65 protein-coding genes, 1 other RNA gene and 1 pseudogene (1 of these 67 running past the window's edge) are annotated in these 57,671 nt (G+C 39.4%); 11 read left to right on the forward strand and 56 right to left on the reverse strand.

All coding sequences use genetic code 11. From position 1 onward, the window contains the following. The first annotated feature begins 164 nt into the window (after window positions 1-164). The 3 genes and pseudogenes from IEX94_RS07705 (at window position 165) to IEX94_RS07715 (ending at window position 1,798) form a co-directional block, all read left to right on the forward strand. Window positions 165-632 (forward strand): DUF2332 domain-containing protein, encoded by a 468-nt coding sequence (locus IEX94_RS07705; RefSeq protein WP_188856727.1) that lies wholly within the window; start codon window positions 165-167, stop codon window positions 630-632. Between the two features lie 181 nt (window positions 633-813). Beyond that, window positions 814-1,257: pseudogene (locus IEX94_RS07710) on the forward strand (GNAT family N-acetyltransferase); the annotation flags it as partial. An 88-nt stretch (window positions 1,258-1,345) separates the two neighbouring features. Next, a complete protein-coding gene (locus tag IEX94_RS07715; protein ID WP_188856729.1) occupies window positions 1,346-1,798 on the forward strand; it encodes a GNAT family N-acetyltransferase in 453 nt (150 codons plus the stop codon). 218 nt (window positions 1,799-2,016) lie between these two features. Here IEX94_RS07715 and IEX94_RS07720 read toward each other — a convergent pair whose 3' ends face one another. The 11 genes from IEX94_RS07720 to IEX94_RS07770 form a co-directional block, all read right to left on the reverse strand. Then, the gene (locus IEX94_RS07720; protein WP_156855837.1) at window positions 2,017-2,256 is read right to left on the reverse strand and encodes a ferredoxin family protein; all 240 of its coding nucleotides are present in this window, start codon (window positions 2,254-2,256) and stop codon (window positions 2,017-2,019) included. 107 nt (window positions 2,257-2,363) lie between these two features. Beyond that, entirely contained in the window at window positions 2,364-2,567 is a 204-nt protein-coding gene (locus IEX94_RS07725) for a DUF6501 family protein (protein WP_156855838.1), read from the reverse strand. A 51-nt stretch (window positions 2,568-2,618) separates the two neighbouring features. Beyond that, window positions 2,619-3,581 carry a peptide-methionine (R)-S-oxide reductase MsrB gene (gene msrB / locus IEX94_RS07730; protein ID WP_188856730.1) on the reverse strand — a complete coding sequence of 321 codons (963 nt, stop codon included), beginning with the start codon at window positions 3,579-3,581 and terminating at the stop codon, window positions 2,619-2,621. Window positions 3,582-3,660: 79 nt separating this feature from the next. Continuing rightward, the gene (vrrA, locus tag IEX94_RS07735; protein WP_188856731.1) at window positions 3,661-4,140 is read right to left on the reverse strand and encodes a VrrA/YqfQ family protein; all 480 of its coding nucleotides are present in this window, start codon (window positions 4,138-4,140) and stop codon (window positions 3,661-3,663) included. 328 nt (window positions 4,141-4,468) lie between these two features. Continuing rightward, complete coding sequence (locus IEX94_RS07740; protein WP_156855841.1) at window positions 4,469-4,681, reverse strand: YozE family protein; 213 nt, start codon at window positions 4,679-4,681, stop codon at window positions 4,469-4,471. A 26-nt stretch (window positions 4,682-4,707) separates the two neighbouring features. After that, window positions 4,708-5,472 (reverse strand): twin-arginine translocase subunit TatC, encoded by a 765-nt coding sequence (gene tatC / locus IEX94_RS07745; protein WP_156855842.1) that lies wholly within the window; start codon window positions 5,470-5,472, stop codon window positions 4,708-4,710. Between the two features lie 106 nt (window positions 5,473-5,578). Beyond that, on the reverse strand, window positions 5,579-5,755 hold the full coding sequence (tatA, locus tag IEX94_RS07750; RefSeq protein ID WP_156855843.1) for a twin-arginine translocase TatA/TatE family subunit: 177 nt from the start codon (window positions 5,753-5,755) through the stop codon (window positions 5,579-5,581). 15 nt (window positions 5,756-5,770) lie between these two features. Further along, entirely contained in the window at window positions 5,771-5,980 is a 210-nt protein-coding gene (gene tatA / locus IEX94_RS07755) for a twin-arginine translocase TatA/TatE family subunit (protein ID WP_188856732.1), read from the reverse strand. 77 nt (window positions 5,981-6,057) lie between these two features. After that, window positions 6,058-6,555 carry a dihydrofolate reductase gene (locus tag IEX94_RS07760; RefSeq protein ID WP_188856733.1) on the reverse strand — a complete coding sequence of 166 codons (498 nt, stop codon included), beginning with the start codon at window positions 6,553-6,555 and terminating at the stop codon, window positions 6,058-6,060. 16 nt (window positions 6,556-6,571) lie between these two features. After that, window positions 6,572-7,528, reverse strand: a complete 957-nt coding sequence (locus IEX94_RS07765; RefSeq protein ID WP_188856734.1) for a thymidylate synthase — start codon at window positions 7,526-7,528, stop codon at window positions 6,572-6,574. A gap of 43 nt (window positions 7,529-7,571) precedes the next feature. Next, on the reverse strand, window positions 7,572-8,177 hold the full coding sequence (locus IEX94_RS07770) for an HD domain-containing protein (RefSeq protein ID WP_188856735.1): 606 nt from the start codon (window positions 8,175-8,177) through the stop codon (window positions 7,572-7,574). A gap of 310 nt (window positions 8,178-8,487) precedes the next feature. Between IEX94_RS07770 and IEX94_RS07775 the strand changes: the two genes are divergently transcribed. The 4 genes from IEX94_RS07775 (at window position 8,488) to IEX94_RS07790 (ending at window position 11,361) form a co-directional block, all read left to right on the forward strand. Then, window positions 8,488-8,688, forward strand: coding sequence for a cold-shock protein (locus tag IEX94_RS07775; protein WP_156855848.1), 201 nt, complete (start codon window positions 8,488-8,490; stop codon window positions 8,686-8,688). A 301-nt stretch (window positions 8,689-8,989) separates the two neighbouring features. Continuing rightward, on the forward strand, window positions 8,990-9,133 hold the full coding sequence (locus IEX94_RS07780) for a cytochrome c oxidase subunit 2A (protein WP_188856736.1): 144 nt from the start codon (window positions 8,990-8,992) through the stop codon (window positions 9,131-9,133). Between the two features lie 18 nt (window positions 9,134-9,151). After that, a complete protein-coding gene (locus IEX94_RS07785) occupies window positions 9,152-9,655 on the forward strand; it encodes a cupredoxin domain-containing protein (RefSeq protein ID WP_156855850.1) in 504 nt (167 codons plus the stop codon). A gap of 56 nt (window positions 9,656-9,711) precedes the next feature. Beyond that, entirely contained in the window at window positions 9,712-11,361 is a 1,650-nt protein-coding gene (locus tag IEX94_RS07790) for a b(o/a)3-type cytochrome-c oxidase subunit 1 (RefSeq protein WP_188856814.1), read from the forward strand. Between the two features lie 129 nt (window positions 11,362-11,490). Here IEX94_RS07790 and IEX94_RS07795 read toward each other — a convergent pair whose 3' ends face one another. The 5 genes from IEX94_RS07795 to IEX94_RS07815 all read right to left on the reverse strand — a co-directional run bounded on the left by IEX94_RS07795 (window position 11,491) and on the right by IEX94_RS07815 (window position 15,531). After that, window positions 11,491-12,990 (reverse strand): carboxypeptidase M32, encoded by a 1,500-nt coding sequence (locus IEX94_RS07795; protein WP_373290809.1) that lies wholly within the window; start codon window positions 12,988-12,990, stop codon window positions 11,491-11,493. Continuing rightward, window positions 12,991-14,127, reverse strand: a complete 1,137-nt coding sequence (locus tag IEX94_RS07800; protein ID WP_188856738.1) for a THUMP domain-containing class I SAM-dependent RNA methyltransferase — start codon at window positions 14,125-14,127, stop codon at window positions 12,991-12,993. It abuts the gene before it with no gap. Between the two features lie 127 nt (window positions 14,128-14,254). Beyond that, an RNA gene (gene rnpB / locus IEX94_RS07805) (RNase P RNA component class B) lies at window positions 14,255-14,630 on the reverse strand. Between the two features lie 68 nt (window positions 14,631-14,698). After that, entirely contained in the window at window positions 14,699-15,013 is a 315-nt protein-coding gene (gpsB, locus tag IEX94_RS07810) for a cell division regulator GpsB (RefSeq protein WP_188856739.1), read from the reverse strand. A gap of 332 nt (window positions 15,014-15,345) precedes the next feature. Further along, window positions 15,346-15,531 (reverse strand): hypothetical protein, encoded by a 186-nt coding sequence (locus tag IEX94_RS07815; RefSeq protein WP_188856740.1) that lies wholly within the window; start codon window positions 15,529-15,531, stop codon window positions 15,346-15,348. A 106-nt stretch (window positions 15,532-15,637) separates the two neighbouring features. Here IEX94_RS07815 and IEX94_RS07820 point away from each other — a divergent pair, with 106 nt between their 5' ends. Next, entirely contained in the window at window positions 15,638-16,180 is a 543-nt protein-coding gene (locus tag IEX94_RS07820; RefSeq protein ID WP_188856741.1) for a DUF8453 domain-containing protein, read from the forward strand. 386 nt (window positions 16,181-16,566) lie between these two features. On the opposite strand, the gene cdd is transcribed toward IEX94_RS07820, so the two are convergent. Genes cdd through IEX94_RS07835 form a run of 3 tightly spaced genes read right to left on the reverse strand, consistent with a single transcriptional unit; the run spans window position 16,567 to window position 17,600 of the window. After that, the gene (gene cdd / locus IEX94_RS07825; protein WP_156855854.1) at window positions 16,567-16,965 is read right to left on the reverse strand and encodes a cytidine deaminase; all 399 of its coding nucleotides are present in this window, start codon (window positions 16,963-16,965) and stop codon (window positions 16,567-16,569) included. Window positions 16,966-16,977: 12 nt separating this feature from the next. Further along, window positions 16,978-17,343: a YppE family protein gene (locus IEX94_RS07830; RefSeq protein ID WP_156855855.1), complete on the reverse strand. Its 366-nt coding sequence runs from the start codon at window positions 17,341-17,343 to the stop codon at window positions 16,978-16,980. 44 nt (window positions 17,344-17,387) lie between these two features. Next, window positions 17,388-17,600, reverse strand: a complete 213-nt coding sequence (locus tag IEX94_RS07835) for a hypothetical protein (RefSeq protein WP_156855856.1) — start codon at window positions 17,598-17,600, stop codon at window positions 17,388-17,390. 305 nt (window positions 17,601-17,905) lie between these two features. Between IEX94_RS07835 and recU the strand changes: the two genes are divergently transcribed. Together recU and IEX94_RS07845 are read left to right on the forward strand one after the other, a co-directional pair. Next, a complete protein-coding gene (gene recU, locus IEX94_RS07840; protein ID WP_156855857.1) occupies window positions 17,906-18,502 on the forward strand; it encodes a Holliday junction resolvase RecU in 597 nt (198 codons plus the stop codon). A gap of 26 nt (window positions 18,503-18,528) precedes the next feature. Then, window positions 18,529-21,291 (forward strand): PBP1A family penicillin-binding protein, encoded by a 2,763-nt coding sequence (locus tag IEX94_RS07845; RefSeq protein ID WP_188856742.1) that lies wholly within the window; start codon window positions 18,529-18,531, stop codon window positions 21,289-21,291. 60 nt (window positions 21,292-21,351) lie between these two features. Here the strand turns inward: IEX94_RS07845 and nth are convergent, their stop codons facing one another. The 12 genes from nth to IEX94_RS07905 all read right to left on the reverse strand — a co-directional run bounded on the left by nth (window position 21,352) and on the right by IEX94_RS07905 (window position 34,438). Next, on the reverse strand, window positions 21,352-22,017 hold the full coding sequence (gene nth / locus IEX94_RS07850) for an endonuclease III (RefSeq protein ID WP_156855859.1): 666 nt from the start codon (window positions 22,015-22,017) through the stop codon (window positions 21,352-21,354). A 4-nt stretch (window positions 22,018-22,021) separates the two neighbouring features. Beyond that, window positions 22,022-22,708, reverse strand: coding sequence for a DnaD domain-containing protein (locus IEX94_RS07855; RefSeq protein WP_156855860.1), 687 nt, complete (start codon window positions 22,706-22,708; stop codon window positions 22,022-22,024). 718 nt (window positions 22,709-23,426) lie between these two features. Further along, a complete protein-coding gene (asnS, locus tag IEX94_RS07860; RefSeq protein WP_188856743.1) occupies window positions 23,427-24,719 on the reverse strand; it encodes an asparagine--tRNA ligase in 1,293 nt (430 codons plus the stop codon). A 24-nt stretch (window positions 24,720-24,743) separates the two neighbouring features. Continuing rightward, complete coding sequence (locus IEX94_RS07865; RefSeq protein WP_188856744.1) at window positions 24,744-25,922, reverse strand: pyridoxal phosphate-dependent aminotransferase; 1,179 nt, start codon at window positions 25,920-25,922, stop codon at window positions 24,744-24,746. 13 nt (window positions 25,923-25,935) lie between these two features. Next, a complete protein-coding gene (locus tag IEX94_RS07870; RefSeq protein WP_188856745.1) occupies window positions 25,936-26,451 on the reverse strand; it encodes a cell wall elongation regulator TseB-like domain-containing protein in 516 nt (171 codons plus the stop codon). 209 nt (window positions 26,452-26,660) lie between these two features. Further along, window positions 26,661-29,468, reverse strand: a complete 2,808-nt coding sequence (gene dinG, locus IEX94_RS07875) for an ATP-dependent DNA helicase DinG (protein WP_229782625.1) — start codon at window positions 29,466-29,468, stop codon at window positions 26,661-26,663. Window positions 29,469-29,566: 98 nt separating this feature from the next. Beyond that, a complete protein-coding gene (locus tag IEX94_RS07880; protein ID WP_308425590.1) occupies window positions 29,567-30,556 on the reverse strand; it encodes a biotin--[acetyl-CoA-carboxylase] ligase in 990 nt (329 codons plus the stop codon). Continuing rightward, the gene (locus IEX94_RS07885; protein WP_188856748.1) at window positions 30,523-31,722 is read right to left on the reverse strand and encodes a CCA tRNA nucleotidyltransferase; all 1,200 of its coding nucleotides are present in this window, start codon (window positions 31,720-31,722) and stop codon (window positions 30,523-30,525) included. The genes IEX94_RS07880 and IEX94_RS07885 overlap by 34 nt, the downstream gene beginning before the upstream one ends. A gap of 18 nt (window positions 31,723-31,740) precedes the next feature. Next, entirely contained in the window at window positions 31,741-32,859 is a 1,119-nt protein-coding gene (bshA, locus tag IEX94_RS07890) for an N-acetyl-alpha-D-glucosaminyl L-malate synthase BshA (RefSeq protein WP_188856749.1), read from the reverse strand. Between the two features lie 3 nt (window positions 32,860-32,862). Further along, window positions 32,863-33,273, reverse strand: a complete 411-nt coding sequence (gene mgsA / locus IEX94_RS07895; protein WP_188856815.1) for a methylglyoxal synthase — start codon at window positions 33,271-33,273, stop codon at window positions 32,863-32,865. Window positions 33,274-33,294: 21 nt separating this feature from the next. Beyond that, window positions 33,295-34,089 carry a 4-hydroxy-tetrahydrodipicolinate reductase gene (gene dapB / locus IEX94_RS07900; protein WP_188856750.1) on the reverse strand — a complete coding sequence of 265 codons (795 nt, stop codon included), beginning with the start codon at window positions 34,087-34,089 and terminating at the stop codon, window positions 33,295-33,297. Between the two features lie 22 nt (window positions 34,090-34,111). Beyond that, entirely contained in the window at window positions 34,112-34,438 is a 327-nt protein-coding gene (locus IEX94_RS07905) for a nucleotide pyrophosphohydrolase (RefSeq protein ID WP_188856751.1), read from the reverse strand. Between the two features lie 163 nt (window positions 34,439-34,601). On the opposite strand from IEX94_RS07905, the gene IEX94_RS07910 reads away from it, so the two are divergent. After that, window positions 34,602-35,468, forward strand: coding sequence for a YitT family protein (locus IEX94_RS07910; RefSeq protein ID WP_188856752.1), 867 nt, complete (start codon window positions 34,602-34,604; stop codon window positions 35,466-35,468). Window positions 35,469-35,574: 106 nt separating this feature from the next. On the opposite strand, the gene IEX94_RS07915 is transcribed toward IEX94_RS07910, so the two are convergent. From IEX94_RS07915 to IEX94_RS08035, 25 genes are all read right to left on the reverse strand, one after another. Beyond that, window positions 35,575-36,249, reverse strand: a complete 675-nt coding sequence (locus IEX94_RS07915; RefSeq protein WP_188856753.1) for a zinc metallopeptidase — start codon at window positions 36,247-36,249, stop codon at window positions 35,575-35,577. A gap of 35 nt (window positions 36,250-36,284) precedes the next feature. Continuing rightward, window positions 36,285-36,560 carry a sporulation protein YpjB gene (locus IEX94_RS20255; protein WP_188856754.1) on the reverse strand — a complete coding sequence of 92 codons (276 nt, stop codon included), beginning with the start codon at window positions 36,558-36,560 and terminating at the stop codon, window positions 36,285-36,287. Between the two features lie 53 nt (window positions 36,561-36,613). Continuing rightward, window positions 36,614-37,192 (reverse strand): lipoprotein heptaprenylglyceryl N-acetyltransferase LhaT, encoded by a 579-nt coding sequence (gene lhaT, locus IEX94_RS07925; RefSeq protein WP_188856816.1) that lies wholly within the window; start codon window positions 37,190-37,192, stop codon window positions 36,614-36,616. An 846-nt stretch (window positions 37,193-38,038) separates the two neighbouring features. Further along, on the reverse strand, window positions 38,039-38,836 hold the full coding sequence (locus IEX94_RS07930) for a menaquinol-cytochrome c reductase cytochrome b/c subunit (RefSeq protein ID WP_188856755.1): 798 nt from the start codon (window positions 38,834-38,836) through the stop codon (window positions 38,039-38,041). Between the two features lie 18 nt (window positions 38,837-38,854). Next, on the reverse strand, window positions 38,855-39,529 hold the full coding sequence (qcrB, locus tag IEX94_RS07935; protein ID WP_188856756.1) for a menaquinol-cytochrome c reductase cytochrome b subunit: 675 nt from the start codon (window positions 39,527-39,529) through the stop codon (window positions 38,855-38,857). A 6-nt stretch (window positions 39,530-39,535) separates the two neighbouring features. Beyond that, complete coding sequence (locus tag IEX94_RS07940) at window positions 39,536-40,051, reverse strand: QcrA and Rieske domain-containing protein (protein ID WP_188856757.1); 516 nt, start codon at window positions 40,049-40,051, stop codon at window positions 39,536-39,538. 201 nt (window positions 40,052-40,252) lie between these two features. After that, entirely contained in the window at window positions 40,253-40,720 is a 468-nt protein-coding gene (locus tag IEX94_RS07945; protein WP_229782626.1) for a YpiF family protein, read from the reverse strand. 75 nt (window positions 40,721-40,795) lie between these two features. Continuing rightward, complete coding sequence (locus IEX94_RS07950) at window positions 40,796-41,365, reverse strand: ReoY family proteolytic degradation factor (protein ID WP_188856759.1); 570 nt, start codon at window positions 41,363-41,365, stop codon at window positions 40,796-40,798. 30 nt (window positions 41,366-41,395) lie between these two features. Then, on the reverse strand, window positions 41,396-42,640 hold the full coding sequence (locus IEX94_RS07955) for a tetratricopeptide repeat protein (RefSeq protein WP_188856760.1): 1,245 nt from the start codon (window positions 42,638-42,640) through the stop codon (window positions 41,396-41,398). A 225-nt stretch (window positions 42,641-42,865) separates the two neighbouring features. Next, on the reverse strand, window positions 42,866-44,158 hold the full coding sequence (gene aroA, locus IEX94_RS07960) for a 3-phosphoshikimate 1-carboxyvinyltransferase (protein ID WP_188856761.1): 1,293 nt from the start codon (window positions 44,156-44,158) through the stop codon (window positions 42,866-42,868). A gap of 17 nt (window positions 44,159-44,175) precedes the next feature. Next, window positions 44,176-45,279: a prephenate dehydrogenase gene (locus IEX94_RS07965; RefSeq protein WP_188856762.1), complete on the reverse strand. Its 1,104-nt coding sequence runs from the start codon at window positions 45,277-45,279 to the stop codon at window positions 44,176-44,178. A 4-nt stretch (window positions 45,280-45,283) separates the two neighbouring features. Continuing rightward, window positions 45,284-46,378, reverse strand: a complete 1,095-nt coding sequence (hisC, locus tag IEX94_RS07970) for a histidinol-phosphate transaminase (protein ID WP_188856763.1) — start codon at window positions 46,376-46,378, stop codon at window positions 45,284-45,286. Window positions 46,379-46,381: 3 nt separating this feature from the next. Further along, on the reverse strand, window positions 46,382-46,759 hold the full coding sequence (gene aroH / locus IEX94_RS07975; RefSeq protein WP_188856764.1) for a chorismate mutase: 378 nt from the start codon (window positions 46,757-46,759) through the stop codon (window positions 46,382-46,384). A 1-nt stretch (window position 46,760) separates the two neighbouring features. Continuing rightward, window positions 46,761-47,828 (reverse strand): 3-dehydroquinate synthase, encoded by a 1,068-nt coding sequence (gene aroB, locus IEX94_RS07980; RefSeq protein ID WP_188856817.1) that lies wholly within the window; start codon window positions 47,826-47,828, stop codon window positions 46,761-46,763. Continuing rightward, window positions 47,828-48,997 (reverse strand): chorismate synthase, encoded by a 1,170-nt coding sequence (gene aroC, locus IEX94_RS07985; RefSeq protein ID WP_188856765.1) that lies wholly within the window; start codon window positions 48,995-48,997, stop codon window positions 47,828-47,830. Before aroC ends, aroB begins: the two co-directional genes overlap by 1 nt. 117 nt (window positions 48,998-49,114) lie before the next feature. After that, on the reverse strand, window positions 49,115-49,894 hold the full coding sequence (locus IEX94_RS07990) for a CheR family methyltransferase (protein ID WP_156855884.1): 780 nt from the start codon (window positions 49,892-49,894) through the stop codon (window positions 49,115-49,117). Window positions 49,895-50,586: 692 nt separating this feature from the next. Then, on the reverse strand, window positions 50,587-51,033 hold the full coding sequence (gene ndk, locus IEX94_RS07995) for a nucleoside-diphosphate kinase (protein ID WP_156855885.1): 447 nt from the start codon (window positions 51,031-51,033) through the stop codon (window positions 50,587-50,589). Window positions 51,034-51,111: 78 nt separating this feature from the next. After that, complete coding sequence (hepT, locus tag IEX94_RS08000; RefSeq protein WP_156855886.1) at window positions 51,112-52,083, reverse strand: heptaprenyl diphosphate synthase component II; 972 nt, start codon at window positions 52,081-52,083, stop codon at window positions 51,112-51,114. A gap of 42 nt (window positions 52,084-52,125) precedes the next feature. Further along, entirely contained in the window at window positions 52,126-52,839 is a 714-nt protein-coding gene (locus IEX94_RS08005) for a demethylmenaquinone methyltransferase (protein ID WP_188856766.1), read from the reverse strand. 2 nt (window positions 52,840-52,841) lie between these two features. Continuing rightward, window positions 52,842-53,633 (reverse strand): heptaprenyl diphosphate synthase component 1, encoded by a 792-nt coding sequence (locus IEX94_RS08010; protein WP_188856767.1) that lies wholly within the window; start codon window positions 53,631-53,633, stop codon window positions 52,842-52,844. A gap of 121 nt (window positions 53,634-53,754) precedes the next feature. Then, window positions 53,755-53,979 (reverse strand): trp RNA-binding attenuation protein MtrB, encoded by a 225-nt coding sequence (gene mtrB / locus IEX94_RS08015; RefSeq protein ID WP_156855889.1) that lies wholly within the window; start codon window positions 53,977-53,979, stop codon window positions 53,755-53,757. Between the two features lie 141 nt (window positions 53,980-54,120). Continuing rightward, window positions 54,121-54,393 carry a non-specific DNA-binding protein Hbs gene (gene hbs, locus IEX94_RS08020; RefSeq protein ID WP_156855890.1) on the reverse strand — a complete coding sequence of 91 codons (273 nt, stop codon included), beginning with the start codon at window positions 54,391-54,393 and terminating at the stop codon, window positions 54,121-54,123. Window positions 54,394-54,717: 324 nt separating this feature from the next. Then, window positions 54,718-56,196, reverse strand: coding sequence for a stage IV sporulation protein A (gene spoIVA / locus IEX94_RS08025; protein ID WP_156855891.1), 1,479 nt, complete (start codon window positions 56,194-56,196; stop codon window positions 54,718-54,720). A 658-nt stretch (window positions 56,197-56,854) separates the two neighbouring features. Continuing rightward, window positions 56,855-57,583, reverse strand: coding sequence for a YphF family lipoprotein (locus IEX94_RS08030; protein ID WP_156855892.1), 729 nt, complete (start codon window positions 57,581-57,583; stop codon window positions 56,855-56,857). An 18-nt stretch (window positions 57,584-57,601) separates the two neighbouring features. Further along, window positions 57,602-57,671: the final stretch of a DUF2768 domain-containing protein gene (locus IEX94_RS08035; protein WP_156855893.1), read on the reverse strand. The gene runs 128 nt beyond the window's last position; only the last 70 of its 198 coding nucleotides appear in the window; its start codon lies off the right edge, out of view; it ends in the stop codon at window positions 57,602-57,604.

Genomic DNA, 57,671 nt, shown 5'->3' on the forward strand with positions numbered 1-57,671 from the left:
TTATATAGTGGTTTCACATAAAGTGTTGCATTTAATATTGCAATTTAGGAAAACTATTTTTTTATCCATAATCAAAGAATGTGCTAGAATTACTCAATCCCTTATAGATTCCTTATAATTAAATATTAGACTTTAGGTATCAGCAAAAAGGAGCATGATATCTAATGTCTGAATATGTCTCTACTAGAATCGGCTTTGATTTAAATACAATTGATCTAAATGATGAGGAAGAGAAATTGTGGCTTAAATCCTTAATATGGCCCGAGCATAGAGAGAGGTTGTTTATGTTTGAAGAAGCTGCAGGTTACATGAAGGAAGATCCAGTACGCTTGGTGGATGGAGATGGAATAAGTTTATTATCTAAATATGTTGAAGAGGTTCCGGAAGACAATGTGATTTGCATTTTTCATACTCACGTAGCTAACCAAATGCCCAAAAAAAAGCATGACCAATTGTTGCAAACCGTTGAAACTATTGGTGAGAAGAGAGATGTATTCCATATCTACAATAACATTCAAGATAAATACTTACATCTAGATTATTATTTGGATGGTGTTGAGTATCGAAATACGATTGCGAAAACCGATGGGCACGGTAGGTGGTTTGAATGGTTATTGAAAAATGAAATGTAGTAGAAATTTAGAATTCGACGTCCTTATAACGTGCTTATATAACGAACAAATAAAGTTATGAATGAGAAAATCATCGGGGTTATACACTTTATAACGAACAAAAGGGATATAAAGCTAAATATATGAAAAGTAAACGGGGGGTGGTTAAAGTGAAAATACTAGAAACGAAGAGACTGTATTTAAGGTACTTTCTGACCCTAAATCGATGCAACACTACCCAGAGGCATTTAGCAAAGACAAGGTGGGAAAATGGATTCAATGGAATATTGATAACTATAATAAATATAACCATGGATTATGGGCTGTAATCTTAAAAGGTGGAGAAAATTTCATTGGAGATCGTGGAATTACCATGCAAATAATTGAAAAAGAAACAGTACCTGAGCTTGGATTTCATATTATAAAGGACTATTGGAATAAAGGATATGCAACAGAAGCCGCACTTGCATGTAAGGAGTATGCGTTTAGGGTATTAAATTATCCCAAGCTTTTTTCGTATACTACAGTTCAAAATATTCCCTCGCAAAGGGTAGCGGAAAAAATAGGGATGCAGAAATATAAGGTATTTGAAAAAAATGGAGAAAAACAAATTGCTCAAGTAGCCGTTAATACTTTGAATCAGTAAATTTGCTCAAATAGGATATTTAAATGCATGTAGCATCTATCTAAGATATTCATGCAAACTGTTCGGCATTTAAATGGGAGATGAACATATGAATATTAATTCTATATCAATTAGAAAAATGAAACATACTGATTATGAGGTAATGGCTCAATGGCTAAGTACAAAAGAGGTTTTAGAGTTCTATGGGGATTCGAATTCTCCATTTACATTGCAACAAGTTAAGAATAAATATGAACCAAGAGTGAATGGTGACATACCTGTAATTCCTTATATCGTTGAGTTAGACAATACTCCCATTGGTTTTATGCAACAATATAAATTAAATGAGGAAAAACAAAAAGAATTTGGATATCCTAAACATTCAACTGTTTATGGAATTGATCAAGATGTAGATATGATTATTTTAGACCCTGCTGTTTCCAATGTTAGGGCAATAAGGTGTTATGAAAAATGCGGATTCAGAAAGATTAAAAAAATTATTAACAATGATAAATTATTTAAATATAACTTTAATGTCGTATCAGAGAAACAAGGGGAATAGATATTAGTTTTACTTCATATCTTTTTTCCTCCTCTAGTTAACATAATATAAATTATGAGAAGCTACATTAAAAACAGCATTTAATATCTCAATAACAAAGTATACTCTTGATAGTGAGATATTTTAACAAAAACTACGAAATGTATTTAAATCAAAAAACCATGCAAATGATATGCACGGCTTTTTTGTGTAAAACGATTTAAATACAATTGTTTTTCTTATCTGTCCTCATAGAACTGGCGATTGAGTGTAATATACTCAGATTCTGATTCTGGAACTTCATCCTCAATGAAAATCGCTTCCACCGGACAAACCGCTTCACAGGCTCCACAATCTATACAAATATCTGGATCGATATAAAACATATCTTCGCCTTCTTCAATACAATCAACTGGACAAACTTCAACACATTCGCCAGCTTTCTCAGTTTTACATGGTGATGTAATTACAAATGCCAAATCGAACGCCTCCTTTAGCAGCTAAGTTTTACCACGTTAATTATACATGAACCCTTGCTAACGAACAAAGATTATTAGAGTTTAAACAACTCTAGGCCGTTTTGAAATTAAATTTCTTTAAAATAATCCTTTAAAAATCCACCAACTCGGTTGCTATTGTCAATAATGAAGTAAAACTCGTCTGTTTCATTGATTACATCATAAACTTTTCCCGCGGTTAATTTATTATGGACAACGAATTTTGCTGCATTTGTATGAACGCACTCAATTTGTTTAATTGCTGCTCTTTTTTCCCAATCTAAATGAATCATATTCTACTCCTTCTTAGTTTACATAATAAAGTTATCGTAAATTTGTGGTTTTTACTCATTAAATAAATGTAAATACTGACCGTATCCTTCTTCTTTCATCTTCTCTTTAGGTATAAAACGCATTGCTGCGGAATTAATACAATATCGTAATCCGCCTGCCTCAACCGGCCCATCTTCAAAGACATGTCCTAAATGGGAATCAGCAGAGCCGCTTCTCACTTCCGTACGGATCATGCCATGGGATGTATCCATATTTTCTTTTATTTCATGTCGGTCAATCGGTCGTGTAAAGCTTGGCCAACCGCAATTTGCATCGTACTGATCTTTCGACGAGAATAACGGTTTTCCGGATATGATGTCTACATATATTCCATCTTTAAAATTATTCCAGTACTCATTTTTAAATGGCAACTCCGTACCATTTTCCTGAGTTACATGATACTGTAATGGTGTTAATTTTTTCTTTAATTCCTCTTTGTCATACGTTTCTTTCCAATTGTTATTAATAAAATCTTCTCTTCCTGAACCTTTTTTGTATAACCGATAGTGGAACGACTGTTTCTTATAATAATTCTGGTGTTCTTCTTCTGCCGGATAGAACGTCTTAGCTGGAAGTATCTTTGTTACAATCGGTTTGGAGAATTTCCCACTTGCCTCAAGCGCCTGTTTTGATTCTTCCGCAATCGCCCTTTGTTCTTCGTTGTGATAGAAGATTGCTGTTTGATATGATTCCCCTCTATCATTGAATTGTCCACCTAGATCAGTCGGGTCAATCTGTTGCCAGTACGTTTCTACAAGTTCTTTGTATGGCATCAATGCAGGGTCAAATGTAATTTCAACTGCTTCGACATGCCCTGTTGTATTGGAACATACTTGTTCATAGGTAGGGTTTTCCACATGACCACCTGTATATCCTGAAACGACACGTTCAATACCCGGGCGGCTGTCAAAGGGTTCAACCATGCACCAAAAACAGCCGCCGGCAAACGTAGCTTTTTCTAAAGAATTAGACATGAATTATTCCTCCAGTGCTCTAGTGATAATATCTATTTTTCCGTTTTTTTATTTAAAATGCAAGTATACTGCATATTTTTCATATATAAAGCTTTGGAGTTGATAAACCAGTTCTCTTTTCCACTTTCTTCTCTACCTTTTCCGTTGCTATATCTTTTTCTTTTTCATTTCCTTTTTCTTCACCTGTACCCTCTGCTTCCTTTTTTTCCTCCCCTTTCTCCTCTTCGGGGTCATCGATATTTTTAAAGGCTTTTACCATCCGATACATGGCTGGTAGATTTTTTAACATTGGCCCGTACTCCTTAATAATTGGTGTCGTTGTTTCTACGACTCTTAAAACCTGCTGTATATTATTCAGTATACCCGAAAAACCACTAATACCTTTACTGATTTGAGGATTATTTAATAAATTTCCCGAAGTTAGTTTCTGCAAGCTTACTGGAAAACGGCTGCGTCGCACTGGAGGTTGTGGGGGATTTCCAAACAAAAAGGAATTCATTCCTTGAGGTGGTTGTTGCCTATAATGGTAATTCAGGTTTCTTTGTCTTGGTCCGAGCATCTTCTCACCCCTGCCTTCTATTGCTTACTTTTATAATGTACGTAACACCTGATGAAAAAGTGTAGGCAATATATTATTTCCCGGGCAAGCGCAGGAATCAGCATAAAATTGCATGTTTGCAGTGTTTTCTTCGTTTTCTTTGACGAATCCTGTCAAATAAATTTCAAACAAACGTTTGATTTAATATATTCTGTCCATCCACACCTGTTTTTACCATTGAGCGCAAACGAATCAAAAAAGAGGATGGAACTGTTCTGCACCTTCCTCTTCCGTTCCCTTACAAAAAATTGCATTAAAAAATGAGGCTGATCATTCCCTAGCCTCATTTTTATCTATTATGATATAAATCCCATACTTCATCAAACGTGCGAAGTGCGCCTGGAAATGGACTATTCCACTCCAGGTAATCACTTATTTCATTGTAATCATCCGAATGCTTTGGGAAATCGTGCTCTCGAAAAACCCACTCGGCCAACTTACATTTGTCATCGGGAACTTTCATCCCGCGGAAAGTCATCAAATGCTGATAAAATGTCTTCAAGAAAACACCTCAATCTATTCTTCTCATCAGGTTGATGAATCATTTTGGTTCATAAATTCCTCATGTTTTTTTAACTTTCTCTTATACACTATCTTAGATAACTGCACGCCTATTTCGTAAAGAAGAATTAATGGGACGGCTACAACGAGCTGTAAAACAAAGTCAGGAGGTGTGATTAACACTCCAATTATGATCAAGCCGAAATATGCATATTTTCTATTTTTAATCATGAAGTCTGGAGTAAGTATGCCTAGACTCGTTAAAAACATAACAATAATCGGTAATTCGAACAGTAAAGCAAATGGTACTGTAACTCGAAATAGGAATGAAAAATAGCGATCGACTGTAAACATAATATTAAACATTCCGTCGTTCAACGATAACAGGAATGGCATGATCAGTTCTACGAAAACAAAATAGCCAAAGATGAGTCCACCAATAAATAAAAGAAATACTACCGGTATATAACCAATTGTCGCTTTTCTTTCGTGTGGAAGTAAACCAGGCTTAACAAAGGCCCAAATTTGATACGTAAGAAGTGGAATGGTTCCAACAATCGCAACCAGCCCTGCCATGGAGAAATAAATCCAAATAATTTCTGTTGGACTAATTGCCGTTAATTCCAAGTCTATATCGTTAACAAAAAACCAATAAATATCTCTAATGTAAATAAATCCGACAATGAAGAAACCGATAAAGAAAAGCGCGGTAACGATTAATCGGTTACGCAGTTCAGAAAGATGGTCAACGAGATTCATCTCTTTTTCTTCAATTTGACCTTTTTTAGCCATTTAAGAAACACCCCTAATCGAAAAAACACATAAAAGAAGATGTAAGGTAAAATAGAAACTTACATCTTCTTTTATCCGAAATTATTTTTTGAATTGGAATAATGTATTACTGTTTATTATTCTCTTCATCTTCAGTTTCAGTTAATCCCTTTGTTGCATTCTTAAATTCTTTCAGTGAATGCCCAAAAGCTTTACCAATTTCCGGAAGTTTATTTGGGCCAAATACAATAAGAGCAACAATTAAAATTAATATTAATCCAGGGATTCCGATATTACTTAGCATGTTCCTTCACCCCATTTATCTGGACTTGGTGTCATCATTCACAATGGATTTAACTTCTTTTATTTCATCTGTAACACCGCTAGTTAAATCATTTGTGGACTTCTTAAATTCCCGTAACGTATCACCAGCAGCCTTACCAATTTGTGGAAGTTTATCTGGTCCGAAAACAATAAGAGCAACAATCAGAATAAGAATTAATCCTGGAAACCCTATATTTGCCAGCATGTTTATCATCTCCGTTTTAAGTATAAGTCTATGATGCTAACCATTAGTATATAGCATTAGAAGAATCTGTACAAGTTCTATTCCTTATTCTTCCGTTCATAAACAAGATAATAATAATCATAAGGGTTCTTTTCATCTTTCTTCCCTTTTGTTTTCTCGGTTAATTCCCATTCATCTAAGGAAATGGATGGGAAGAACGTATCTCCTGCAAAATCTTCATCAATCCATGTAATGTATAACCGGTCAGCAAAAGGAAGTACTTGCTTAAAAATATCTCCTCCACCAATCACAAAATATTCTTCTTGCGGATTGTCATCATTCCATGTTTTGATTGGTTCCAAGTCATGGATCACTTCGACTTCTTCTGGAAATTCATAGTTCCCTCTTGTAATGACAACATGCTTCCGTTTCGGTAAGATGCGTCCAATCGATTCAAATGTTTTTCTCCCCATAATGATCGTGTGACCTGTCGTTGTTTCTTTGAAATAACGTAGATCATCCGGCAAATGCCAAGGTAAATCATTGTCGGACCCAATGACATGATTACGGTCCATTGCTACGAGTAAGGAAATCATCGTTAACTCCCCCTTTCTATACAGCAATCGGAGCTCTAATAGCTGGATGCGGATTATAGTCAATTAATTCAAAATCGGATAGTTCAAAATCAAATACCGATTGCTTGTCCGTATTCAATTTCAATTTCGGTAACGGACGTACCTCCCTTTTGAGTTGAATCTTCACTTGTTCCAGATGGTTGGAATAAATATGAGCATCTCCAATCGTATGGACGAATTCTCCTACTTCCAAATCGCATTCATGGGCAATCAAATGCGTCAAGAGCGCATAACTAGCGATATTAAATGGTACACCTAGGAATGTGTCTCCACTGCGCTGGTATAATTGGCACGACAATTTGCCATCTGCTACATAAAACTGGAATAGTGTGTGACATGGTGGTAAGGCCATGAATGGAATGTCTTCCGGGTTCCATGCGGACACGATATGTCTGCGTGAATCGGGATTATTGCGGATCGAGTCAATGACATCCTTCAGCTGGTCAATCGCTTCTCCTGATTTTGTTTCCCAGTGACGCCACTGCTTACCGTAGACAAATCCTAAATCACCGTATTTACTTGCAAACGCATCGTCGGTTAAAATTTTTTCCTTGAAAGTTTCCATTTGTTTTTTGTATTCTAAATTAAAGGCCTCATCCTGTAAACTACGATGACCGAAATCCGTCATATCCGGTCCATCATAATCGTCACTCTCCACCCACTTTTCAAAAGCCCATTCATTCCAAATATTATTATTGTTTTCTAAAAGGTAACGGATATTCGTATCCCCTTTAATAAACCAAAGCAGCTCAGAAGCAATCAAATTAAAGTTTACTTTCTTCGTTGTAAGTAATGGAAAGCCTTCACTTAAATCAAAGCGCATTTGGTGACCGAAAACAGAGTATGTACCTGTTCCCGTCCGGTCCGCTTTCTTATTTCCATTTTCTAAAATTAAACGGCATAAATCCAGATATGCCTGTTCTCCTTGTACCATGTCGATACCCTCCCATTGTTAATATTCCCCTTCTTTCTCCCATCTATTTATCTGTTCCCCACTCTTTATGAAACTGCTCTAGAAATAAAAGCATCCAGCGATGGCGTTCCATTGCAATCTGTTTTGCGTAAGAAGTATGGAGCTTATCTTTTATTTTCAATAATTTATCATAAAAATGTTGGATGGAAGTATGCGGATTGCCCTGTTTATAGATCAATTGATTGTTCGCTCCACCATACTGGAAAGTCCGTGCAATCCCAATTGCTCCGATAGCGTCCAGCCGGTCAGCATCTTGTACAATCTTCCCAGTCCAAGTAGCAGGTGTTTTTCCCTCTTTAAAAGAAATAGTTGAAATAACATGATTGATATCATGTTTCGCTTGATTATGGATGGAGATATGATCTAAAAATATATTCATTTCATCAATCGCTTGGTCTGGGTCTGAGAAGAGTTTACGGTCCCCAACATCATGAAGCCATCCGGCAGCCTCACATAAGAAAGGGTCACGGCCTTCTTCTTTTGCGATTTTCTTTGCCATTAAAGCAACACGTCGCATATGTTCATAATCATGTCCTGTTGGATCATCATGGAATAACTGATATGTAAATTCACGAATTTCGTTTAATTGCTGCTGTTGGATTTCGTCCATCCTCTGTCCCCCCTTTTTCTATATTACTTTATTTTGTATAGGAATGCATTTGATTCATTCGTTTTTCCGACAAACTAATATTTAAAAAGATTCAGAAAAAAATACTGTAAATTTCTTGACTAGTCTAATTAAATGAGTTATCATAGGTTCAACAAAGCAGAAGTACGGATTCATTAAACACAAGACAGCTTCCAAAGAAGTGGGTGTAATTGTAATCCTACTCTCTAGAAAGCTGTCTCTTTTAATGTTTTTTGGCCTCTACTTTGTATTATAACCACGTTTTACGTGCAAGGTTTTAGGAGGAGTTTACATGCAAAACGGAGTAGTAAAATGGTTCAACGCAGAAAAAGGGTTTGGATTTATTCAGCTGGAAGAAGGAAATGACGTCTTCGTACATTATTCAGCAATCCAAGAAGAAGGTTTCAAAACGTTAGAGGAAGGTCAAGAAGTTTCCTTTGAAATCGTTGAAGGCGAACGCGGCCCGCAAGCAGCTAACGTAACAAAATTATAAAAAATTCCTAAGCAGTATTCGTAACAGAATACTGCTTTTTTTGTTTTCCGGAATCCTGAAAATCCTCAGGATTCTTTTTTATCCTCCCTTTTTAGACTTTTCTAAATTCGAGTAGTCTATTAGCTAAACTTCACACAACGTTCAAATACTTTTATAACTAAAAGGTTAGTAAAATCGTTATTTCAAAGAGTATGCGAAGTATTGAACATATTGTGAAAAGTATCTGGAAGGGATAAATTCTATTTTCATTTTGTGTATGATGAAAATAGCAGCACATCAAACTTCTAGGAGGGGTGAAGGAATGAATACTGAAAAGAGAAAGCAGTTGAAATCCAGTCAAGAAAGTGAACCAAATCTAAAAGGAACGCTTATCTCCGTTTCTGTTTTAGGAGTTGTTATCTTAGTAACTTGGTTTGGAGTATTGATGCTATACCTTTCCAGATAAAAAAAGGGAGTGATACAGATGCATTTACACAAGTATGAAAAGTATTGGCTTGGGCTTGGGATAATTGGCCTTATCGCATTCTTATTAATTTTAGGTTTCGGAGCCTTTTATCTAGGGACACACCCACAAAGCCATGGTGAGTTGATTGATCCTGAAAATTTGGAGATGAATGAAGCTTTCCATGAAGAAAATCTTGGCTTGACCAAGGTCGATGAAGGCAGATACGTGTTAAATGTGGTTGCCTCTGCTTTCAATTATAATCTCGGTACAGATGAATCAGGCGCACCGATAAGTCATATCGAAATACCTGCTGGTTCGAAAGTGCTCGTCCAGGCTACGAGTCCAGATGTCGTTCACGGTCTAAATTTCGCTGGAACGAATATCAACATGATGGTTGAGCCCGGTTATGTAAGTGCTTTGGAAGTACAGCTTGATAACCCAGGAGAATACACACTCGTATGTAATGAGTACTGTGGTGTCGGTCATCATATGATGTTTGGGACAATGGAGGTCGTTGAGTAATGGAAACAGCAACAGCACCAGCTAAACAATCTAACGTTTTCCGTAATAAAGGAACAATGGAGCTTCGTTTATCGAAAAATGAACGCAGACTTGTCATGTCCTATATGTATGTTGCATTTATTTCCTTATTTATTGGTGGATTAATGGGATTATTACAAGTACTTGTCCGTTCCGGTAACTTTGAATTGCCTTGGGGAATTAATTATTACACGATCCTAACTGTTCATGGCGTTATTCTAGGCCTAGTACTTACAACTTTTTTCATTATTGGTTTCCAAAATGCCCTAATGGGTAAAACAGTAGGATATTCTAAGAAACAATTGAACTGGGCTTGGATTGGCTTTGCCGTCATGACAATTGGTATGATTATAGCTGCAATCACCATCTTAGTAGGTAAAGCTAACGTACTTTATACCTTCTATGCTCCACTGCAAGCGCATCCTGCATTTTATATTGGGATCACACTTGTAGTTGTCGGCAGTTGGATTAACGCATTCGTCAATTTCCGTCAGTTCTATATGTGGAAGAAAAAACATCCAGATGAAAAATCACCACTGCTTGCCTTTATGGTTGTCATTAATATGCTTATGTGGTTGATTGCAACACTTGGAGTTGCTACAGCAATGCTCGTTCAATTTATACCTTGGTCACTTGGTTATAAGAACACAATTAATGTATTACTAAGCCGTACCTTATTCTGGTATTTCGGTCACCCGCTTGTTTATTTTTGGTTATTGCCAGCATATATGGCTTGGTATGCAATTATTCCGAAGATTATCGGAGGGAAAATTTTCAGTGATACACTAGCAAGATTTTCATTTATTCTATTCTTGTTCTTCTCTATCCCAGTTGGTCTGCACCATCAGCTGACAGAACCAGGACTGGACTCAACATGGAAGTTTATTCAAGTCATCTTGACATTTATGGTTGTCATCCCAAGCTTGATGACTGCCTTTTCCATGTTTGCGACGTTTGAAATTACGGGTCGTAAAAAAGGATACGGGGGATTGTTCGGCTGGCTCAAACATTTGCCATGGAGTGATGTAAGATTCCTCGCACCATTTATCGGAATGCTCGCATTTATCCCGGGTGGAGCCGGTGGAATTGTTAATGCTTCTTATCAAATAAACACACTTGTTCATAATACGATTTGGGTTACAGGACATTTCCATTTAACAGCAGCAACGACAGTAGTGTTAACATTTTTCGGGATTGCTTATTGGCTCATCCCCCACTTGACGGGACGTAAGTTAACAAAATCAGTGAACCGTCTCGGAATTATTCAAACGATCCTTTGGACAGTCGGAATGCTGATTATGTCAATATCTATGCATATCCAAGGTTTAATTGGTGGACCGCGTCGTTCCGCCTACTCCGATTACGGGGGGACGGCACAGGCTACAGAATGGGGAGCTTATCAGATGGCTCAAGCAGTCGGTGGTACGATTCTTTTCATTGCAATCGTATTAATGGTATACATTTTCGTTAAAATGATTTTCTTCTCTCCAAAAGGTGAAGAAGAATTCCCGATTGCTCAGGAAGAAGACAATGCAGAGCCAACGCCAAGATGGACAGAGAACTGGAAGTTGTGGATTGCCATTACGCTTGTATTGATTCTCTTTGCATATACAGTTCCGATAATGGATGTCATTCAAAATGCACCTCCAGGATCAGCACCATTCGATTGGCCAATTGGAAATAGCTAATCAACATAAGAGGACAAAGATTCATTAAACGAATCTTTGTCCTTTTTTGCAGCTCTAGTAATAATTCCGAGTTATGCTTGACTTTTCGTTCACAATTTAATACAACGCTCGTGATAGTTTCCCATGCAATTAGAAATTATATATCCGGCTGTATTTTTCTGTTAGGTAATTAACTAAATGTGTCGGGTTTAAAGATTCATTGGTGATGTCCTGTAGCAGCTCCAAGGGCTTTTTCATTTTGCCATATTGATGAATATTTTCTTTCAGCCAATTCGTAATCGGAGACAAATCGCCAGACTGCACAATTGAATCTACATCCATCTGCTGATTCAACGTATTGTAAAATTGCGCAGCATACATATACCCTAAAGCATAAGACGGGAAATAGCCGAAATCTCCACTCGACCAATGGATATCTTGTAACACCCCTTCTCCATCATTCGCGGGCTCAATACCAAGATAATCAACCATTTTCTCATTCCATAAGACAGGAAGATCTTTCACTTCGATTTCTCCATTAATCAACGCTTTCTCCAGTTCATAACGAACCATAATATGGAGTGCATACGTAAGCTCATCTGCTTCAATTCTGATTAATGTCGGTTTTACTTCATTGATCGCTCGGTAAAATTCATCAACATCCAACTCTTTGAAAAAATCCGGGGCGAAGGATTTAAACTTCTCATAGTTCGCCTTCCAAAATCCATCACTTCTGCCGATCAAGTTTTCCCAGAATAATGATTGCGACTCGTGAATGCCCATGGATGTTCCAGTGGCAAGTGGTGTGTGGGCAAACTGTGGATGGATATTTTGCTCGTATAAAGCATGACCACCTTCGTGAATAATTCCAAACACTGCCATGCGGAAATCATTTTCGTCGTATCTCGTTGTAATCCGAACATCGTGCAGATTTAATGTAATTTCAAACGGATGAATCGTATCATCTAATCTTCCCGCTTCAAAGTCATAGTTCATCTGCTTTAATACATCAATTGCAAAGTTACGTTGTTGTTCTTTCGGAAAATAACCAAGTACAATGGACGAATCAACATTCGCCTTACTATTATTCACTTTTTCCCGTAACTGAGTTAAGGATTCACGTAGTGCTGGGAATACTTCATCGAGCGTTTTTACGGTCATGCCTGGCTCATATTGGTCTAATAGAGCATCATAAATATGGCCTTCGTATCCCCAATAATTCGCGAACCTTTTATTGAATTCCACTAACTTTTCCAAATAGGGCTGGAATAATTGGAAATCAGCTTTCTCCCTGGCTTCTTGCCATGCTGCTTCAGCTTGTCCTTGTAAAGTGACATATTCCTTGTACTCAGCTTGAGGAATCTTATGGTTCCGTTCATAATCCAATTCACATTCTTCAACTGCTTTTTGAATGACTTCATCATCCGTCTTGTTCTTTAGTTCGTCAATGAATTGTTTCATTTTATCAGATGTCTGCATCTCATGAACTTTAGCAGAAAGAATTCCAATTGCTTTTGAACGGGATTCAACACCTTTTTTTGGTATTTTCGTCCGTAAATCCCAATGGGCGAGTGAAATTAATTCATGATAAGCATCAATTTCTTGTAAGTATGCCAGAAAATCTTTTTCCAAATTGCTTTTAGTCATCATTTATTCCCCCTTTACTTTTTTACCAAAATATTGATAATAATTCGTTTGGATAAAACCGTTGAATAACTTCCTCTTCTTCGTTGCCTGCTGACCATATTGTTTTTCAAATGCCTCAAATGCTGTAATGATATAGACACTCCAGGATGGATAGTTCCTCATCACTTGACCAAGGTCATTATACATCTGAATGACTTCATCCCGCTCATTTAGCCGTTCACCATACGGCGGGTTACTTACCAAATATCCATTTTCCTTCTGTATAGACAGATCTGCTACTTGCATTTGTTTCCATGTTACAAGATCGCTTAGCCCCGCTTCAATTGCGTTTTCACTTGCTGCTTGGATCATCTTATGACTGATGTCAGAACCTGTTATATCTAAAGGCTGATCATAGTTGGCAAGATCTTCAGCTTCTATTAAAGCTTCATCCCAAAACTTGCTTCTAATCCATGACCATTTTTCTGAAACAAATTCCCGGTTAAAACCTGGTGCGATATTCTGTCCGATAAGGGCTGCCTCAATTGGAATGGTTCCCGAGCCACAGAACGGATCGATAAACGGCTCATCCGGCTTCCAGTTCGTTAATAAAACGAGTGCTGCAGCAAGTGTTTCTTTTAAGGGAGCTTCCCCTTGTCCAACCCGATAACCGCGTTTATGAAGACCTGCTCCAGAAGTGTCTAATGTTAATGTCGCCACATCATTCAACAGGGAAATTTCTACTTTAAATAATGCTCCTGTTTCCGGCATTTTAGAGACCATGCCATATTTCAATTTCAATCGCTCTGCAATTGCTTTCTTCACGATTGCTTGACAGTCTGGAACACTATATAACGTTGATTTAACGGATTTGCCGCTTACAGGAAATTGTCCATCCTCTGCAATATAATTCTCCCAATTTAATGCCTTCGTTCCCTCGAATAATTCATCAAATGTTTTGGCTTCAAATTCACCTACAATAATTTTCACACGGTCTGCTGTACGCAACCATAAATTACAGCGCGGGATTGCAGAAATAGGAGCTTCAAAGATCACTTTTCCATTATCTACTTCTACTTCATAGCCTAATTGCTTAACTTCCATTGCGACAATTGATTCAAGTCCCATCGCTGCTGTTGCAAGTAATTTCACCTTTTGCATACATGATAATTCCCTTCATTTACAGATTATTTTTAGTGTACCATATCAAAGTAAATAAAAAACCTATTTCAGCTACATTTTGTAACTAAAATAGGTTTTATCATTTTTTATGGAAGACCGTTGAATACTCGATAAGCCATGTTCTGTCCCGCTGTACTGCAAACGGCGGTCTTTAACCTCGTACATTGGGTGTAATCATCTATCTACAGACAAATGTCTGTCCCTCTTTCGGTTCAATTCCCTAATCAAGAGTGCCCCTACCAAAGTTTGGGTTGCTCACTCGTGGGGTTTACCTCGTTCCACCTGAATTGTTTCCAATCCAGCTCCGTCTCTGTGGCACTTTCAAGGAGTGTCTTCCTTATCGTTAGACTTAGGAATTTCTCCTGCCGTTAACCAAATTGGCTACCTTGACTTATCGTTTCGTCAAGCACGAACACTACAAGCATCTCAGCCTGTGTGAGCATGGACTTTCCTCTGCGCAAACGCAGCGATTACATGAGTACTCAACTACCTGCTTACTTTATTTTAGCATAAGATCATCAGAAAGACAATGCACGGCAGTACTTACCAACTATTCCTCAGAGTTGGAGACTTTCTTGCCAAAAACTGCTTTTTCAAGATTGGACAAGCGTTTTAACACATCATAATTCACTTGTGTATTCTGTTGCGGAGCTCGTGTTCTCGTATGCTGTTGTTCCGCAGAAGATTTCTTTAGTCGATCATTTTCTTGTTGCAATCGCTGGATTTCTTGTTGAAACGCGTCATAATCTTGAATGACAACATCTAAAAATTCATCTACTTCCTTTTGGCTGTAACCACGGAACTCTGCTTTAAAATCTTTTTCATAAATATCTTTCGCATTTAATTGGATTTGATCGAAACTCATCTCTATCACCTCTTATTTTACGATTTTCCAGTTTCAATTATATGATATTGTTTGGTTATAGATTCATTACATTATATATCATAACACATTCGCTTATCAATGGTTATTATTTAAGCGAATGAAGTCAGGATGTATCAATGTTTCTAAGGTTTTAATATTTATGTGGTTTTTAAACAAATGTATCTAAATGTAACTATTTGGGGGAGGTTTGGGGGCACTTTTGGGGGAGATTTAAAACTACAATCATGGGCATATGCTGTTTTTTTATATAAATTATGGGGGCTGCTGAAAAGCAAGCAAGCCCCCATTTTAATTTACTCTTAAAAATTAAATTACAAGTTACTTTTCTTTTTCCTTTTATGGTTGTCTATTATTACTTCCGCTAGTGCTTTATAGGCTTCATCTATTTCTTCTTGTGTTGGAGGTTCAGTTGGAACCATTAAATTTATCACACCGTGCTTTCCTTTAAGTTCAACCAGTTCATAATCATCTCTAGTTCTTCCTTTTGATAATGGCATATAACCCCTCCCTTAATATGTTTCATTCGACAATAAGTAACCAAAATCCTGTACTAAATCCTATCCACTGATATAATCTATTTAGATTGACTAGGGAGGGTTAAAGTTGACTACATCTGAATTAATTCAATTATCAGCTACGATAGTTGGTATTATCACATCAATAACTGCAGTAATAATTTCAATAGTTTCTTTAAAGCAAACCCAGAAATCTATTGAAGAAGCTAACAGGCCTTATGTTGTTGTGTATAGAGACTATATACAAGTATTAGGAAATGTTCAAGAGTATTTCATTATCAAAAACTTTGGAAAAACGGGGGCTATAATCGATTCACTTGATTTTGATCCTGTTTATAAAGAGTCTATTAGAGGGAAGGACATCTTCCCAAATATAACTAGCACATTCATAGCACCAGGGCAGTCTATTTCTACAGTTGTTTCTCATAACGCATTCCAGGGAGAAAGAGAAGGAGTAATCCAGGTTACAGTTCAATACCACTCTGGTAAAAAGCACTACAGTGAAGTAATAACACTAAACGAGGATCTTATTAATGATTTAGCATTTTCAAAAACAAATCCATCTAAAAATACAACGGTTCAAACTATTATAGCAAAAGCGACTCAGGAGATATTGAGAAGACGCTTATAGGCATTTAGAATGAATATTTATTTTGCTTTAAAAAATCGAAATTAAGGAAGAGAAAAGTAATGAAATTCACTTGGGGGAGGTTTTGGGGGGACTTTTAAAGGTTATTATTAAATGGGTGTGTAGTCAAGTTGGGTCAATGCTTATAGATATTAATGCTTTTCCACAAAATTGAACCAGGCAGAAGAGTAAAATAAGAAATATATTTGGCTTCAGTGATAATCAGTGTAAAGTACAAGAAAATATATGGCGGTGAAGAATAATTGAGTGAAGATGTATTGCATGAAATAAAGTATGCGTAACTAAAAACACACCAAGTTAAATTTTATTATGGTGTGTTTTTTAATAGTAATAACAAAGTGATTTACTAGATTAATATTATTTTATTATTAAGCGTCCAAATCAGTCGGAGTAAACGAAAATGGCAACAACTTCTCCATCGTAAATGTCTTAATATCCTGATTTAGATTGGTGAGATGGATTTCCATATCTTGCGAGAAAAATTCGCTCATCACTTGTCTGCAAGAACCGCATGGTGGTACGGGACGGTTCGTGTCTGCTGCAACAGCCATTTCTTCAAATTCTGTTTCCCCATTCGATATTGCTTTGAATATTGCTACTCGCTCCGCACATAAACTGACCGGGTAAGCTGCATTTTCAATATTGCAGCCTGTATAAACTTTCCCTGATTTCGTCCGTACTGCCGCTCCCACTGCAAATTTCGAATATGGCACATACGCGTTTTCCATACTATCAATCGCTTGTTGAACTAATGATTGTTGATACATAATTCTCCCCCATTATTTGTTAGTATTTTCTAATTCCTGAAGTAATTGGTCAAAGATATAGAGAATAGATTTATACAGTTCCATATACCGCTTCGGCCGGGCATCTATAAAGTAGCTATGCATAAGCAGCAGCTCCATATTCTCTCTTGTAGATACGACCTGGTGCGGGTGAACGTTCACTTTCCTTTGCTTCACTATTTCTAGTGTTGCTTCTTCCCATTGTTCAAGCAGTTCATATACCGGATCTGTCTCTCCCTTTACCATTTGAAAGAAGTCCCTGTTCCGGCGATTTTTAGGTGGAGCAGTATTTTCAAATCTTTCTTTAAGACGGATGAGATGCTCTCTTAACTTAGCTGTTTGTTCTCTAACCATTAACATGACTGACCACCTTGTGTGTAAATAATGAAAGTCTAATTCTCTTTCTATCTATATTGTAATAAACTTCCGATCGTAGTTTCAACTTTTTCCATCTCTTGTTGTTGCTTTTGAAATAACTTCCAGATTTCATGATCAGTTCTATTCTTTATTATAACATCTATTTGTTCGAGTTGCTCTGCTATTTCCATTAAGAGTTTTTCTGTGTCCTGCTTCTTAATTCCGTCAGCTACATATAGTTGTTGCAATGCAAATGACATTAGTATCTCCTCCCTTTCCCTTTAGTCATTCGCGCTAGGAAGTTTAGTCTCCTGCCCCGTCGACAAAACTAGAAGTAATCAGTCAAAACTAGTTGTTTTTCTCAAGCAAAGTGGTAAAATATTCACTTCAATTCCGTTTTTCTAACTCACAATTTCATGGTATGATTTCTGTGTATATTTACCGAAAAACGTCTCCTAAATATGTCTCTTTATCATTTTTGTTATATAATGAATATGTACGGTTACTTCCAGACGTTTAATGTAGTGAGGGAGGATTATCGGTTTAGTCAGTAGGAGGAGAAATAATGAACTATCCAAATGGGCGGAAAAGGCGTCCATTGCAAAGGGTAAATAGAGAGATAAAAAATCATAAATATAGTAATCGGGGAATGTCGCTGGAGGAAGACATAAACACGACAAATGAATATTATCTTGCACATAATCAGGCTGTTGTGCATAAAAAACCAACCCCTGTTCAAGTCGTACGGGTGCATTATCCACAGCGAAGTGCAGCTGTCATAACAGAAGCTTATTATAAACAGGCATCCACGACAGATTATAATGGATTGTATCGTGGCAAATATATTGATTTCGAAGCAAAAGAAACAAAGAATAAAACACGATTTCCATTAGCTAATATTCATGAACATCAAATTGCTCATATGGAGCAGATCATTAATCACGGGGGAATAAGTTTTATTATTATCCGCTTTTCAAGCTATAATGAAACATATTTACTTGAAACAGAGAAACTTCTGCCCTTTTGGTACGATCTATTTAAAAGAGGGAAAAAATCAATTTCTTATGAAACAATCCGAGATGAAGCTCATCTCATCCCTTTAAAATTTCAAGCAAGAGTGGACTATTTGTCTGTGATTGACAAGCTTTATTTCACAAAATAATAGTTCAAATGATGGAGGTTTTACTTATGACAGATAAGATGTCGCGATCGGCAAGAAGAAATAAGAAAACAACGAAAAAGAAAACATCGGGAAAACGACCCATATGGAAGACAATTCTCTTTACGATTCTCTTTATTGGATTGGCAGCGGGAATTGTCGGTGGAGCAGTTGGGATATATTGGATAGCTACTGCACCGGATCTCGATCCTGACAAATTGAATGTTCCCCTATCTTCTACATTAAATGATAAATACGGGGAACCCTTTACCACGTTGGAATTAGAGAATCGGGAACAGGTCAAATATGAAGATTTACCTCAAGTACTAATTGACGCTGTAGTTGCTACAGAAGATGCTCGTTTCTTTGAACATAAGGGAATTGATTTACGAAGACTGGGCGGCGCTATTGTCGCTAACATTACGGATGGGTTCGGCTCGCAAGGTGCAAGTACAATTACCCATCAGGTAGTAGAGAACTTTTTCTTATCCAATGAAAAGCAAATTAAATTAAAGGTGCAGGAACAGTGGCTCGCACTGCAACTTGAAAGAAAATATTCTAAAGAAGAAATTTTAGAAATGTATTTAAATAAAATTTTCTACGGAAATAATTCGTATGGCGTTGTAGCAGCAGCGAAATCCTATTTCGGTGTGGAGGATTTAAATGATCTAACCTTGGCACAAGCGGCGATTTTAGCTGGATTACCACAGCGGCCTACTGCATATAACCCATTCCGTGATCCAGAGCTTACAGCTTACCGGATGAATACGGTGCTTGATCTAATGGTACGCCATGGCAAGGTCACAGAAGAAGAAGCAGACGAGGCACGTGAAGTTGATATTGTCGCAATGCTCGCAGAACCTGAGGAAAGCTCTACGAAATACGGTGCGTTTATCGATAAAGTGGCCGATGAAATCAGTGAGAAATTAGAAGGCATCAATATTTATACAGATGGTTTAAAAATCAATACAACGCTTGATACAAATGCCCAGGAACGGGTTGAACTTCTATTAACAGATACGGAAGCTAACCCGCTGAATTATGGTAGTGATAATGTACAAGGTGCGATTGTTGTTACCGATACGAAAACAGGTGCTATACAAGCAATTGGCGGACGTCGTAATAGTACGGGCAGTCAAGAATTGAACTATGCGATAGATAAAAGGCCTAATTTGCAACCTGGTTCCACGATTAAACCAATCATGTCTTACGGACCGGCAATAGAGTATGAAAAGATTTCTACGTATCACCAAATCAATGACGATGCGCCATACCAAGGACCGGGAATGGAAAAACCGATTAACAATATCACCCGTACTTACTCTGGTTGGGTTAGCGCTCGGACAGCATTAAGTCAATCCCTGAATGTTCCTGCGGTGAAACTTTTTGAAGAAGTAGGTGCAGACCGGGCGAAGAGTTTTGGTGAGCAGCTTGGACTGGATATGCCAGATGACCTTTATGCTTCCGATGCTATCGGCGGTGGTAGTTTAACTGTTACGCCGCTGGAAATGGCAAGTGCCTTCAGTGTGTTTGGTAACGGAGGAGTTTATACAGAACCATATGCTGTAGAATCAGTTGAATTCCCAGACGGAAGCACGGTTGAGCTTCGGCCGGATTCAGAACCAGCTATTGAAGACTACACGGCTTACATGATCACGGATATGCTGAAAACTGTCTTTACGGACGGAACATGGGCGTCTGGTAGCATGGGCGGTTTACCGGTGGCTGGTAAGACAGGAACAACGAACGTCGATGACGGTTCAGCGGGAGACCGCTGGTTTGTAGGATATACGACCAACTACACTGTATCTACTTGGGTTGGTGAGAATATTGTAGATGGAAAACGAGTAGGACTTCCAGATTCGGTGGATTGGACGATCGCCCAGCAAATGTTCCGGGAAACGATGCTCCATGTGTCGGAAGGTATTGATACAGCCGATTTCCAACAACCAGATTCTGTTGTGAAATTAGCGATCGAACGTGGAACAAATCCACCAGAGCTCGCAAGTGATCACACACCTGCCGCTCAAAAGGTTACCGAGCTATTCGTTCGGGGGTCTGAACCGACAACAACATCGGAAAAATTTGATCAGCTTGATGCAGTTAGCGGACTGAATGCAACCTATAATGAAGATGATCATTCAATCCACGTGGAATGGGATTATGACACGGATAGTGATGTCTCCTTTGCAGTGAGTGCAAGTGTTGATGGTGGCTCCATACAGGAATTAGCGACAACAGAGGATATGTCCTTAGATATATCGGAAGTAGAAGCTGGGGCAAAATACACGATACAAGTCGTAGCGATTAGCAACGAAAATAATTCCATAACAAGTGAGCCTGCATCCACATCGATTACGGTACCAGGTGGAGATGAGGAGGAAGAGGAAGAAGAAAATATACCTCCAGTCTCTGGTCTAAGCGCAACGTACATGGAAGACCAAGGAATAATCGATGTTTCATGGAATTATGATGGTCCTCCCGCTGCTTTTGAAGTTACTGTCAACGGTGGACAAACGCAAACCGTACAGTCTCAAGGTATTGAGATAAGTGGTACATTCTCCCCTGGAGAAACCTATTCAATCAGTGTAACTCCAATTGGGCAAGAAGGTGACGTACGCGGCGATAGTCAATCAACATCTGTCAGCATACCACAAGCAGAAGAGCCAGAAGAACCAGAGGAAGAACCAGTAGAAGAGGCACCAGAACCAGAAGAAGATGAGGATGATGGTGAAGAAGCACCACCTGAAGAGGATGAAACTCCCGATGAGGAAGAACCATCCGACGAATAACAAGAAAGCAAAGAAGGAAAAAAGGAAAGCTTATCTGTCGCTATACAGATAAGCTTTCCTTTATTTTTTGCTCTCTATTTCAAGCTTTCGCATCCGTTTTTTCCCTTCTCGACAAAGATCAAGAAGTGGGCATTCCGGACAATTTGGATTTCTCGCTTTACAGTGGTACCTTCCAAAAAAGATTAATCGGTGATGCGTCTCTGACCATTCTTCCCGCGGTATTTTCCGCATCAAGGTCTCTTCTACTTCCAGTACAGAATCCTTCCAGCGGCATATCCCTAATCGCTTGGACACCCGTTCCACATGAGTATCAACCGCGATCGCCGGCTCATTAAAAGCGATGGAAGCAACGACATTCGCTGTCTTTCTGCCGACCCCTGCCAGCTTCATGAGCTCTTCCTTTGTTTCAGGAACCTTCCCTCCATGTTTATCGATCAAAACGTGGCAAAGTTTTTGGATGTTCTTTGCTTTTGTACGGTAAAGCCCGATTGAACGAATATCCTGCTGAAGTTCTTCCAGTGGTACCGCGATATAATCTTCAGGTGTTTTATATTTCTTAAATAAGTCTGCCGTAACTTTATTCACTAGTTTATCCGTGCATTGTGCGGATAACACAACAGCAATCAATAATTCAAATGGATTTGAATGGACGAGCTCGCCCTCCGCATCAGGGAACATTTCTGCAATCGTATCTAATACATGTCTAATCTCTTTTAAATTCAGCATCTAACTAGTCTTCCCCTTCCAGCCAGTTATAGTAGATTGATGTGTCTCTTTTTGCCGTTTGCGCAGGTTGCTGCTGATTTACTTGCTGATGACTGTGAAACTTCCTGCTTGTATTTCTTGCTTGCTCGACGGAATGGATTCCCTTCTTCTTCCATTCTCGCAAGATACGGTCAATATATTTAAAGTTTAATTTACCCATAAGTACTGATTCTCTAAGCCCTGCCTTAATTAGCGCCGGGCTGATCTTGTCTTCATCCAACCACGTATTAATCATTTCGATTTCAAATGGAGAAATCGGCCGACCGAACTCCTGTTCAAACAAAATAAAAATCGTCCCTGTCGTGTTTTCTTCTTGTTCTTTTTCTTCACTATAAAGTTTTTCGAGTAACGGCTGGACAGAGTAGGCTTCTGAAATTTGACCTTGCTCATTTTCCCTTGGCTCAATCGTTAATAAATCCTTTTGAATAAGCTTCATTAAAATGTCGGAGCAATGTTTCTCACTAATTGTCAATGGTTCAGCCAGTTCAGCGGGGGTTGGGAAATTGTTCTTCTCTTTGAAAAAATAAATAAGTTGTAGAACAAGCACAAGCTCGGTTTCATTTAAACCAAGCTTCGTGTAGTTTGTCAGCAATCTGCCGGGGATATGTAATTGATCGTGTAATATTTCTTCCAGTGGATTTGTTTCAAACATGTTAGGTACCTCCTTATTAGAAAACTTAGTTGTCACCAAGCATTTCGGTGACAACCTCAGTTTCACTTATGCAGTAAGAAAAGATTTATACTTATCCTTCTGCCAAGTAAACATGCGAATTCCGATTCTTGATTACTCAACTTCGCAGACTTAAACAACCAAGTATTCTTTTTGCTTCTTTTTTTAAAGCTTAACATATCTTCTTATTGCTTTCATACAGCGTAAGTGTCTTGCTCTTTCAGTTTTTTTTGCGTTCTGATTACCGTTCAGTTTCCCGGCGGACGGATGCTTTCCACGGGCACGGCCTCAGCCTCCTCGGAAGAAAACCGCTTCCTGCTCAGGTCTGGACACGTGCTTTTCCCGTAGGAGTCACCGTCCGCCGGGCAACTGAACTAGTAGAGAACGTTATTATTAATGGAAACTATCGCATTGTAATGAGCTATTTATTTCTAAATGAAAAATAGTGTTCCAAATTAGGTTTACCCTCGGAGCAGTCCAGACACCTCGAGACTCCTGCAGGAGGAAAGGCATAGGTGAGACCCCACAGGGCGACAGCCCGAGGAGGCTCACCAGCCGCCTGCGGAAAGCGAGAGGTGTCTGGACTGCGAACCTCCAGGTAAGAGTTGCACTTACGCTGTATGAAATCAGTAGTTTAGGTTAAGTTAATCAATTATAAATCCCTTGCTTTAAGCTGCAAGGGATTTATAATCACATTTATTTATGGATGCAATCTATTCAACAGACGCGGGAATGGAATCGTTTCGCGAATATGTTCGACACCCGTAAGCCATGCTACAGTACGTTCAAGACCGAGACCGAATCCAGAGTGTGGAATGCTTCCATATTTCCGCAGTTCCAAATACCACTCATAGGCTGGACCGGTTAATCCGTGTTCCTCATAGCGCTGTTTCATCAAGTCGTAATCATGAATGCGTTCTGAGCCGCCAATCACTTCTCCGTATCCTTCTGGCGCGATTAAATCAGCACATAGAACTACATCATCCCGATCCGGATGCGGCTGCATATAAAATGCTTTAATGTCTTTCGGATAGTTCACGATAAAAACAGGGTTATCGAAGCTATCGGCAATTGCTGTTTCATGTGGGGCACCGAAGTCGTCTCCCCATTCAATATCATCGAATCCTTTTTCTTTCAACAATTCAATAGCTTCATCATATGTGATTCTTGGGAATGGCGCTTGTATCTTCTCAAGTTTGGATATATCCCTCTCTAACACGTCTAACTCTAGTTTACAGTTCTTCAATACAGATTGAATAAGGAACATGACATAATTTTCTTGTATAACGAGGCTCTCTTCATGTTCGATAAATGCCATTTCTGGTTCAATCATCCAGAATTCAATCAAATGTCTTCGGGTTTTAGACTTTTCAGCACGGAATGTCGGTCCGAATGAGAATACCTTTCCTAGCGCCATCGCGGCTGCTTCCATATAAAGCTGTCCACTCTGGGATAAATAAGCTTCTTCATCAAAGTATTTCGTATGGAATAATTCAGTTGTCCCTTCAGCTGAAGATGCTGTCAGAATTGGTGGATCGACTTTAACAAATCCTTGATTATTGAAAAATTCATACGTTGCCCGAATGATTTCATTACGAACTTTCATGATTGCATGCTGCTTTTTCGAACGTAACCATAAATGGCGATGGTCCATTAGAAATTCGGTTCCATGCTCTTTCGGCGTAATTGGATAATCTTCTGCTTCATGGATCACTTCAAGATTGGTTACATGCATTTCATAACCGAAAGCAGAACGTTTATCTTCCACAATTTTTCCTGTAATATAAATCGATGTTTCCTGTGTTAGATTTTTCGCTGTTTGGAAAACTTCTTCCTCTATATCATTTTTTGCTACAACTGCTTGCATAAAACCGGTTCCGTCACGTAATTGCAGGAAGGCAATCTTCCCACTGGAACGTTTATTTGCAAGCCAAGCTCCTATTGTTACTTCTTTTTCATTATAATCAGGTGCTTGAGAAATCGTAATCTTCATCTTTATACCTCCATAAATCGATCTTTAATGAGTTTCGACAAAACGTTTAATCCGTTTTGCCGCTTCTTTTAAGTCGTCTAATGATAAACAATAGGATAGTCTCACATTTTCTGGTGCGCCAAATCCAGTACCTGGCACCATGGCGACTTTTTCTTCTTCTATTATAGCTGTTACCCATTCATCAACCGTGTCAAAGCCATTTTTCCGCACGGCTTCTGTTACATCCGGGAATAAATAGAATGCTCCTTTTGGTTTTTCACATTTGATGCCTGGGATTTCACTGATTAAGTTGTAAAAGACATCCAAGCGTTCCGCAAATATATCTCTCATTTTCCGAACTTCGCTTTCGTCCATGGAAAGTGCGGCAACAGATGCGTACTGAGCAATAGAAACAGGGTTGGACGTCGAATGAGAGGAAACATTATTCATTGCTTTTATAAGCTCTTTCTCTCCAGCTGCATAACCAATTCTCCAGCCTGTCATTGCATATGTTTTTGAAACGCCATTAATAACTACCGTTTGTTTCTTTAGCTCTTGACTGATGGAAGCGATGGATACATGTTCTTCATCAGAATAAATAAGCTTTTCATAAATTTCGTCTGAAACGATAAGGATATTATGCTTGAGACAAATTTCGCCAATCGCTTCAAGTTCTTCTTTTGAATACATCATTCCCGTTGGGTTGCTTGGTGAATTGATAATAATTGCTTTTGTGTTGCTTGTAATAGCTCTTTCCAATTCTTCTAGTTGTACCTTGAAATCATGTTCTGCCTTCGTAGGAATAAATACAGGTACTCCCTCTGCTAGTTTCACTTGTTCTGGATAACTTACCCAAAAAGGGGCAGGGATAAGTACTTCATCGCCTTTATTTAAAAGCACTTGGAACAGTGCATAAAGTGCATGCTTTGCTCCCATTGTGACAATGATTTCATCTTTTGCGAAGTTGAGTTGATGATCCCTCTCCATTTTCTTTTGGATTGCTTCAATTAGCTCGGAGATCCCACCAGTCGGTGTATATTTTGTAAGGCCTGCTTGCATTGCTCGAATAGCCGCCTCAATAATCGGTTCTGGTGTATTAAAATCTGGCTCTCCGGCTCCTAATCCAATGATATCATGACCTTGGCTTTTCAATTCGTTCGCTTTAGCAGTAATGGCCAGTGTCGATGAGGGAGTTATTGTTTTTACTCTGTTCGCTAATTCCATCTGTTCTTTCCTCCTAATTGAACTGTCTTAAATAACGGATATCTTCATACTGGGATCCATCATAGATTGAGCGATAATCGAATACATATCGGTCAAACTCATCATAATAGACGAGTTCCCATAGTATTTCATCATCCAGCAAAGCTGGCGTTATTTTCACTAATTGACAAGCACTGCAGTCAGACTGCCACATATCGATCATGGAAGATGGTGACAGAACCTCGGTTGAATCGACTGTCGTCAATGTTTTCTCATTTCCTTCCAGTGGGTAAAAAATAATTTTACCCTTGCCTTCTTCATTTTTTCCGTAAACGACATGATAAGCAGCTTCCCCATTAAAGTTTTCGATTTTTGATATCTCCGTAATTCCTGTTTGATTTAACAATTCCCGTTTTGTATCTTCATGGCCGTTGGTACGTTCGGAGTTTAAATCCATGTATAAAAAGATACCATAAATAAGCATAGAAATAAACAGAAGGAGAAAGATAATCATGCTAAAAATCAACCATTTTCGTCTTGTTTCAGTCATTTTTTCACACCTCTTCAGACAGGTTCACTAATTCTTCCCTGTGTTTATAAAAAATTGCTAGCCATAGAACAAATCCAGTGGCTTATACTAAGAGTAGTAACGGCTCTCGTGCCATTATTATTCCTCCCAAAAAACTGGACGGGAGCACGTTGCAAAATTTTTCTCCTCATACCATTCGTTTGCTACTGTATTTATTACAGTAGCTTTTTTTAAAACCATGCTCTTGCTTGTTCAATTAAGGATTGGGTGGAGTCATTTAGTATTGGTACCTCTGGTATGGAGTCTGTGAAATATCTTCCATAGCGTGCTGTCACAATTCTTGAGTCACAAATGAAAACAATCCCTCTATCACTAGACGAACGGATAAGACGTCCAAATCCTTGTTTGAATTTAATAACAGCGTTTGGTAAAGATAATTCCATAAATGGATTTTTTCCTGCTTCCTTCAATTCCTGCGATTTTGCTTCATAAACCGGATGTGCCGGTGGCTGGAAAGGAAGTCGGACAATCATCAGACAGGATAAATCCCCACCAGGAATATCAACACCCTCCCAGAAGGAGCTTGTACCGAGTAAGATCGAACGCTCAAAGCTTTGGAAATTCTTCTTCAATCTTGTTCTGCTTCCGCTCGTAACCCCTTGGCCGATAAGCATATATTTGTCATCTGTCATTATTTCTTTCAAGAGTTTATAGGACTTCCTTAACATATCATAAGAAGTAAAAAGTACAAGCATTCTTCCTTCCGTCACTTCTGCCAGAGAAAGAATTGCTTCACTCGTCGCATAGATATAATCATCCATATTTCCATATTTAATATCCGGGAAATCATTTGGAATCAGCAATTGTACCTGGTCTTTAAATGAGAATGGTGAACGGATTTGTTTTGTAATCAGCCGCTCTTCCCGAAGACCTAGTCTTTTTTCAATAAAATGGAATGAATTCTTCATCGTCAGCGTAGCACTAGTTAAAATGACGCTGTCTTTCTTCGCGAATAATTCCTCGCCAAGCAACGTTGAGACGGTAGTCGGTTCACTATATAAATAAACGGCCTGTTGATACCCCTTCGTGTCCATTTCGAGCCATTGCACATGATTAATATGCTGATCCATTAAAAAGAGCAATTCCAAATGATCAATATGATCTTGTAAGTTCTCGATGACTTGAATAAGTTCCTGCCTGTCGTTCTTCACATAATCTTCCGTATCGTCAAGGCTCTTATCCATGAGGGATAGAAAATGAATGAGATCACGGTAATAAAAAATAAGGCGATTCACCATTTCTGTTATGGTTTCCCAATTAGAAGAATTCACTTCCTCTTTACTGAATCTGAACTGGATTCTGCCAACATCACTTAATGATTTATCTTTTTTACGCTGTTTCGTCACGTAAGCATGTAAATATTGAAAGAGATCATCAATTTCATTTTTCGTATTTGCAATTAATTCATCCCATTTATCGACCGAAAAGTTATCCTCTATACTATCGTATTTGCCAATTATATAATTGAAAAATTTCGTATCCTCCGAACGGCCAATTTGATTAAGCATATAATGCATCGTTATATTGTCCAGCTTTAATCCGTAATGATAGGCTGCAGTATCTTCCAAATGATGGGCTTCATCGATAATCAATTTGTCGTAAGCAGGAAGAAATTGATAATCGTTAAACATATCCGTACATAACAGGGCATGATTCGTTATAATTAAATCAGCTCGTTGGGCTCTCCGTCTTGCGCGCGTGTAAAACGAATATCGGAACCAAGGAGATGTGACATCGAGCTTCCTTTCCGCATCCGCTGAAACCCTTTGAAAAAATGTATAGCCACTCGTTGGGATTTGAATTTCATCAATATCACCGGTCAAGGTTTCCGTAAGCCAGACGAGTAAGATTGCCTTCGTTAGCGTAATATCATAATTATCGCGTTCCAGATGGGTTAGTTCATAGGCAAAACGTTCCAAACTTAAATAATGGTTTCTACCTTTTAACAGTGCTGCTTCAAATGGAAAATCCACAGTTTTGTGTACTAAAGGAATCTCTTCGTCAAGGAGCTGGGTCTGTAATTGTGTAGTATGTGTGCTAATGATGATGCGTTTGTTTTGTTTCACGGCCTCATATACAGCTGGAAGCAAATAAGCAAGGGATTTACCTGTACCGGTTTCCGCTTCAATTAATGCATGTTCTCCACTACAGAAAGCATCATACACCGTTTCGGACATTTCTCGCTGACCACTTCTCTTCTCATACTTTTCAAATTGTTTTTCCAGTGTACCGTTATCCTCATAAATATGATCTAGATAGTCTCCAAAAGAAGTTGTTAATATCGTTTCTTCTTGGGTCATCTTCTCTGTCATTTTAAATGCGAGTCCATTATATGTAGTAAACTTCGCTTCATTGGCAAATTCAAAACTATTCTGCTCCATCGCTTCATCCAGTAAAACAGCAAGGTTTGATTTAAACATTGGTTCCAATTTCGCCAGATTAGCGAGCGTTTCATACGGAAGACTAAACAATTTCTCTTTTAATTTCAAGAACAACCTAGCCGTGACATAAGCATCAGATAACGCCCGGTGCGGGTCATCGTGATATATATCAAGATAATCCGTAATCTGCGATAATTTATAGCTTGGTGCTTTCGGATAAAGAATCCGAGATAATTCGACCGTGTCAATAACAGGATTCCTTAAGGGTTTCCTCCCACTGTTCACTAATTCAGTATTTAAAAAACCCATGTCAAAAGGAACGTTATGGGCAATTAGATAACTATCCTCAAATAACTCCATTATTTTGTCCGCTTTTTCGTTAAAGTACGGTGCGTCTTTAACATCATCATTTGTTATATTCGTCAGATTGGTTATAAATGGAGGAATTTGTTTGTTTGGATTTAAAAAGGTATCTCTTTTATCGATAATTTCATCATTTTTAATGATTACCATACCGATTTCGATGATTTTATCGTCATTATCAGGCGAATGCCCGGTTGTTTCTAAGTCAATCACAACAAATTTATTCAATTCCACACCTCCGTCCTCTCTATTATATACGTCAATTCGTCCAAAAGAAAACTCTTATCCCATTATTGATAAGAGTCTCTTCCCCCGCCTATCTCTTTAACTTGTTATTCAAACCACTGGATTTCACCAGAATATATTTTTTCTTCTTTCCCATTATCATGTAAAACAAGGAGGGCACCGTCTTCTGCAATTCCGTGGAAAATCGCTTTTTTCTCTTCTTTTAGGTTTTTAATTTTAATTTTTTCACCTATTTTAAAACCATAGCTTTCCCATTTTTTCTTCACATCGGAAAAGCCATGGGCTAAATATGCATCAAATGCCGCTTCAAATTTTTGTAAAAACTGTTGAATCAGTTCTTGAATAGACCAATGTTTCCCTGTTTCCAAATAAAGGGAGGTCGCTTTAGATGCAAGCATTCCAGGTATATCATCACTTGTATGGTTGATATTTAGACCGATACCGACCACTATATATTGAATCTGGTCCTGTTCTGCTTGCATCTCTGTTAAAATTCCAGCCGTCTTCTTCTTATTAATCAAAAGGTCATTTGGCCATTTAATCATCGGCTCTACACCTGTATAGTCTTTTAACACGTCAGCCAACACAGTTGCTGTAAGCAATGTTAGCTGGGGAGCCTCTTGCGGAAGGATTTTAGGGCGAAGCAAGATGCTTAGCCACATCCCTTTATTCCCTGCAGAATGCCATTCTCGGTTCATTCTCCCCCTGCCCGCCGTTTGTTCATCAAGAATAGCAACTGTTCCATGCTTCGCTCCATCTGCGGCAGCTTGGTGGATTAATTGCTGGGTAGAAGCGGCGGAAGATTTATGGATGATCGTCTGACCAAGCCACTCTGTTTCCAGGCCCCATTTGATCGTATTATCACTGACTTTATCCGGATGTTTAAGGATACGATATCCTTTTCTTGGGACTCCTTCAATGACATAACCGTCTTTCTCCAATGCTTTCATATGTTTCCAGACACTATTACGGGATATTTGTAAAGCATCGGAAATATCCTGACCCGATATATAAGTCTCCTCATTCTCCGATAGGATATGAATTAATCTGTTTCTCGTTGAGTCCACTCTAACCATTCCTTTATGTCACGATACTGATTATTTATTTTACCAGTAACAACAGCATCTTCCGTTTTTTCAAGCAAATGTTTCACCCATACTCCTGGTTTTTTGTCAGGAAAAAGAGCTAAAAGATCATTTCCATTGATGGCTAAGTCGTCCCTTGATTGAATTGGTAACCTTTGCTTCAATTGAATTAATTGTACCAGAGATAGTTTATCATCTAATAGCAAGTCGGCTAAGCGGATAAAGGGTTCAAACCGCTCGTCGTTAAGCTTATATATTCCAATCGCATCCAAGCCTCTTTGCTTGTACCGCTTGATATCGTCGTTTAATTCACTTGCAAGCCGCTTCGTCCGGTTGGAACATTTCCATTCCTTCGCCCACTCATTGATAGCTATTTCAGGCTGATGATAGTGGAAGAAAGCAATAACTTCTGCAAAACTTAAAAGGGGCTTCATGTTTTGTGGAATTGCTTCGATTAAAGTGGGATGTTCTTTAAAAACCGGTAAAACAGTCTGAACAGCTGATTTCTTTAAATAATTTATCCCGACCGACACATGTTTTCCAGCAAAAAAACGTTCCATTTCATTTGTAATTCTCTCAACTGAAATATCGAGGACTGCTGATTTACAAGCTACCATTGCTGCAAATGTTTCTTCTTCAATTTGAAAGCCGAGCACACTGGAAAAACGAAGGGCGCGTATAATCCGCAGTGCGTCTTCCCCGAATCGTTTTTCCCCATTTCCGACTGTCCGAATCATTCGCTGCTTTAAATCTCTTCTGCCGGAAAATAAATCCGTAATATGACCTGTTTTATCCATCGCAAGGGCATTGATTGTAAAATCGCGCCGTTCTAAGTCTTTTTCAATGTTACGGATGAATTCAACGTGATCTGGACGCCTACCATCCGAATAACTGCCTTCTGTACGGAATGTAGTCACTTCATAGGATTCTTTCTCATGTCTCACAATGACAGTTCCATGTTCAATCCCAACAGGTATGACACTTGGAAATACCGCTTGAACAATATCAGGGGTGGCAGATGTCGTAATATCGATGTCTTTAATCGGCCGACCGAGCAAATAATCCCGTACACAACCACCAACAAAATATGCTTCATAACCTTCTGCTTCAAGCTTTTCTAATATCGGCTTTGCCCGTTGAAAATATTTCGTTAACATGCCTTCACCAAATTTCTTTTACTTCAGTAGCTTTTTATATAATTTAATGTATTGGTCGACAATGATGTTAGACTGAAATTTCTGCTTTACAACTTCAAGGACCCGTTTCCGGAGTACTTGCTGATATGCCGAATCTGTAAGGATTTCGAGCGCATAGTCTGCTGCTTGTTTTGTGTCGCCCTGATCTACAAGATAACCGGTCTCACCATGTGTGATAACTTCAGGAATACCACCAATATTCGTTCCGATGCCGGGAACCCCGCAAGCCATTGCTTCCAATAAAACAAGTCCGAAGCTTTCTTTTTCAGAAAGTAATAATGTTAAATCACTGATTGCAAGCAGTTCATTAATATTATTCTGTTTCCCTAAAAATAACACATCAGAATCTAGTTCCAATTCCCTAACTAGCTGCTTTGTCGCGGAATATTCCGGACCGTCTCCTACGAGCAGCAATTTGCTAGGTATCTCCTGGTGAATACGATGAAACGTGTCTATAACGTCTGGTAGCCGCTTCACTTTCCGGAAATTAGAAATATGGATGATTACTTTTTTTTCATCTTTTATCTCGAACTGTTCCTTCAAATATGGTACTTGAAAAGGATGATATTCCGCTTCATTCACAAAGTTATATATGACAGATATCGGATAATCCGTCTTAATCATTTCCATCGTCTGTTCCCGTAAACTGTTCGATACACTCGTTACCGCGTCAGACTGTTCAATTCCATATTTTATCATTTTCTTAAATGCATCATCAATTCCAAGTACTGTAATATCTGTCCCGTGCAGAGTCGTGACGACCTTTACTTTATGTCCGGCCATATCCCGCGCAAGAATTGCACAAATCGCATGGGGTATCGCATAATGCACATGTAAAATGTCAAGCTGTTCCTGGTCGATTACTTCTGCCATTTTCGAAGCAAGTGATAAATCATAAGGCGGATATTGGAATACTGGATAATGATTTACTTCCACTTGATGATAAAAGATCTTCGGATGTACTTTATCTAATCGAAACGGAAGGCTTGATGTAATAAAATGGATTTCGTGCCCTCGTTCTGCTAACAGTTTTCCTAACTCCGCCGCAATGACTCCAGATCCACCGACAGAAGGATAGCAAGTTATCCCAATTTTCATTGCTTATTCGTCTTCCTTTGCTCGAACGATTTCCCGCCATTTAAAATCTCCTCGTTCCAGGCCATGGATAAAGATTTCCGCTCCGGCAATATTTGTTGCAAGTGGGATTTGGTACACGTCACACAAGCGCATCAGGGCTGTTATGTCAGGTTCGTGCGGCTGAGCTGTTAATGGATCACGGAAGAATATTACCATATCCATTTCGTTATCGGCAATCAGTGCTCCTATTTGCTGGTCGCCACCAAGTGGTCCTGATTTAAATCTATGTACACTAAGTTTTGTAGCTTCTTTAATTAATTTACCAGTCGTTCCGGTAGCAAACAATTCATGCTCTTTTAATACATGCTCATAAGCGATGGTAAAGCGTATCATATCTTCTTTCTTCTTATCATGGGCTATTAAGGCAATTTTCATCATAGCCTGACCTCTTTTCTTTTATAAAATATTTTCTAATCCGTACACGAGCCTATCTAACTCCATTACTTTATAAATGGAAGTTTTTATCCCATCCATAAAGGAATCCCGGCTCATGGAATCATGTTTGATCGTAAGTAGCTGACCTGGGCCACCGAAGATTACTTCCTGGTGGGCAACAAGTCCAGGTAGTCTTACGCTATGAATATGCATGCCATCTAATTCGGCGCCACGCGCTCCCTCGAGTTCTTCCCTTTCATCAGGATGACCCTGAGCTTTCGTTGTCCTTGTTTTCTGAATCATCTCTGCCGTCTTAACCGCTGTTCCAGACGGTGCATCAACCTTTTGGTCATGGTGCATTTCGATAATTTCAACATCCGGGAAATATTGTGCGGCCATCTGAGAGAACTTCATCATCAGCACAGCACCGATTGCAAAATTTGGTGCAATAATACAACCAGAATTATATTCATTCGAAAGTTCTTTTAGTTCCTTTATATTCTCCTTCGTGAATCCAGACGTACCAATTACAGCTCGGACACGGTGTTCAATCGCGAGTTTTGTGTGTTTATAACCAGGTTCAGGACTCGTAAGATCAATGAATACATCTGCATCTATCTGCTGAAAGCATTCCGCCAAGTCTTCATAGACTGGAACTTGCGCATCCGATTCCTCGGTAATCTCGTTTAAAAATTTCCCATCATTTTTACGATCGATTACAGCGACAAGGTTAAAATCAGGAACACGCTCAATCATCTTGATCGCTTCTTTCCCCATCTTACCACGTGGTCCCGCTACTATAATATTAATTGCCACTTCTGTTCCACCTCTCCTGTTGTTATTTCTTCGTCCATCTATCTTTATCCCGTGTTTCAAATTTCGACATGGAACGCTCGAAACTTTCGGATAAATCAATGTCAAGTGAATTTGCAAAACTCGCGATTACAAACAAAACGTCCCCGAGTTCTTCTTCAACCGTTTTTTCTTTCTCTGTCGTCTTTTTCGGTTTCTCTCCGTAATAATGGTTCACTTCTCGGGCAAGTTCGCCGACTTCCTCTGTCAGCCTTGCAATCATTGCCAGCGGAGAAAAATATCCTTCTTTAAATTGGCCGATATAATCATCGACCCGCTTTTGGATTTCTTGCGTCGTAAATTCTTTCTGCATTCGTTAACAATCTCCTTTTTCTCCGTGGTTGCCTACCTTTCATGTTAGCTAACCTTACGTAATTTGACAAATTTTTTCTTTGAAAAATCATGAATTTATTTTCTCCGGGCAAAATGATACTAACTTGGCATGGATATGCAAGTATTTTAGGAGGTGTTCTAGTATGCTGCTTGGATTGCGGATGAAAAATATTTTCTTCATCTTAATCGGTGCCGCGATTTATTCTTTTGGAATCGTACATTTTAATATGCAAAATAATCTTGGTGAAGGCGGCTTCACTGGTATCACCTTGCTCCTTTATTTCATTTGGAAATTAAATCCGGCGATTACGAATATTTTATTAAATATCCCTGTATTCTTAATTGGTTGGAAACTATTAGGACGGAACACCTTCATCTATACAATAATCGGAACTTCCGCAGTATCCGTCTTTTTAGCTATCTTTCAATCCTATCAATTTGCAATCCCTTTGGAAAACGATATGACGTTGGTTGCCTTATTTGCAGGAGTATTCATCGGAGTTGGTTTAGGGATTATCTTTCGCTATGGGGGCACAACGGGAGGTGTAGATATTATTGCTCGGCTTGCTAATAAGTATCTGGGGTGGAACATGGGAAATACGATGTTCTTATTCGACCTAATTGTTATTTCTTCCTCTATTCTGCTAATATTAGACCTCATCCAGGGCATGTACACATTAGTTGCTGTCTATATTGGGGCCCGTGTAATTGATGTTATTCAAGAAGGGGCATATCTTGCCAAAGGGGCGACAATTATTTCGAATCAAAGTGCAGAAATTGTGAAAGAAATTCAGAAAATGGACCGTGGTGTGACTATCTTTTTAGGCCGTGGTAGCTATACGGGAGAGAAGCTGGATATCCTTTACTGTGTCGTACCTCGAAATGAAATTGTTCGTCTGAAGAATACGATTTTAAAGGTAGATCCGTATGCTTTTGTTTCGATAAGTACAGTTCAAGATGTTCAAGGTGAAGGATTTACTCTCGATGAAAACAAAAGGCCGGTGCAATGATAAAGGCTTAAGCAGCCTGACAAGCTAAGGACTCGCAGAAGCTTTCTCAAGAAATAAATCATAAAAAAAAGAGATTGGCATACCGTTTACCAATCTCTTCTCTACCCTAGTCTCGGTTGTTCAAAAATATTAATATAAATCGTGCAAGCTCGAGTAAGGCGACAAGAGCTGCTGCAACATAAGTTAAAGCAGCGGCATCCAATACCTTCTTCGTTTCCCGTTCTTCATCATTCCGGATAATCCCAGTCGAGACAAGCTGTGTCATCGCCCGGTTGGAAGCATCAAACTCTACAGGAAGTGTAACAAGCTGGAAAAGGACAGCCGCCCCCATGAAGATAATTCCAAAAAAGAACAGCTCCATCATATTGAGGAAAATACCTGCAAGAATTAAAAAGAAGGAAATGTTTGAACCGAAGTTAGCGACCGGAACGAGTGCGCTTCTAAAACGCAAGAATGCATATTCTTCCTGGTCTTGAATGGCATGTCCAACTTCATGCGCCGCAATTGCGGAAGAAGCCATCGAACGGCCTCCGTAGATTCCGTCTGAAAGTCGGACAACCTTGGAGCGAGGATCATAGTGATCAGACAGTGTACCCTTTGTCCGTTCAATATTTACATGATACAATCCATTATCATCTAGAATCTTTCTTGCTACCTCAGCGCCTGTCATTTGGGAAGATGTCGGTTTTTTCGAGTATTTATTGTAAGCTGACTTAACTTTACCTTGCGCCCATAACGGTATAATGAGGATAAGCGCTATATAAATTAAATAGCTACCCATTTATATCCCTCCAATCGTACTTATATAAGTCAATTTTAGTCAGGATCTCGATTCCAGTCAACTATTTTGTCGCCGTCCTTTGTTTTTCTTCCCCGCCTTATTTTTTCTCCTTTATATTTTCTCCAACTCACATAAGATAATGTAATCAGAATGAACCCACCAACAATCAATAATGCTGGTAAAAGCGGAATCAACTCCGCATTTGTAAAGAGCCATTGCGGAAAACTAATCCTTTCTATGTTCAGTAACGGATACGGAAACGCGGCAGTAACGATCGAATAAATTAAGGTAGTACCGGATGTCATTCCCATTTTAGTCACCTCACCTAATCCATTTATATGATGAGGGACTCCTGTTTATCACCTTAGGATAACTTATTCTGCTTCCGGACCGTAAGCCAGTAAGCAAGGAATAAGCAAGCAATACTAAGCCAAAAGGTGAAATAACCAATTCTCTCCATGTACTGGGTTAATGAAGAATAAATAGGCATCATTCCAAATACGTAATCAATTACATCATTATGTAATGTCCATATCCCGGCAACAACAAGGTGTCTCATTTTTATTTTATAAAAAGGGGTATAGAGCACAGCTTGTATTGCCATCCCTGCATGGGAAAACATCAACATATAGCCCGCCGGACTTAAAGAGCCATCAATGATTAATGTAAGTAAGTTCATTACAACAGCCCAGGTACCGTATTTCACGAGCGTTACAAGCCCTAATGCTTCAATATAGGGGACGTTTCTGCCGAATAGGAAAAACAAAAGAAAAATCGTGAAAAATAAACTCGCTGTTGGGCTATCCGGAACAAAAATTAGGAATATATCAGGTGTGATTTCTAGTTGCGGAAGGTACCAAATATACCCATAGATTGTGCCGAATAGATTTACAATAAAAAGTATGAAAATAAATATTTTATTAGAAAGAATATACCTAATCATCCGGTGACCCGCTCCATTCCTTAAAATAAATATCATTCCCTCCATTTTCACCCGCATTTGCTTTTATTCAGCGTAAGCGCAACTTTCTCCTGGAGGTCCGCAGTCCAGACACCTCTCGCTTTCCGCAGGCGGCTGGTGAGCCTCCTCGGGCTGGCGCCCTGCGGGGTCTCACCTATGCCTATCCTCCTGCTGGAGTCTCGAGGTGTCTGGACTGCTCCGAGGAAAGGCGTGATTTGGATTACTGTTTAATATTCCAGAAGTACGATCCTTATCATAATGGAATAATTTCTTTTTAAAATAATCCTTTAGACCAGTTCATTTGCCCGGCGGACGGTGACTCCTACGGGAAAAGCACGAGGCCGAAGACCCCGCAGGAAGCGTTTTTCTTCCGAGGGGGCTGAGGCCGTGCCCGTGGAAAGCATCCGTCCGCCGGGCAACTGAACGGTAATTAGAACGCCAATAAAATGAATGCTCAAAATACTTACGCTGAATGAAAGCGAGTAGTTGCTTTTGGGTTGTGAAGGTTGAGTAATTTAACTATAAGCCTTCGTGTTCCTCATAAGCAAGTATTAAATGCGTAAACAAAGGCGCAAGCGCCCGTTTAGCAACGTACAAACTGGAGCACTCCGGAATGAGATAAAGGAAACACAACGAACGATAGTGAGTTGATGTTGACTTATCGATTGGAGGAGTGTGAAGTTTGATAGTTGCTGGGCGCTGGAGCTGGACGTGGCTTGCCCTCGATACCTAAGTTATCACAGTATTTTTATTTTATAGTTTCTTATATTATGCCAAAAAGCACCTTTACCATTTCGATGGTAAAAGTGCTCTTCATGCTGAATAAAATTATTCTTCTTCGATCGATTCGTTTACGGATAAAATAAAATCTACCAATTGCTCTAATTCTTCATCCGTACCAGTAAATTGATCTGGTGGCATTGCTCCAATTCCGTTCACCGAAATGTCAGCAATTTCTTCCGCAGTGTGGTCAAACTCAGGACCGTACAATGCTGGAGCTGCCGTACCTTCTAATTCGGCACCGTGACACGCTAAACAGCTTGTTTCATATACTTCGTATCCCGGATGATCTGTGTCAATCACGACATCAACATCATCTGACGGTGGAACAGGTTTGTTCGCTTCTGCACGACTTTCCCAGTCAACTGCAGCTGCAGAAGTATAAGTCAACCAAATAACTGACGCTAAACCAAGTAACATCATTCCGACAGCAATTGGACGTTGATGAGGTCTGCGTCCTGGACCGTTATCCAAGAATGGTGCTAGAAGTAATGCACCGAATGCTATACCTGGAATTCCAAGCATTCCTAGCAGGATATAATTTCCGCTAGCAAATTCATATTTCAATAGTTCATACAGAAACAGGAAATACCAGTCTGGCAAAGGAATATATGCAGCATCTGTTGGATCTGCCAACCCTTCAAGTGGTGAAGGATGTGCCAATGTTAAAATTAAAAATCCAATAAGGAATACTGCACCTGCCAACCATTCTTTTAATAAAAAGTTGGGCCAAAAAGCTTCTGTTCTGCCAGGGTACTCTGAATAGTCTTTCGGGATTCGCGAGACTGTCGGTCCTTGTTTGATCCGCGAGTCTCCAACGAATTTCATGCCTTTCCCTCTTTGCATGATGCTTTCCCCTCCTTTTTATAGTGGTCCGGATATACCTTGTCTTCTAATTAATATAAAGTGTACAGCCAATAGTGCAAATAATGCAGCTGGCAAGAAGAATACATGAATAGCAAAGAATCTAGTTAGTGTTTGTGCACCTACAATCGAGGCGTCACCCGCTAATAGAATCTTTAATTGATCGCCGATAAACGGAACTTGCTGCGCTATTTCAAGACCTACTTGTGTAGCGAAAAACGCTTTGTTGTCCCATGGTAGCAAGTAACCTGTGAATCCTAGTCCAAGCATGACGAAGAAAAGCAGGACCCCAACCATCCAGTTGAGTTCACGAGGCTTCTTGTATGCACCTTGGAAAAACACACGTAAAGTATGTAATAAAAGCATCACAATTACCACACTGGCACCCCAGTGATGCATTCCTCGAACAATTTGAGCATGTGCAACTTCAGTTTGCAAGTAATAAACGGATCGCCACGCATTTTCAATATCCGGTACGTAATACATTGTTAAAAACATACCAGACAAAATTTGAATAACAACTACGAAGAATGTCAATCCTCCAAAACAGTAGACGAATGCTGAGAAGTGGTGGGCAGGGTTAACATGCTCAGGAACTTCGTGATCAGCGATGTCACGCCATATTGGTTGAAGGTCGATGCGTTCGTCGATCCAATCGTATATTTTCTGTAGCATCTTTAATTAAGCCTCCCTGTGTGGTTTTGGATCTCCTAAGAATAGCATTCCATCCTTAATTTCCATTTCATATTCATCTAACGGCGCTAAAGGTGGTGTGCCTGGTACGTTAACTCCATCCTTATAGTAGCGTCCATCATGACATGGGCAAAAGAATTCGTCTGGATACTGATCGCTTCCTTCCCAAGAAACAACACATCCTAAGTGTTTACATATTGGGGAAAAGGCTATAATTTCATCACTGTCATTTCTATAAACCCACGCAGAGCGGTTTACTTGTGATTCGTACCAGCCGTCTACTTGGTCTATGCTCCAGTCAATACGTTGTGGTTCTGATGTAATATCATCAACGGACAGTCCGACGTTAGCCAGATCTCCAGCACCTGTTGATTTGAGTACAGGGTCAATTGCCATTCTTACTGGAGAAATGAGCAGACCGGCTGCCATAAATCCACCTACTCCCATTAGTGTGTAGTTCAAAAATTGTCTACGGGATACTTGTTGCTTTTTTTCTTCACTCATGATTTTCCCCCCTCTATTCTTCATTAGTTGCGGACATTTTAAAAATTAATTTAGATTACTAGGACAATACCATGATAGCGCAATCTTGTACTTGGGTCAATATATAAACTAGACTCAAGCAGATAATATTCCTATTTAACAACATTTTTCAAAAAACTAAACGAAAAAGACGAAGTAGAACAAAATATAAAACCGTTATACTTACCAATAGGAACGGATAATTTCTGATAGCTGGGAAATCTGATCCCGGATAACACTTTGCATTTCATTTGAATGAATATCTCCTGTTTGAATCCCCGGCAACCATAATAGATCACCTTCTAATTCTTTTTCATGCTTTCGCCAGGAAGGATCAAACGTCAGTAAAATGGTATGGTTGAATGGTTGATTCTCTGTTTCACTTATCCACTGATTCAATCGCTCTACCTCAATTGCTTTTTCTGCGTCTTTCAAATAGAAATAACTCGGAATAAGTAACACTCTACCACTTAGCTCTTGCTCGATTTCATTAGCGAATATCGTCATTATTTCTTGTTGAAAAGCATCTTTCCCTATGTCCTCATCATTTGTCAGCTGGAAAGGAATTAAAGGCATCAGAATGGTGTCAATATATTCTTTTGCTTGTACATACTTTTCCAGATCGTCTTTTCTCCACTTCATTGCAAACATTCAGCCTCTCTATATTATCAATTTTCATATACACTCAAGTTTACCCTAAGTAATGAAAAAGAATCAACCCATTCGTTAAGAAGTTGGTTGATTCTTTAGGTTTTTCTCGGTTTTCTTTAGTTCGTCGGAAAGTCTGATAAACTTATTATAATCTCTTTCATCGAGCGACTCATCAATTTGTTCAATTAAGCTTTTTCTTATTTGCGCTTGAAGTGTATAATTCATCAGCCGTTCCGCTTCCCGCTTGTCTTCATCCGTAATAAAATCATCATCCGATAAAAACGGATTTTCTTCAAGGATGAGCGCATATTGCGGGTTCTGTCTCCATTGATGAAAGTTCAATTGGACATAAAGAGCTTCGTCATCGTTTAATCGAATATCGTGAAATGCTTTCTCTGGATCAGACGTAATTAATTTGTTACGGTGGAAACGAAAAGCTACTCCATTTGAACATTTGGTTGAGATAATAATACTGCGCGGGCAAGCCTTCGCATGGCGAACAAAATGCAGATTACGCAGTAATTTATTATGACTCGCCAAATAAGATAAAATCCAGTTGCTTTCCCGAGCTTTCATTTCATATTGGTTCAGGAACCAATAAATAAATGCTTTCTTCTCATGCGGATGAATGACAGCGTTAGTCATATTAATCCTCCTCAGGTAGTCTTGGTGCATTCATAATCGAGATAAGAATTCTTCAATCGTGTAATCATCAGGAACAAGCTGTAAATACCTTTGAAACACGGCTATTGCTTCAGATGTCTGCCCTTCTTCAATCAGGAAATAACCATATTCCTTCAGAAAGTCTGTATCATCACTTAAATTCAAATACGCATCCTGATAAGCTTGAAGAGCTTCCTTATATTGCTCTTCCTCATTATAGGCTCTTGCCAGTTCCCAGTCATATAAAGGCTCAAGAGATCCAATTGACTTCACGCTCGAGAGCAAGTCGATAATATCCGCATGCCTGTCCCGCTCTTTTAAAAATTCCAAGAAAAAGAGAATAGCTTCTTTATAATCCGGATCAATCGCAATTGCTTCCCTTATATATTCCTCACTAGCCGAATCATTATTCAATTGACGCGCAATCATCCCTGCAAGGAAATATAAATGTTTATTAAATGTATCTTGCTTCAGCCCTTTTTCTACAACATCAAATGCTTCTTGCAACATACCTTCATCTTGTAATGCTTTTGCTAGATTTTCATATACAGAATGATAATAAGGATCTAATTCTACCACGCGCTTCCAAGCTGTTATTGCTATATCATTTCTACCGGCCTGGCTAGCGGTGACACCGTATTTAAAAAATTTATCCGGGGTTTTATCTTGTCCATTTTTGAAATATTCAAGTGCCTTTTCATATTCACCAATCCCTGCATAGGATTCTGCAAGGCGATCTAATACAGAAACATCCGCAAACATTTCATGCTCCTTGGCAACTTTTTCATAATATGTCACGGCTTTTTTATATGTGCCGGTTGAAAAAGAAAGTTCTCCAAGCGCAAAATCAATAATAACTTCGTTGGGTAACTTTTGTTTGGCAGTAAGCAGCTTCTGTTCCGCAACTTCAAATAGACCTTGAACCTGGTATAAGTCGGCTAGCTGGATTAATACTTGAATGTATGCCGGGTCCTCCTCTGATATTTCTGCTAATAGAGCTATTGCCTGTTCGTCATCCTCTTTTTCAATCGCAATATCAGCAAGGCTTAGAATCAGATCGTTTTCATCAGGATATTTCTTCAAGAGTTCTGAAAGAATAAGTTCTGCTTCATCCAAGAATCCCCATTGTAAATACAATTCAGCGATTGTATATTTTTCATCATCATTTGCTTTTGGGGTATATTCTTCCAATAAGCGCAATGCTTGCTCTATTTTATTTTGTTCGACTAATTCTACTGCTTTTAAGATGGTATCCATTTCCCCATCCTTTCTTTAATCATGCTTACTGTAATAATATCGAAAACACCCTCCATATTCAATCAAATCACATTCACCTGCAAGCCACTGAATGTTAGTTGAACCGAATCAGGGATTTACCGAATGTTTCTCCCCACCTTCACATGTTAGGCTTCCCTCTTGTTTAATACGTGATAAAAAGTAACCAAAGAAAGCATGGTAATTTCACTTTCTTTGGTTAGATGGTTAGTTTGTTGTTATTCTTTTTAGGTCTTCAAAAAAGCTGGGGTATGAGATGGCGATAGATGAGATGTCGTCAATAATGATGTCTTCTTTTGTAAAGAAAGAAGCGATAGCACCCATCATTGCCATGCGGTGATCATTATATGCTGAAATATTTCCGCCTGTCAATTCCTGGCTTCCCTCAATAATCATTCCATCTTTTGTTGCCGTAACAGACGCTCCAAGTGTTGTTAGAACTTCGACTACGGCCGCAATCCGATCTGTTTCTTTCACCCGAAGTTCTTCAGCATCTTTAATAACCGTTTTACCTTTTGCTTGAGTTGCAAGTAAGGCAATAATCGGAATTTCATCTATTAATCGAGGAATGATATCACCGGATATTTCTATTCCTTTTAAGCTCGAGCTGCTAATTTTAACATCACCAAGCAGTTCTCCGCCAATTCTTTCTTCATTACGAATCTCGATTTGTGCTCCCATTTGCATCAATACGTCAATAATTCCTGTCCGGGTAGGGTTTAGCCCAACCTTTTTTATAACAAGCGAACTATTTGGTTTAGCAGCTGCGGCGGCTAGGAAAAATGCTGCGGATGAGATATCACCCGGAACATAAATGCGCGTAGGCTTTAACGATTGTTTTCCATCCATTCGAATAGTGTTTCCGTCAACATTAAGCTTTACCCCAAATGCCCCGAGCATCGTTTCGGTATGATCTCTTGTTTTAGCTTTTTCCGTTATAATCGTTTCACCGTTAGCAAAAAGACCTGCAAGTAATAATGCTGATTTAACTTGAGCACTTTTCACCGGTAAAGTGTATTGAATTGCTTGCAGTTCTTTCCCGCTAATTGCCAAGGGTAATAACTTGCCACCACTTCGTCCGAAAATAGTTGCATTCATATCTGAAAGAGGCAGTATGACCCGGTCCATCGGTCGTTTCGATAGGGAAGCATCTCCATAAATTGTTGTAAAAAGTGGTAAGCCGGATAATAATCCAATCATAAGACGGGCAGTTGTCCCTGAATTACCAAAATAAAGAGGTTCTTTTGGTTCTATCAGACTATCTGCACCATCGCTATTGATGACAACTGTTTCCCCCTGCTGCTCGATAGATACGCCCATTTTCTGAAAGATGTCCACTGTTCGCAGGCAATCCTCCCCATCTAGGAAATGGTCAATTTTTGTCCGGCCTTTTGCCAATGAACCAAAAATTACCGCACGATGAGAAATAGACTTATCTCCCGGTACTTCGAGCTCGCCTATAAGAGCAGACGATTGAGGTGAAATTCTTTTCTCCACCACCCAATCACATCCTTTTATCAGTTTTGAATCATTGTTTCGTAACCATTTAACTCTAATTGTTGTTTACTTAGCTTCTGCGCATCCTTTGTGTAAAAACTGACACGGAGCACTCCGGTAATTCCTTCACGGATTTCCAGGATTTCGATATTTTTAATACTAATATTATGTTCGGCAAGAATTTGAGCGACCGATGCTATTGCTCCAGTCTGATCTCGAATATCGACATAAACATCATAGAATGCAGGTATTGCTCCAGCTGTTTTCGTTGGAATGCCGTCGCGATATTTCTTCGCATCCTCTAAATAGTCTATCATTGCCCGCTTTTCACTGTTATCAATGAGTTCTTTTAATTGGATCATTTCTTCAATCCATTCTTGCAGCAAGACGGACATTTTTTTTCGGTTATGATAGAAGATGTCTTGCCACATCACTGGATTACTAGAAGCGATTCGCGTTATGTCGCGAAAACCTCCAGCCGCTAATTTTGGCAAAAAGGCATGGGTCTGTTGCCATTTTTTCGCCCGATGTACGAGTGACGAAGCGATTAAATGCGGGAAGTGGGAAATTACACCGGTCATTTCATCGTGTTCCTCTGGTTTTAAAACGACAAATTTACTTTTGGTGGGACTTAGTACATTTTTTAGTGTCGCAACCATTTCGTTTGTGCTCCGGATTGATGGTGCAAGCACATAGATAGCATTCTCAAAAAGGTGAGACTTGGCTGCCCCTATTCCCCGTTTATGGGAACCGGCCATCGGATGTCCGCCGATAAAAGCTATATTTTCATTTGTTAACTGTTCCGCAGCTTCGATAATCGCATGCTTTACCGAAGCCGTATCCGTCACAATCACTTGCCTTTCAAAAGGTATAGAATCAAGTCTTTTTATTAGCTCTATCGTTTCGGAAATTGGCGCTGCGAGGATAATAATATCAGCCTCTTGAGCTGCCCGGGTAAAGTCGGTATATGCTTTATCGATAATTCCTTGCTCCAGTCCATATTGTAAGCTTTCTTCATTTAAATCATAGCCAAGAACGGTATGTTCTGGATTGATCTTGACCGCTTTCGCTAGTGACCCACCGATAAGTCCGATGCCTGCCACTAATATGTTTCTGTTATCCATATTTTCACCTAATCTGCTCATCAAATTTCTGTAATAAGTGTTGAAGTTCTTGCATATCTTCCTTTGTGCCAATTGTAATTCGAATTGAGTTCGGGTATCCGAGCAATTCTCCCGGTCTTATAATAAAGCCATTTTCAATTAGATATTGAAAGACGTCTAAACCACTTGCAGGAGTGGAAACGAGAATAAAGTTTGTGTGGGACCGGTAATAATCCCAGTTCAATTCATCGAGAAACTGATAAAACTCTTCTTTTACTTCTAAGTTTTTAGCTGTTGTTTCATTAATAAATGCTTGATCTTCCAGTGCGACAGTTGCTGCTCTTTGAGCTACTGAAGTCGTATTGAAAGGACCACGGACGACGTTTAAGTTATGGATTAATTCAGGATTACCGATTCCGTAACCGATACGTAAACCCGCTAATCCATACGCCTTCGAAAATGTCCGCAACGATATTAAATTGGGAAAAGATTTCGTATATGTAGTAGAATCAAGTAAATATTCATCCTCCACAAATTCTCGGTATGCCTCGTCTAAAACGACTAAAACATCTTCCGGACACTTTTTCATAAATTGGAGGAATTGGTCTTCTGTGTTCATGGTACCTGTCGGATTGTCGGGTGCGCAAATCCAGACGACTACAGTATCTTCGTCAATCGCTTCAAGTATCGCTTCGAGATCATGTTTCCCGTCACTTGCAATGGAAACTTCCTTTACCGTACCGCCTTCAATAAATGTATTATGCTTATATTGTGGGAATGAATTGGCGGCCATAACGGTGTTGCTGCCTTCTTGCACGAATGCTCGGCAAATAATTTGAATAAGCTCTTCTGAACCACTCCCGAAAATTAATTGATCTTCTTCTACTGCTAATCTTTTACTAAGAGCAGTTCGAAGTTCTGCCGTATGCCCATCCGGATAAATATTTAATTCCGGTAAATGTTCCGATAAATCAGCTTTCACCTTGGAAGAATAACCGTAAACATTCTCATTGGAAGCGAGTTTGACAATTTTTTCTAATCCATATTCTTCTTTAATCTCATGGGTTTGTTTTCCTTGCTGGTATGCAGTCAATTGACTTAATATCTGTTTCTGTTTCACTTTCTAATTTCCCCTCTTCTCAACTAATTCTGGTCGAAGCGTGACTGCTTCATTATGAAATATATGTCTGATCTCGGCTTGATTTCGATCTGTATTTACTACCATCATAATCCGGATACAGGATTTCAAACTATTTCTCACATCGATTTCCGCCATACACATTACGGGAACATAGGTCCAACCAGAAAACTCTCTTAGTGCCCGTGCCGGAAAAGCAGCATCGATATCCTTAGTCGCGGAAATAAAAACATGTGAAACGTCTTCCGGTGCGACATCATTTGCTTCAATCATTTCTTGTAAGACACGCTTTGTCTGATGGATGATTTCATCAGCTGTATTTTCCGTGACTGTAGTTGCCCCTCGTATTCCTCTTGAAACCATGTTACACCAGCCTCTCTCTAAATGTTTCTAAATGAACTTGGATTGCTTCATCAGACAACTCTTCTGTTTTTAACTTTCCGGGACGTTCTAAAAGCACCATTTTAATCCGTTGTTTCGTTGCCTTTTTATCTGCCTTCATATGATTGATGATTTTTTCCGCTTTAACAGTAAAACCTGTCAGTGGATAGTTGTTATCCACTAACCAATTCTTTAATTTATCAAACGGTAATTTACAGTTATATTCTCTTTCACTAACATGTATTGCAAATAATAACCCAATTGCGACCGCCTCGCCATGGGTGATATTTCCATATCCTAATTCAGCCTCAAGAGCGTGAGCAAGGGTGTGACCAAGGTTTAAATGACTTCGGATACCATGCTCCCGTTCATCAGCTTCTACGATCCCCTGTTTTACTTTAATTCCCGCCATTAAGTGCGTTTGTAGTCTCTCTTGGTCCAAGGAGGCAAGAGAAGCTGAAAGCATCTCCTCAAGAAGGTCTTCACTGGATATCAGAGCTTCTTTTATTAATTCCGCATAACCAGACCTCGTCTCTCGCTCAGATAAACTAGTTAATGTTTCCGTGTCGTAATAAACACCGACCGGCGGATAAAATGCTCCGATTAAATTTTTACCAAGGGGGTGGTTGATCGCTACCTTGCCACCGACGCTACTATCATGGGCAAGGATTGTAGTTGGTACTTGAATATAATCGATCCCCCGCATAAACGTCGCTGCCACAAACCCAGCTAAATCGCCCACAACACCGCCACCTAAAGCGATAATTAAAGAGTTACGGTCCAAACCGGTTTCGATTGCTTTTGTCTGGGCATCATAATAGACATCGATATGCTTAGATTTCTCACCAGCTGGAATAATAAGCTGGGAGAAATCATAGGCTGATAATCCTTTTTTCACGTCATCTAAGTATAAATTTTCAATCGTTTCATCGGTAATGATAAGGATTTTGGAGTATGATTTACTTAAAAACTTATGTAACTTAAAACGGAGGCCTTCACCGACAAGAATGGAATAAGAACCGTTGCTATGCCGGACAGAAAGTTCCTGCATTAAAACCACCTGATTTCTTCACGGTACTTATCCAACGCTTCTTTAAGTTGTGGGAATTGATCATGCGGGAATTGATCGGTGATTGCCTTTGCAATTTCAAATGCAACAACATGCTCCATTACTACCGAAGCAGCAGGAACCGCACAAGGATCGGACCGTTCAATCGTTGCTGTAATCTCTTCCTTTGTATCAATATCCACACTCTGTAAAGGTTTTTTCATTAAAGTAGGGATTGGTTTCATTACTCCTCTGACTACAATTGGCATACCGGTAGACATTCCACCTTCAAAGCCACCTAAACGATTGGATGTACGATGGTAACCAAGTTCTTCATTCCACGCGATTTCATCATGATTTTCACTTCCGTATATTTTAGCCGCATCAAAGCCTATACCGAATTCTACGCCCTTAAAGGCATTAATACTAACAACACTGCCAGCAATCCGCGAATCCAGCTTACGGTCATAATGGACATAAGAGCCCACCCCTGCTGGAACACCTTCCACATACACTTCACAAACCCCGCCAAGTGTATCACCTTCGCTTTTAGCATGGTCAATTTTTGCCATCATTTCTTTTTCAGCAGCAGCGTCAAGTACCATAACCGGAGATTTCTGCGAGATTTCTTGTCTTTCTTTCATCGACAGGCTTTCTTGGTCTTCCGCCATGATACCTCCTATTTCCTTAACATATCCAGCGACTTCTATCCCAAGCTCTTTCAGCAGCTTCTTCGCTACGGCCCCTGCCGCTACCCGGGCGGCCGTTTCCCTTGCAGAGGAACGTTCCAGGATATTCCGAATATCACGATGTCCATATTTTAAAGCTCCGTTTAAGTCAGCATGTCCTGGTCGAGGGCGTGTGACTACTCGGCGCAGCTTCGTATCTTCGGGAATTGGATCCTCTCCCATAATATCTGTCCAATGCTTATAATCATCATTATGGATAACGAGTGAGATTGGAGAACCTAGCGTATAGCCATGTCTGATTCCACCCATAATTTCAACAAGGTCTGTTTCAATCTGCATGCGCTTCCCTCGCCCATATCCTTGCTGTCTGCGTAGTAAGGAATGATTAATATCATCTTTTGTTATTGGAAGATTTGAAGGGATACCTTCAAGAATTGTAGTTAATTGTTTACCATGTGATTCTCCTGCAGTTAAATATCTCAATGTACGATTCTCCTTTTCCCCATTCAATTCAGTTTTTAAGACCACTGATTAGATTTCTAATTACTATAACATATTCAGACATCTTTTTGGACATAAATTATGTAAATATGAATAAATTTAAGATTTTGCCTTTTGGTAGAAAAAGGTGTCTAATAATTGTAAATTATATTTTTCTGGTGTAAAGATCTGTTCTGTACTGCCGACGAATAAAACACCGCTGTTACGCAATGAATTACTAAAGCCGCTATATATTTTTTCCTTCGCTTCGTCCGTGAAGTATATCAGGACATTCCGACAGACGATCAAATCATAATTCGAAGGATAACTATCGGCAAGCAAATTATGTTTCTTGAAGGTTATGTTTTGCTTTAACAGCGGATCTAGCTTATACCGTCCATTTTCGTATGTAAAATGCCTTTGTTTCAAAGCAGGGGGAACTTCTTTTAAAGCTTGCTCCATGTATTCTGCTTTTTGAGCTTTCTTCAGCGCAGTTTCATCAATGTCCGTTGCAAGTATTTCCACTTTAATATTTGGAAAAAACTCTTTGAATAATATGGCTAAGCTGTATGGCTCTTCTCCTGTGGAGCATGCTGCGCTCCAAATGGTGATACGTGACTTGTTATTGGTTAGTGCTGGAATGACACGATCTTTTAAAACATCCCACCGTTTTTTGTTCCGGAAAAACTCCGATACATTAATCGTTAATCGTTCGATAAATTCTTTCATGAGTTCGTTGTCTTTGTTCATTGCTTCAAAGTATTGGATATAGCTGGAAAAACCGCGTTTATTTCTTAATGTAGTAATTCGGCGTTTCATTTGTGTTTCTTTATATAAACTGAGATCGATGTCGTGCCTTCTGTTTACACGATCAATAAACTCACTGTAATCATCAATCATCATATTCCTCCTCGTATAGAACTATTTCCAGTTACAATCAACCGATTACTTTCATACAGCGTAAGTGAAGCTATCGTCTCGGGGTCCGCAGTCCAGACACCTCTCGCTTTCCGCGGGCGGCTGGTGAGCCTCCTCGGGCTAACGCCCTGTGGGGTCTCACCAAGCCTATCGACGAACAGGATGTTCTAATGCCGGCATTGGTCACAGGACGTGACCGTACTTAGCCGGCCTCCCGCAGGAGTCTCGAGGTGTCTGGACTGCTCCGAGGAATGTCCTAATTTGGAACGCTATTTTTCATTTTAGGAATTAGATCGCTTATCATAGTGGTGGGTTAGTTTCCATTAATAATAACCCTCTCTACCAGTTCAGTTGTCCGGAGGACGGTGACTCCAACGGGAAAAGCACGGGTCCGAAGACCCCGCAGGGCTGTAGCCCGAGGCAGACTACGAACGCCACGTCCTGTGCGTCGAGGCTGAGGCCGTGCCTTAGGTGTACATCCGTCCTTCGGGAAACTGGACGGTAATTAGAACTCCGAAACAAGTAAACGAGCAAAGCACTTATACTTTATGATAGTAATTCGGAAGCTTTTCTTATTAGGTTTTTAAAAGTTGTTTCTGGTTGGGATATAACTATTTTCTATTTGTTATTTGTTCTTAAAAACCTCCGTTTGGGAACGGAGGTTTGTTGGTGGATTAGTAAATCCAGGTTGTATCTACTTTTTCGTAAGTAATTAATTCGCTTTCATCAAAGAATAGTTTGATTTCGCGCTCTGCACTTTCTGGTGAGTCCGAACCGTGGATGATGTTTTTTCCTACAGTGATTCCGTAATCGCCACGAATTGTGCTTGGTGCTGCTTCACTTGGATTCGTTTTCCCCATCATATTGCGTGCCGTTGCAATTACGTCCTCACCTTCCCAGACCATTGCAAATACAGGGCCAGAAGTGATGAATTCGACTAATTCACCGAAAAAAGGTCTCTCTTTATGCTCCCCGTAGTGTTGCTCTGCCAGCTCATTCGACACTAGCATTAACTTTGCCCCTGCAAGTTTGAAACCTTTTTCCTCGAATCGTTGTACAATCTTTCCAATTAAATTACGCTGTACTCCATCTGGCTTTACCATTAAAAATGTCTTTTCCATACAAACACTCCTCAAGTATAATGATTATGTAACCGCTAAAATTATACAAAATTATTAGGAAAATAACAATTATTTTCCTTATGTCCTCCGTTTTCCAATATATTTGGCAATGGATTGCAAGGTTTGTTTTGATTTGCTAGAGGGCAATTTTTCCAATGTTGCCAAAGCTTTACTCAAATATAAATCACTTAATTCATAAGACTTCTTAATTGCATCTGTTTGTTTCAATCGCTCAATGACAGCTTTCATATCATCAGGATGAACGTTGGCCGGATCTCTAAACACTTCTCTCGTATAAGAATAAAATTCTTCATTATCCATTCCATATAATACAGGGAGCGTGATATTTCCTTGCAGGAGATCATTGCCCGCTGGTTTACCGAGTTGCTTTGAAGTTTCCGTGAAATCCAATATATCATCGATAATTTGATAAGACATGCCAATATAGTAACCATAGCGATACATCCGCTTTATATCTCTGTCCGACAAGCCGGACAGAATAGCGCCCAGTTCACAGCTTGTTGCAATTAATAATGCCGTTTTTCTTTTGATTCGTCGCAAATAATCCCGTAATGTCTGGTCCCAGTTAAATTTATCCTCGATCTGCTCCATTTCACCGATCGCTACCTCGACAAGCGATTTAGATAGCGCCTTGTGAACTTTTGGATTGTTAATCATCGTTATTTCTTCCAGCGCCCTCGCTAGAATATAATCCCCTGTATACATCGCTACTCGGTTGGAGTAAGTATGTTTGATAGTCGGTTTCCCTCTTCTCAAGGTCGCTTCATCAATCACATCATCATGCACGAGCGTTGCCATATGTATTAATTCAAGCGCGATTGCTGCTCTATTAATATTCTCGGCATCATAATGACCCATTTGCCCCGCAAGAAGAACAAATACAGGACGAATTCTTTTTCCTCCTGCATGCAATAAATCTGTCGAAGCTTGACGTAAAACCGGGTGTTCCGCTTGAATCGATTGATTTAAAGATGCCTCGATCAAGTCGAGATCTTTTTTTAAGTATCCGTATGTTTTAGGAAGTTTCATATGTGTCACCTATACTTTTAAATTGCAACTTAGCTGGTATATTTAGCGAATCTGCTTTGTTCCCATATGCATTGCCGCTACGCCAAGGGTATAACTTTTCACCTCGACAAAAGAAAAGCCCGCTTCTTGAAAGAGTTCTTTTAACTTATCTTTGTCAGGGAAATGCTTAGTCGATTCGTTCAGCCAGGAGTATTCATCATAACTTTCCGCAAAAAGCTTACCAAAAAGGGGCATGATGAAACGGAAATAAAAGAAATATAATTGCCTGAAACCAATAATTTCCGGCTGCGAAGTTTCTAAACAAACTACCTTACCATTCGGTTTCACAACCCGGTACATCTCTTTTAATACCGTTAAATAATCACGGACGTTTCGTAAACCGAAACCGATTGTCACGTAATCAAACGTATCGTCTGGAAAAGGTAGTTCCATTGCATCTCCATGTACAAGATCAAGCTGTGATAAATTTAATGCATCACGTTTTTCTTCGGCGATAGAAAGCATATTTTTGCTGAAATCCAAACCGACGACTTCTCCTTCGTCACCGACAGCTTCAGCAAGGGTTAGAGCCCAGTCTCCTGTGCCACAGCAGACATCCAGCGCTTTTGTACCTTTTTCCACGTGCATTCTGTCCATCACATCTTTCCGCCATAATTTGTGCTGTTGGAAAGAAATAATGGAATTCATGGAATCATAATTTTGATATATCTTTTCGAATACGTGATGGACACGTTCTTCTTTTGTTTGTTTTTGCATATTTACCCTTCTTCCACATTCGAGGCTTTCATCGCAACATGATCCGCTCTTCTCTGTTTAAAGTAGTTATAAATTTCCCCAGAAGAATGGGGGAGTTGCTTTAACCCTTGTTGGAGGATCAGCCATTCTTTATGGAGAATATGTCTAAATTTATCCTCTTTGTTCATATACGTATTGGAACGTTTAACATCTAACAAACTGTTAAGCACAATTTCATCTGCCATTACCCGTTCCTTCTCCTCTTGGAGCGTTGAAATATAGAACCACTGTGTTATGTTATCTACAAATTCATCGTGTTTAAAGTATGCTGCAACTGTTTTTAATAGCAATGTGTTGATTTGCACTTTCAAGTCGATATACTCGTTAAGGCTTGCGAATTCCTGATAGTAAAGTTTCATTTTCAACTCATTGATCGCTTTAATTGCAGACGCTAGTTTATGTATAAAATCAAACTCATCTATTTGTGAGAGCAGATAGTAGTATAAGCCACTATAATAATCACCAGCAAGCACGTGTAGCTGTCTGGATAGATTTTCCTCCGTGCTTTCATCTGCTTTACTTTCATTAACCAGTTCGTGGGTATCTAATGCTATCTGAACAAGCATGGTCGTAACAATATATGCATCACGCTTTGTATGGGGAAGCGCGGAATTAATTGGAACGAGATTTGATAGAATAAATAATTTATCATCTTCTATCACGGGCTTTTGAATATTTTTCCATAGAAAGTCATATCTTATTTTTTCTTCTATTGCTTTTTTAAATCGAAGTATTTCATTTACCGAGTTACTCAAGAGAAATCACCTAAGCCCTTTCGTCTATAGAAGTGCCTTAGCTATTATAGCATATTTAATTACAATCTACATCTTCCCATTTATGTAGAAGTAAAATTTGTAAAACTAGTGAAACTCACTTTTATTCGTTGCTCATTTCTCCATTATTTGTTTGAATAACAGCTTTGCCGCGGATCTTTACTGCAGATGTATGCTCGGTGAATTGCGCAATCATGATTTCATCCTTATCAAGCTTTTCTGTATGGTGAAATTTCGTATCGGTACCTCGGGTGAGTCCAATGACATTCACACCGTCTTCCAGCGCTTTGATAACAATATAATCTGTTTTGAAATTTGGCTCTTTCATGCTTTCATCCCCTTAAACACCTTATATTTTAAATTTACCAACTTCTATACTCTCATGATTTGCATGCTTTTTGCAACATTGTAGAATGCATTAAAAAAGGGTACGTATAAAACGTACCCTTTATAAGCCCTATGTAGCAAGTTATTTAACAGCATCTTTAAGAGCTTTTCCTGGTTTGAACGCAGGTACTTTGCTTGCAGGGATTTCGATTTCTTCTCCAGTTTGTGGGTTACGGCCTTTACGTGCTGCACGGTCGCGCACCTCGAAGTTACCGAAACCGATCAATTGTACTTTTTCACCTTGTTTAAGTGAATCCATGACAGTTTCAAATACAGCTTCAACTGCTTTTGTTGCGTCTTTCTTAGAAAGCTCAGTTTTCTCAGCTACTGCATTGATTAAATCAGTTTTGTTCATGACATTCACCTCCTCCCGAAATGTTAAACTTGACAGTGTAACAAACAAAAACTACTTAATTCATTTGTTCACATCTTTGTCTCCTTTTATACCTTGTTACCAAAATCAATTAGTAACAAGGCTAATATTAAACGAATTCGCTTTGAAATTCAACAATATATGCGCTTTTTCTGCATATTTTTTATAAAAACAGCTACTTCGCTCCATTCGTCAGATATTTCAGATGTGAAAGCAGTTTTCATTTGAGTACCCTATACTATACCTATTCGACAAGGATTTCTATTTTCCTGCCGTCCAAAAATAAAAAGCAGCCTTTTTCAGCTGCTATAAAATGATTGCCAATAATCCGCCCGATCCTTCATTGATGATGCGCTCTAATGTATCCTTCAGTTTATATCTGGCGTTTTCTGGCATTAATGAAATTTTTCCTTGAATACCTTCTCGTACAATTGAATTGAGAGATCTTCCGAATATATCCGATTCCCAGATAGATAATGGGTCGTCTTCAAAATCCTGCATTAAATATCTCACAAGTTCTTCACTTTGCTTCTCCGTCCCGATAATCGGTGCGAATTCTGATTCAACTTCGACTTTAATCATATGAATGGATGGAGCAACTGCTTTCAGTCTTACGCCAAATCTTGTACCTTGCCGGATAATTTCCGGTTCATCGAGGATCATATCTTGTACACTCGGAGCTGCAATTCCATAACCCGTCTGTTTTACCATCTGCAGGGCACTTGCAATCTGATCATATTCCCGTTTCGCATGGGTAAATTCCTGCATAAGTTCCAATAGATGGTCTTTCCCCCGGATTTCTTCACCAACAATTTCTTTTAATATTTCATCATACAATTCCGGCGGAGCGTGGAGATCAATTTCCGCAATTCCTTCTCCCATCTCCATACCGGCTAAGTTTGCCTGGTCAATGTATTCATATTCTGAAAATGTTGCAACAATCTCATCGACATCTCTTAAACGTTTAATGTTCTTCACTGTTGTTTGAATTGCGCTCTCATAATTCTCCCGCAGCCAATGCTCCTCTTTAAGGACCATCACCCAGCTTGGTAGATTTACATTCACCTCAAGTACAGGGAATTCAAACAAAGCTTCGCGGAGAACTTTATAAACATCTTGCTCTGTCATATTCTCCACACTGACAGCTACAACGGGGATATCATACTTCTCAGCTAACTCCGTTCTTAAAAATTCTGTTTCCGGGCTTGTCGGGCGAACGGAATTCACAACCATAATGAATGGTTTGCCAACATCCTTTAATTCCTCGATTACCTTTTCTTCAGCCTCTTCATAGTCCGAACGGGCAATCTCTCCAATTGTGCCATCGGTTGTTACGACAATTCCAATGGTAGAGTGTTCTTGGATTACTTTTCGCGTTCCAATCTCTGCCGCGTCATGGAATGGTATAGGTTCTTCATACCAAGGAGTGTGAATCATTCGTGGTCCATTTTCATCTTCAAATCCTTTTGCTCCTTCGACTGCATAACCGACACAATCGACAAGCCGCACATTCACATCGAGACCTTGTTCTACATTGACGGTGACTGCTTGATTAGGGATGAACTTGGGCTCCGTTGTCATGATTGTTTTCCCTGCAGCGCTTTGGGGCAGTTCATCCATTGCTCTTGATCTGTCACTTTCATCGGTGATATTTGGCAGGACGACGAGTTCCATAAACCTTTTAATAAATGTTGATTTTCCCGTACGGACAGCTCCGACTATTCCAAGATATATATCTCCGTTTGTCCGTTTAGAAATATCTTTAAAAATATCGATTTTCTCCAAAGAAATCCCTCCCGATCCTAAAAACTATTAGAAATACAGCGGAATATTACTTGACATTACAAGTCTATGATGTTGTCCTAATAAAATATGCATGATTAATCAATACTAGAATGCATTTATATATCTTCCATTATTCTTCGCCTCCATGATATGAAAAGCTATTGGAAAACTAATATGTTATGGAAAACTCCAGATCCCCCACCCTCTCCTTCCGGGGGCACCTGACGAGCCTCGACGCGCAGAATCTGCACATGTAGGCATTGACCACATACAAGAGAGAGAATAGTCTGCCTCGTGGATAAGCCTGCTGAGGGCCTTCTCGATGCTTCTCATTCCGCAGAAGTCAGGAGGCGGCCGAGGCAAACTAAAGGTTCGCACTTTAATTTATACACTCAAAAAATTAGACAGCCTAGCTAACATATCTTCCGGGAGCAGTCCGGATACCTTGAGACTCCTGCGGCAGGACTAGCCTAGGTAAGACCCTGCAGCATGCAAAGTGTGCGAGGAGTAACCTGACCGCCTGTGAAAAGGAGAGGTATCGGGACAGTGGATCTCCAGATAGAAAACCGATGATATATATCAATTAAAGCGAACAATAAAAAACCCTCGGAACAGTATATGTGCCGAGGGTGTTGGTTTATGCATGTTTTTTTGGAGGCTATTCCTCCTCCATCATTAAGACCGGTTCTCCGTCTTTTACCGTGTAAGGAAGCGAATAGGCTGGTGCAAAGGGAGTGTGGTCGGTTAAGAGATAACGGATGTCGTCTCCCTCTTCATAGTCATGATCATATTCGTCTAACGCTTGCTGTAAGTCAATCCGGTAGTCTACATATAAGTTTCCTTCCACATCCATAATAATCGGCAAGTTCTCCTGACTATACGGACTTACGACAGTCGGCGGTTCATCTAGTTTCAATTTCTCATGATCGATGAGATAAATACCATCTTCTACCTTTTCACCAAAAGCCGGGTATGTATGTTCATCACGAAATGTATTCATTCGAATATTAACACTGCGGATGGCTTCCGTAATTCTTAAATCAATCACTTTAACAGTTGGATCAACTTCTGGATTAATTAAAATATATTGATAATAGCCACCATTTTCAAAAGCGTTGCCTGGGATTTCTGCAATCGCATTGTGCTCCTTCAACAAGTTAAAATCTATTAAATATTTCTCAAAAATTGGTGTGTCGCTCGGTTTCGTGCGAATTGGCACGAGGCCATCCGTCTGTTCTTGATAAGTATTTACGGCAGACTGGACTGTTTCAAGCTGTGTAGCATGCGGTACTTGATTCTCTACTCGTTCACTGTCCGGGTACAGGCAGCCCGCAAGCAGGACGAAGGAGAAGGCAAGTACGGCTATTTTTATGTATGAAGCTTTCACTTTTTACCCTCCTGATAACTATCTTGTAGGACCTGTAAACACGACAAAAAGAATAATCAGTGCACCGGATACTAAGCTGAAATAGGCA

The organism is Oceanobacillus indicireducens, assembly GCF_014647195.1.
Classification (GTDB): Bacteria; Bacillota; Bacilli; order Bacillales; family Amphibacillaceae; genus Oceanobacillus; species Oceanobacillus indicireducens.

Bases quoted from the DNA above. Each gene is read 5' to 3' on its own strand.
- IEX94_RS07815 (WP_188856740.1), bottom strand. From the start codon at position 15,531: ATGCCATTATCAAAAGGAAGAACTAGAGATGATTATGAACTGGTTGAA.
- IEX94_RS07870 (WP_188856745.1), bottom strand. From the start codon at position 26,451: ATGACTGAAACAAGACGAAAATGGTTGATTTTTAGCATGATTATCTTT.
- qcrB (WP_188856756.1), bottom strand. From the start codon at position 39,529: ATGCTACAGAAAATATACGATTGGATCGACGAACGCATCGACCTTCAA.
- ndk (WP_156855885.1), bottom strand. From the start codon at position 51,033: ATGGAAAAGACATTTTTAATGGTAAAGCCAGATGGAGTACAGCGTAAT.
- mgsA (WP_188856815.1), bottom strand. From the start codon at position 33,273: ATGAAAATTGCCTTAATAGCCCATGATAAGAAGAAAGAAGATATGATA.
- hepT (WP_156855886.1), bottom strand. From the start codon at position 52,083: ATGAAACTTCCTAAAACATACGGATACTTAAAAAAAGATCTCGACTTG.
- IEX94_RS07830 (WP_156855855.1), bottom strand. From the start codon at position 17,343: ATGTTAATGGTTAGAGAACAAACAGCTAAGTTAAGAGAGCATCTCATC.
- aroH (WP_188856764.1), bottom strand. From the start codon at position 46,759: ATGGTTTCAAGAGGAATACGAGGGGCAACTACAGTCACGGAAAATACA.
- IEX94_RS07910 (WP_188856752.1), top strand. From the start codon at position 34,602: ATGCTGCTTGGATTGCGGATGAAAAATATTTTCTTCATCTTAATCGGT.
- nth (WP_156855859.1), bottom strand. From the start codon at position 22,017: ATGCTGAATTTAAAAGAGATTAGACATGTATTAGATACGATTGCAGAA.
- msrB (WP_188856730.1), bottom strand. From the start codon at position 3,581: ATGTCTAATTCTTTAGAAAAAGCTACGTTTGCCGGCGGCTGTTTTTGG.
- aroB (WP_188856817.1), bottom strand. From the start codon at position 47,828: ATGCAGGAACTTTCTGTCCGGCATAGCAACGGTTCTTATTCCATTCTT.
- IEX94_RS07715 (WP_188856729.1), top strand. From the start codon at position 1,346: ATGAATATTAATTCTATATCAATTAGAAAAATGAAACATACTGATTAT.
- vrrA (WP_188856731.1), bottom strand. From the start codon at position 4,140: ATGCTCGGACCAAGACAAAGAAACCTGAATTACCATTATAGGCAACAA.
- tatC (WP_156855842.1), bottom strand. From the start codon at position 5,472: ATGGCTAAAAAAGGTCAAATTGAAGAAAAAGAGATGAATCTCGTTGAC.
- IEX94_RS20255 (WP_188856754.1), bottom strand. From the start codon at position 36,560: ATGGGAATGACATCCGGTACTACCTTAATTTATTCGATCGTTACTGCC.
- IEX94_RS07800 (WP_188856738.1), bottom strand. From the start codon at position 14,127: ATGCAAAAGGTGAAATTACTTGCAACAGCAGCGATGGGACTTGAATCA.
- recU (WP_156855857.1), top strand. From the start codon at position 17,906: ATGAACTATCCAAATGGGCGGAAAAGGCGTCCATTGCAAAGGGTAAAT.
- IEX94_RS07705 (WP_188856727.1), top strand. From the start codon at position 165: ATGTCTGAATATGTCTCTACTAGAATCGGCTTTGATTTAAATACAATT.
- IEX94_RS07885 (WP_188856748.1), bottom strand. From the start codon at position 31,722: ATGTTAACGAAATATTTTCAACGGGCAAAGCCGATATTAGAAAAGCTT.
- IEX94_RS08005 (WP_188856766.1), bottom strand. From the start codon at position 52,839: ATGCAAAAACAAACAAAAGAAGAACGTGTCCATCACGTATTCGAAAAG.
- IEX94_RS07855 (WP_156855860.1), bottom strand. From the start codon at position 22,708: ATGTTTGAAACAAATCCACTGGAAGAAATATTACACGATCAATTACAT.
- IEX94_RS07905 (WP_188856751.1), bottom strand. From the start codon at position 34,438: ATGCAGAAAGAATTTACGACGCAAGAAATCCAAAAGCGGGTCGATGAT.
- IEX94_RS07780 (WP_188856736.1), top strand. From the start codon at position 8,990: ATGAATACTGAAAAGAGAAAGCAGTTGAAATCCAGTCAAGAAAGTGAA.
- IEX94_RS07765 (WP_188856734.1), bottom strand. From the start codon at position 7,528: ATGGTACAAGGAGAACAGGCATATCTGGATTTATGCCGTTTAATTTTA.
- IEX94_RS07790 (WP_188856814.1), top strand. From the start codon at position 9,712: ATGGAGCTTCGTTTATCGAAAAATGAACGCAGACTTGTCATGTCCTAT.
- tatA (WP_156855843.1), bottom strand. From the start codon at position 5,755: ATGCTAAGTAATATCGGAATCCCTGGATTAATATTAATTTTAATTGTT.
- IEX94_RS07785 (WP_156855850.1), top strand. From the start codon at position 9,152: ATGCATTTACACAAGTATGAAAAGTATTGGCTTGGGCTTGGGATAATT.
- cdd (WP_156855854.1), bottom strand. From the start codon at position 16,965: ATGTATCAACAATCATTAGTTCAACAAGCGATTGATAGTATGGAAAAC.
- IEX94_RS07950 (WP_188856759.1), bottom strand. From the start codon at position 41,365: ATGACTAACGCTGTCATTCATCCGCATGAGAAGAAAGCATTTATTTAT.
- mtrB (WP_156855889.1), bottom strand. From the start codon at position 53,979: ATGAAAGAGCCAAATTTCAAAACAGATTATATTGTTATCAAAGCGCTG.
- IEX94_RS07945 (WP_229782626.1), bottom strand. From the start codon at position 40,720: ATGTTTGCAATGAAGTGGAGAAAAGACGATCTGGAAAAGTATGTACAA.
- IEX94_RS07835 (WP_156855856.1), bottom strand. From the start codon at position 17,600: ATGTCATTTGCATTGCAACAACTATATGTAGCTGACGGAATTAAGAAG.
- IEX94_RS07865 (WP_188856744.1), bottom strand. From the start codon at position 25,922: ATGGAATTAGCGAACAGAGTAAAAACAATAACTCCCTCATCGACACTG.
- IEX94_RS07770 (WP_188856735.1), bottom strand. From the start codon at position 8,177: ATGGACGAAATCCAACAGCAGCAATTAAACGAAATTCGTGAATTTACA.
- asnS (WP_188856743.1), bottom strand. From the start codon at position 24,719: ATGAAGATTACGATTTCTCAAGCACCTGATTATAATGAAAAAGAAGTA.
- IEX94_RS07955 (WP_188856760.1), bottom strand. From the start codon at position 42,640: ATGGATACCATCTTAAAAGCAGTAGAATTAGTCGAACAAAATAAAATA.
- IEX94_RS07795 (WP_373290809.1), bottom strand. From the start codon at position 12,990: ATGATGACTAAAAGCAATTTGGAAAAAGATTTTCTGGCATACTTACAA.
- IEX94_RS07725 (WP_156855838.1), bottom strand. From the start codon at position 2,567: ATGATTCATTTAGATTGGGAAAAAAGAGCAGCAATTAAACAAATTGAG.
- IEX94_RS07775 (WP_156855848.1), top strand. From the start codon at position 8,488: ATGCAAAACGGAGTAGTAAAATGGTTCAACGCAGAAAAAGGGTTTGGA.
- tatA (WP_188856732.1), bottom strand. From the start codon at position 5,980: ATGCTGGCAAATATAGGGTTTCCAGGATTAATTCTTATTCTGATTGTT.
- bshA (WP_188856749.1), bottom strand. From the start codon at position 32,859: ATGAAAATTGGGATAACTTGCTATCCTTCTGTCGGTGGATCTGGAGTC.
- IEX94_RS07940 (WP_188856757.1), bottom strand. From the start codon at position 40,051: ATGAGTGAAGAAAAAAAGCAACAAGTATCCCGTAGACAATTTTTGAAC.
- IEX94_RS07990 (WP_156855884.1), bottom strand. From the start codon at position 49,894: ATGATTGATGATTACAGTGAGTTTATTGATCGTGTAAACAGAAGGCAC.
- gpsB (WP_188856739.1), bottom strand. From the start codon at position 15,013: ATGAGTTTCGATCAAATCCAATTAAATGCGAAAGATATTTATGAAAAA.
- IEX94_RS07845 (WP_188856742.1), top strand. From the start codon at position 18,529: ATGACAGATAAGATGTCGCGATCGGCAAGAAGAAATAAGAAAACAACG.
- IEX94_RS07760 (WP_188856733.1), bottom strand. From the start codon at position 6,555: ATGATTTCCTTACTCGTAGCAATGGACCGTAATCATGTCATTGGGTCC.
- IEX94_RS07880 (WP_308425590.1), bottom strand. From the start codon at position 30,556: ATGGTTAGAGTGGACTCAACGAGAAACAGATTAATTCATATCCTATCG.
- lhaT (WP_188856816.1), bottom strand. From the start codon at position 37,192: ATGATTAGGTATATTCTTTCTAATAAAATATTTATTTTCATACTTTTT.
- hbs (WP_156855890.1), bottom strand. From the start codon at position 54,393: ATGAACAAAACTGATTTAATCAATGCAGTAGCTGAGAAAACTGAGCTT.
- IEX94_RS07930 (WP_188856755.1), bottom strand. From the start codon at position 38,836: ATGCAAAGAGGGAAAGGCATGAAATTCGTTGGAGACTCGCGGATCAAA.
- IEX94_RS07965 (WP_188856762.1), bottom strand. From the start codon at position 45,279: ATGGATAACAGAAACATATTAGTGGCAGGCATCGGACTTATCGGTGGG.
- IEX94_RS07915 (WP_188856753.1), bottom strand. From the start codon at position 36,249: ATGGGTAGCTATTTAATTTATATAGCGCTTATCCTCATTATACCGTTA.